The 57671-nt window shown below is 59.0% G+C and carries 47 protein-coding genes (1 of these 47 running past the window's edge); 23 read left to right on the forward strand and 24 right to left on the reverse strand.

Translation table 11 applies throughout. From position 1 onward, the window contains the following. Positions 1–489: 489 nt before the first annotated feature. Positions 490–960 carry a hypothetical protein gene (locus tag H1B37_RS23720; RefSeq protein ID WP_182869509.1) on the forward strand — a complete coding sequence of 157 codons (471 nt, stop codon included), beginning with the start codon at positions 490–492 and terminating at the stop codon, positions 958–960. Between the two features lie 1572 nt (positions 961–2532). Here the strand turns inward: H1B37_RS23720 and H1B37_RS23725 are convergent. The 10 genes from H1B37_RS23725 to H1B37_RS23770 all read right to left on the reverse strand — a co-directional run bounded on the left by H1B37_RS23725 (position 2533) and on the right by H1B37_RS23770 (position 11439). After that, entirely contained in the window at positions 2533–2877 is a 345-nt protein-coding gene (locus H1B37_RS23725) for a hypothetical protein (RefSeq protein WP_182869511.1), read from the reverse strand. A 9-nt stretch (positions 2878–2886) separates the two neighbouring features. Continuing rightward, entirely contained in the window at positions 2887–4350 is a 1464-nt protein-coding gene (locus tag H1B37_RS23730) for a sigma-54-dependent transcriptional regulator (RefSeq protein ID WP_182869513.1), read from the reverse strand. A 167-nt stretch (positions 4351–4517) separates the two neighbouring features. After that, positions 4518–7013, reverse strand: a complete 2496-nt coding sequence (locus H1B37_RS23735) for a PAS domain-containing hybrid sensor histidine kinase/response regulator (RefSeq protein ID WP_182869516.1) — start codon at positions 7011–7013, stop codon at positions 4518–4520. 197 nt (positions 7014–7210) lie between these two features. Then, complete coding sequence (locus H1B37_RS23740) at positions 7211–7399, reverse strand: hypothetical protein (protein ID WP_182869518.1); 189 nt, start codon at positions 7397–7399, stop codon at positions 7211–7213. Between the two features lie 495 nt (positions 7400–7894). Then, positions 7895–9454, reverse strand: coding sequence for a glycoside hydrolase family protein (locus tag H1B37_RS23745; RefSeq protein ID WP_182869521.1), 1560 nt, complete (start codon positions 9452–9454; stop codon positions 7895–7897). 106 nt (positions 9455–9560) lie between these two features. After that, positions 9561–9851, reverse strand: coding sequence for a hypothetical protein (locus H1B37_RS23750; protein WP_182869523.1), 291 nt, complete (start codon positions 9849–9851; stop codon positions 9561–9563). 4 nt (positions 9852–9855) lie between these two features. Then, positions 9856–10344 carry a phage holin family protein gene (locus H1B37_RS23755; RefSeq protein WP_182869527.1) on the reverse strand — a complete coding sequence of 163 codons (489 nt, stop codon included), beginning with the start codon at positions 10342–10344 and terminating at the stop codon, positions 9856–9858. A gap of 5 nt (positions 10345–10349) precedes the next feature. Continuing rightward, on the reverse strand, positions 10350–10565 hold the full coding sequence (locus tag H1B37_RS23760) for a hypothetical protein (RefSeq protein ID WP_182869529.1): 216 nt from the start codon (positions 10563–10565) through the stop codon (positions 10350–10352). Further along, a complete protein-coding gene (locus tag H1B37_RS23765; RefSeq protein ID WP_182869531.1) occupies positions 10562–10975 on the reverse strand; it encodes a hypothetical protein in 414 nt (137 codons plus the stop codon). The genes H1B37_RS23760 and H1B37_RS23765 overlap by 4 nt, the downstream gene beginning before the upstream one ends. A gap of 2 nt (positions 10976–10977) precedes the next feature. Next, positions 10978–11439: a CsbD family protein gene (locus tag H1B37_RS23770; protein WP_286178098.1), complete on the reverse strand. Its 462-nt coding sequence runs from the start codon at positions 11437–11439 to the stop codon at positions 10978–10980. A gap of 410 nt (positions 11440–11849) precedes the next feature. Between H1B37_RS23770 and H1B37_RS23775 the strand changes: the two genes are divergently transcribed. From H1B37_RS23775 to H1B37_RS23810, 8 genes are all read left to right on the forward strand, one after another. Further along, complete coding sequence (locus H1B37_RS23775; protein WP_182869536.1) at positions 11850–13100, forward strand: DUF2254 domain-containing protein; 1251 nt, start codon at positions 11850–11852, stop codon at positions 13098–13100. A gap of 14 nt (positions 13101–13114) precedes the next feature. Further along, on the forward strand, positions 13115–14395 hold the full coding sequence (locus tag H1B37_RS23780) for a mechanosensitive ion channel family protein (protein ID WP_182869538.1): 1281 nt from the start codon (positions 13115–13117) through the stop codon (positions 14393–14395). After that, entirely contained in the window at positions 14395–15423 is a 1029-nt protein-coding gene (locus H1B37_RS23785; protein ID WP_182869540.1) for an AI-2E family transporter, read from the forward strand. Before H1B37_RS23780 ends, H1B37_RS23785 begins: the two co-directional genes overlap by 1 nt. Positions 15424–15683: 260 nt before the next feature. Further along, positions 15684–16082: a response regulator gene (locus H1B37_RS23790; RefSeq protein WP_286178099.1), complete on the forward strand. Its 399-nt coding sequence runs from the start codon at positions 15684–15686 to the stop codon at positions 16080–16082. A gap of 181 nt (positions 16083–16263) precedes the next feature. Further along, positions 16264–17928, forward strand: coding sequence for an ABC1 kinase family protein (locus H1B37_RS23795; protein WP_182869544.1), 1665 nt, complete (start codon positions 16264–16266; stop codon positions 17926–17928). Then, a complete protein-coding gene (locus H1B37_RS23800) occupies positions 17928–19127 on the forward strand; it encodes an AI-2E family transporter (RefSeq protein WP_182869546.1) in 1200 nt (399 codons plus the stop codon). The genes H1B37_RS23795 and H1B37_RS23800 overlap by 1 nt, the downstream gene beginning before the upstream one ends. Positions 19128–19578: 451 nt before the next feature. Continuing rightward, complete coding sequence (locus H1B37_RS23805) at positions 19579–20049, forward strand: PA2169 family four-helix-bundle protein (protein ID WP_182869549.1); 471 nt, start codon at positions 19579–19581, stop codon at positions 20047–20049. 99 nt (positions 20050–20148) lie between these two features. Further along, a complete protein-coding gene (locus tag H1B37_RS23810; RefSeq protein ID WP_182869552.1) occupies positions 20149–20484 on the forward strand; it encodes a cupin domain-containing protein in 336 nt (111 codons plus the stop codon). Positions 20485–20500: 16 nt separating this feature from the next. On the opposite strand, the gene H1B37_RS23815 is transcribed toward H1B37_RS23810, so the two are convergent. The 3 genes from H1B37_RS23815 to H1B37_RS23825 form a co-directional block, all read right to left on the reverse strand. Further along, positions 20501–20959, reverse strand: a complete 459-nt coding sequence (locus tag H1B37_RS23815) for a hemerythrin domain-containing protein (protein WP_182869554.1) — start codon at positions 20957–20959, stop codon at positions 20501–20503. Positions 20960–21527: 568 nt separating this feature from the next. Next, the gene (locus tag H1B37_RS23820) at positions 21528–22460 is read right to left on the reverse strand and encodes a histone deacetylase family protein (protein ID WP_182869556.1); all 933 of its coding nucleotides are present in this window, start codon (positions 22458–22460) and stop codon (positions 21528–21530) included. Between the two features lie 6 nt (positions 22461–22466). Next, positions 22467–22940: a DUF1579 domain-containing protein gene (locus tag H1B37_RS23825; protein ID WP_182869559.1), complete on the reverse strand. Its 474-nt coding sequence runs from the start codon at positions 22938–22940 to the stop codon at positions 22467–22469. 654 nt (positions 22941–23594) lie between these two features. Here H1B37_RS23825 and H1B37_RS23830 point away from each other — a divergent pair. Then, complete coding sequence (locus tag H1B37_RS23830; protein WP_182869562.1) at positions 23595–24209, forward strand: 50S ribosomal L9 C-terminal domain-containing protein; 615 nt, start codon at positions 23595–23597, stop codon at positions 24207–24209. Positions 24210–24247: 38 nt separating this feature from the next. Here H1B37_RS23830 and H1B37_RS23835 read toward each other — a convergent pair whose 3' ends face one another. Then, positions 24248–25366, reverse strand: coding sequence for a hypothetical protein (locus tag H1B37_RS23835; RefSeq protein ID WP_182869564.1), 1119 nt, complete (start codon positions 25364–25366; stop codon positions 24248–24250). 451 nt (positions 25367–25817) lie between these two features. Between H1B37_RS23835 and H1B37_RS23840 the strand changes: the two genes are divergently transcribed. After that, positions 25818–26972, forward strand: coding sequence for a sialidase family protein (locus tag H1B37_RS23840; RefSeq protein ID WP_182869566.1), 1155 nt, complete (start codon positions 25818–25820; stop codon positions 26970–26972). A 350-nt stretch (positions 26973–27322) separates the two neighbouring features. Here H1B37_RS23840 and H1B37_RS34040 read toward each other — a convergent pair whose 3' ends face one another. From H1B37_RS34040 to H1B37_RS23880, 9 genes are all read right to left on the reverse strand, one after another. Continuing rightward, positions 27323–28021 carry a UdgX family uracil-DNA binding protein gene (locus tag H1B37_RS34040; RefSeq protein ID WP_286178100.1) on the reverse strand — a complete coding sequence of 233 codons (699 nt, stop codon included), beginning with the start codon at positions 28019–28021 and terminating at the stop codon, positions 27323–27325. Then, positions 28018–28734, reverse strand: coding sequence for a TIGR03915 family putative DNA repair protein (locus H1B37_RS34045; RefSeq protein WP_286178101.1), 717 nt, complete (start codon positions 28732–28734; stop codon positions 28018–28020). Before H1B37_RS34045 ends, H1B37_RS34040 begins: the two co-directional genes overlap by 4 nt. Before the next feature lie 187 nt (positions 28735–28921). After that, positions 28922–30175 carry a putative DNA modification/repair radical SAM protein gene (locus tag H1B37_RS23850; protein WP_182869568.1) on the reverse strand — a complete coding sequence of 418 codons (1254 nt, stop codon included), beginning with the start codon at positions 30173–30175 and terminating at the stop codon, positions 28922–28924. 339 nt (positions 30176–30514) lie between these two features. Continuing rightward, positions 30515–31669: a Wadjet anti-phage system protein JetD domain-containing protein gene (locus tag H1B37_RS23855; protein ID WP_182869570.1), complete on the reverse strand. Its 1155-nt coding sequence runs from the start codon at positions 31667–31669 to the stop codon at positions 30515–30517. Next, positions 31666–35073 carry an ATP-binding protein gene (locus H1B37_RS23860; RefSeq protein WP_182869572.1) on the reverse strand — a complete coding sequence of 1136 codons (3408 nt, stop codon included), beginning with the start codon at positions 35071–35073 and terminating at the stop codon, positions 31666–31668. The genes H1B37_RS23855 and H1B37_RS23860 overlap by 4 nt, the downstream gene beginning before the upstream one ends. Further along, positions 35066–35740, reverse strand: coding sequence for a DUF4194 domain-containing protein (locus H1B37_RS23865; protein WP_182869574.1), 675 nt, complete (start codon positions 35738–35740; stop codon positions 35066–35068). The genes H1B37_RS23860 and H1B37_RS23865 overlap by 8 nt, the downstream gene beginning before the upstream one ends. After that, complete coding sequence (locus tag H1B37_RS23870) at positions 35737–37266, reverse strand: DUF3375 domain-containing protein (protein WP_182869575.1); 1530 nt, start codon at positions 37264–37266, stop codon at positions 35737–35739. The genes H1B37_RS23865 and H1B37_RS23870 overlap by 4 nt, the downstream gene beginning before the upstream one ends. A 153-nt stretch (positions 37267–37419) precedes the next feature. Then, a complete protein-coding gene (locus H1B37_RS23875; RefSeq protein ID WP_182869577.1) occupies positions 37420–38877 on the reverse strand; it encodes a sigma-54-dependent transcriptional regulator in 1458 nt (485 codons plus the stop codon). Between the two features lie 155 nt (positions 38878–39032). Further along, positions 39033–40556, reverse strand: a complete 1524-nt coding sequence (locus H1B37_RS23880) for a sensor histidine kinase (RefSeq protein WP_182869579.1) — start codon at positions 40554–40556, stop codon at positions 39033–39035. Between the two features lie 587 nt (positions 40557–41143). Here H1B37_RS23880 and H1B37_RS23885 point away from each other — a divergent pair. The 11 genes from H1B37_RS23885 (at position 41144) to H1B37_RS23935 (ending at position 55146) form a co-directional block, all read left to right on the forward strand. Continuing rightward, entirely contained in the window at positions 41144–43438 is a 2295-nt protein-coding gene (locus tag H1B37_RS23885) for a bifunctional SulP family inorganic anion transporter/carbonic anhydrase (protein WP_286178102.1), read from the forward strand. A gap of 311 nt (positions 43439–43749) precedes the next feature. Beyond that, a complete protein-coding gene (locus H1B37_RS23890) occupies positions 43750–45939 on the forward strand; it encodes a cation:proton antiporter domain-containing protein (RefSeq protein WP_182869581.1) in 2190 nt (729 codons plus the stop codon). A 563-nt stretch (positions 45940–46502) separates the two neighbouring features. Next, positions 46503–48047 carry an arylsulfatase gene (locus H1B37_RS23895; protein ID WP_182869583.1) on the forward strand — a complete coding sequence of 515 codons (1545 nt, stop codon included), beginning with the start codon at positions 46503–46505 and terminating at the stop codon, positions 48045–48047. 94 nt (positions 48048–48141) lie between these two features. Beyond that, positions 48142–49101: an AAA family ATPase gene (locus H1B37_RS23900; RefSeq protein ID WP_182869585.1), complete on the forward strand. Its 960-nt coding sequence runs from the start codon at positions 48142–48144 to the stop codon at positions 49099–49101. 8 nt (positions 49102–49109) lie between these two features. Then, complete coding sequence (locus H1B37_RS23905; RefSeq protein ID WP_182869587.1) at positions 49110–50009, forward strand: DUF58 domain-containing protein; 900 nt, start codon at positions 49110–49112, stop codon at positions 50007–50009. After that, the gene (locus H1B37_RS23910) at positions 50006–50476 is read left to right on the forward strand and encodes a DUF4381 domain-containing protein (protein WP_182869589.1); all 471 of its coding nucleotides are present in this window, start codon (positions 50006–50008) and stop codon (positions 50474–50476) included. The genes H1B37_RS23905 and H1B37_RS23910 overlap by 4 nt, the downstream gene beginning before the upstream one ends. Further along, entirely contained in the window at positions 50476–51513 is a 1038-nt protein-coding gene (locus tag H1B37_RS23915; protein ID WP_182869591.1) for a VWA domain-containing protein, read from the forward strand. Before H1B37_RS23910 ends, H1B37_RS23915 begins: the two co-directional genes overlap by 1 nt. Continuing rightward, the gene (locus H1B37_RS23920; protein WP_182869593.1) at positions 51510–52445 is read left to right on the forward strand and encodes a VWA domain-containing protein; all 936 of its coding nucleotides are present in this window, start codon (positions 51510–51512) and stop codon (positions 52443–52445) included. The genes H1B37_RS23915 and H1B37_RS23920 overlap by 4 nt, the downstream gene beginning before the upstream one ends. Next, positions 52445–53026: a tetratricopeptide repeat protein gene (locus H1B37_RS23925; RefSeq protein ID WP_182869595.1), complete on the forward strand. Its 582-nt coding sequence runs from the start codon at positions 52445–52447 to the stop codon at positions 53024–53026. Before H1B37_RS23920 ends, H1B37_RS23925 begins: the two co-directional genes overlap by 1 nt. Before the next feature lie 11 nt (positions 53027–53037). Further along, a complete protein-coding gene (locus H1B37_RS23930) occupies positions 53038–54378 on the forward strand; it encodes a BatD family protein (protein ID WP_182869597.1) in 1341 nt (446 codons plus the stop codon). 144 nt (positions 54379–54522) lie between these two features. Next, the gene (locus tag H1B37_RS23935) at positions 54523–55146 is read left to right on the forward strand and encodes an HAD family hydrolase (protein ID WP_182869600.1); all 624 of its coding nucleotides are present in this window, start codon (positions 54523–54525) and stop codon (positions 55144–55146) included. Here the strand turns inward: H1B37_RS23935 and H1B37_RS23940 are convergent. Continuing rightward, positions 55128–56351: an OmpP1/FadL family transporter gene (locus H1B37_RS23940; protein ID WP_182869602.1), complete on the reverse strand. Its 1224-nt coding sequence runs from the start codon at positions 56349–56351 to the stop codon at positions 55128–55130. The two genes, H1B37_RS23935 and H1B37_RS23940, sit on opposite strands and share 19 nt — an antisense overlap. A 209-nt stretch (positions 56352–56560) precedes the next feature. On the opposite strand from H1B37_RS23940, the gene H1B37_RS23945 reads away from it, so the two are divergent. Next, positions 56561–57671, forward strand: partial view of a porin gene (locus H1B37_RS23945; protein WP_220498348.1) — the 5' portion only. Its footprint extends 287 nt past the window's final position; only the first 1111 of its 1398 coding nucleotides appear in the window; the start codon lies at positions 56561–56563; the stop codon falls past the right edge of the window.

A 57671-nucleotide genomic window follows, 5' to 3' on the forward strand; every position in this document is an offset into this window, starting at 1 on the left:
GCAGCTTTGACGAGATCGTGTCCGGGTGGCGGTAAACAAACCCGGCGTTTACGCACACGATCGCAGGCTTCCTCCCCACGGTCGGTCGCCCTTCCGCAGTTGCCCTCGTCTAGTACTTCTCTTTCGATGTCGATCATTTGGTATACTGTCACTCGAAAGTTTCCAGTCTCGTACAGGGGACTTTCACCCCATCACAATCACGCCCGTGCCGGGCGTACCCATCGGATGCATGACGAACGGCGAAGTCGAGATGGCTGGAGTGGAAGATCGCTTGTCGCCGCCGCGTGATCCTTCTCAGGGTCGGAGTCAATGGGCCCACGGATGGCAGCGCGACCCCACGGATGAAAAGCAGCCGGGGAGTCCGTCAGGATCCGTTATAATCCAGGTCAGTGACCGGCCCATCTGAAGGCCGACCAAGTTCTGGCGCACGATCGATCCCCGTTGCTTCGCATGCGCGGATCGATCGCAATTCGTTCCCCGATTCGACCCATGCGATTCGCGCTCGTCCTTGCTTTCCCGCTTCTCTTGGTGGGTTGCTTCAACCTTGAGCCGCAACCACTCACCGATCAACGGATCGCGATCATCTCCAATACTCGAATCCAATCCGCTTCTGTCACGTACTCAGGCGGAAGTGGACACACGCTTCCGCCGGATGACTACGAGCAGTTTCGGAACCTACTACGATCTTTAGCTCCAATCGAAACGGTCAACGACAATTCAGGGTTACCGGCACTTCCCGACTATCGATTAATGCTTTCTGCGGCTGGAGACGTCGCAAACATCGACGTCCTCGTCGATACGAATGACCAACTGATCTATACCCTTGATGGTTTCCGGTATAGCGGAGGTCAGGCTGGACGTTTCGTTGCTGCTGCCGATGCAATCCGGTCTCACTACGCTAAGGATGAATCAGACGGCGAACCAGCGGATGCGCGTAAGCCGCCGGGTTGGGTTGATTGAAAACACCGCCTGGGGTCTGTCCCCGCGCGCAGGATCGTGTCCCCGCGCGCAGGATCGGGCGGTCCTTGAACGTGCTGGCTGCTAGCAATGTCCCAACGTGCTGCTGGGGTCTGTCCCCACGCATTTCCATTTACCTACGCTCAGAAATTCTTTTGGGCATCCGCCGGGGCTTCCGGTTCGGCTTCGCGGTCAGCAGCCCGCTGGAACGCCTTGGGTCGCTCTGCGACGGGCCTGGAGTCGTCGGCCTCATATCAGGTTTCTGTTCGTAACCTGGCAGGTCTTGGCGTGAATGCGGTCGACGGCGATGCACAGGTCGACACTTACGCTCACATTCGCAGGCTTCCTTCCCACGGTCGGTCGTCCTTCCGCAGTTGCCCTCGCCTCGTACTCTCTTTCGTTAGAATTTCATTTGGTATACTGACCTCTCGAAAGAACCGGAACTAAGTACAGGGGACTTTCACCCCACAAGATCACGCCCATGTTGGGCGTACTGCACGCGAAGGTCGGGAGTTGTGTCAATTGAAGTGGTCAGTCCACCGCCCGACCTTGGTGACAGCCGCCGTTCACGCTGCGAACCGACGCCTGAAACGGTGACCGTACCGTGTTTGCCGAATCCAACGGGAGCGATGGATCGCGTTTGGCTGGTCGGGCGACGTGCCTTAGGCCTGGAGGGCCGGCAGAGTGTCTGCCGCGGGTGTCAGCCACCGGGGATGGATCCCTAACAAGCCCCAAGGCCCAGCGGGGCCGACACAATCGGTTTGCTCTGAGTCGCTCGTGCGGTCCCGCTGAACCCTACCGCTGAACTTGATCGAATTGCTATCCGCTGCGATGTTCAACGTGCGGTCACGGTGGGGTGGGTCAGACTCCAAGCCAAAAGGCTGGCGCCAGCTTCTGGAGTCTCCTGGCCGCAGGTCGTCAGCGGCGTGTTGCGATCGACGTTTTGATTTCTTGTGGCCCATCGAATGATCGACGGGCGCATGACTCCCCCGCCTATGCGCATCGGGTGGTCTGAGGGGGTTCGTCTTTCACTAAAAGACAAACCCGACTGAACACACAACGCGCCGCCCCTTGGGAGTCGAGCGCCGTCGGAATATTGAAGTGCACACTAGAAATCAAAACGCGGTTGCCAGCTGGGCATCGATGAATTGCGGCCAGTTGATTCGGGAAGCGGGCGGAGTGGAGGCACCGTGTGCCGCATCCGTGCGAGACCTCCGCTCGTATCCTTGCAGTCGCCCAAACACTACCCGCCGGCTTCGGCCCCCGTGTCGTTGCAGGTCACTCGCGTCGCCGGGTCTTTTCTGCCGGCCGAGACCTCTGGCGTTTCCAGGCTCTGCTCACGGCGGGTCTTTCAAAAGGAGTTGATCGCTGATGCGAGAATCTATCTCGGGCACAGTCCCCGGGCACAGTAGCAAAACAGTTCATACCAAGTCCCCGACCGTGAAGAACGGGGGCAAAAGATGAATTGGTCAAAAACTCAGCAATGAACCGGCACCATCTTTTGACCCGCCCATTTTTTGACCACCTCTCCTTCCAGGTCACGCCCCAGGGGACAGCCCCCCAGCACGGGAACACTCAACCGACCAGGGCATCGATTTCGCTGACCAGTTGGTTGAGGTCGGGCTGGATCGCGGAGTGGACCGACGTGACGGTGGACTGGTCGCCGGCGCGGGCGGCGTCGATCAGCGGTTGTAGTTCACAGGTGGGTTCGCCGGTTTCGAAGGTACTCAACAGGCCTTTGAGCGCATGGCCGACGCGGGCGGCTTCGGCGAGTTCGGATTGTTTGACGTAGTCGTCCAATTGGGACATCAGTCCGGGAGCGTCTTCGGCGGCGATCTTCGCCAACATCTCCAGGATCTCCTCGTCGCCGGCGACTCGCACGAGGGCATCGGAGAAACGCTGTCGTTGAGATTCATTCATCGTCTTCGGTTATTCCTCGACCAGAACGTCGCTTTTGAGCACGATGTTGTACGAGTTGATTCGATCACGCAGTTTTCCTCGTGTGATTCCCAACATCTCTGCCGCTTGGCTCTGGTTTCCGTCGGTCGCTTGCAACACCTTCAGGATGACGAACCGCTCCATGTACTCCATCGCTTCGGCATAGATATTGGTCGAACGTTCATCTAGCAAACGCCGCACCAATTGCGGTAATTGACTGCCGGCGACGGACTCTTGCTTCGGCGTCGCATCGTCGACGGGCGTCTTTTCGGCCACCGAAACGGTGCCGGTGATCTCATCGGGCAGGGTGTCGGGGGTGATGACCGGCATGACGGTGTCCAGCACACACCGGCGGATGACCGCGCGCAACTGACGGACGTTGCCGGGCCAGACATAGGCGGTCAGCAGATCGACCGCTTCGGGGGAAAGCCCCTCCAGATCGGGTTTATTGAACTCCTTTTTGGCCTGTGCGAGAAAGAACCGGATCAGGGACGGAACATCGCTCAAACGATCCCGCAACGGCGGCAATTCGATCGTCACCCCGTTGAGGCGGTACAGCAAGTCTTCGCGGTAATCACCGTCTTGGACCATCTGTTCCAGCGGCCGGTTGGTCGCCGCGATGATGCGGACATCGGTGGTCAGTTCTTTGTTGCCGCCGACCCGTTCGAAGCGTTGTTCTTGCAACACCCGCAGCACTTTGGCCTGGACCGAGGGGGCCATGTCGCCGATCTCGTCCAGGAACAGTGTGCCGCCGTTGCATTGTTCGAACTTTCCGATCCGGCGGCTCTCGGCGCCGGTGAAGGCACCCTTTTCGTGGCCGAACAGCTCGCTTTCGAGCAAATTGTCGGGCAGCGCGGCACAGTTGACCGCCAGGAACGTTTCGTCGCTGCGGTGGCTGTATTGAAACAATGCGCGCGCGACCAACTCTTTTCCGGTCCCGCTTTCCCCGCGAATCAAAATCGGCACGTCCTGCTTGGCGACCTTTCCGATTGCCTTGAAAACGTCCAGCATGGCAGGTGATCGACCGATAAACAGCTCCGCCGACTGATCTCCTCCTTCATCGTCGGCGGAAATGGCGACCGGCACGCTGCTGATCTGGCGTTGCTCGATCGCTTTTTCGACCAGATCACGCAGCGGTTCGACGTGCAGCGGTTTGGCGATGTAATCGAACGCGCCCAGCTGCATCGCTTCGATCGCGGTGTTGCTGGCCGCTTCGACGGTCATAAAGATCACCGGGATCCGGCGATCGTGCTCGCGGATTTCGCAGTAAACGGCCAAGCCGTTCTGGTCCGGCAACTGGATGTCCAACAGCACCGCGTCGTACGCCCCTCGCCGCAGTTCGGCCAGTCCTTCGGCGGCACTGGCCGCGGTGGTGATGTCCGCGATCGGGGAGAGCGCCTTTTCCGCGAGCGCGAGAATCGTTCGGTCATCGTCAATGACTAAAAGGTTAGGCATCGCTTTGGACCACTTGGAAAGGGGGGTGGACGTCGGTTGGGGTAAAGTGGCGCCTGTTGGCATCGGAGATCACCTGGAACAAAAAAATATCGTGGTGCTAGCGGTTTGTCGATCGGATTGGTCGCTGATCAAGCAAAACGCGGGCCAAACGCGATCCGGGCGTGGGTTTAGACTTCATCGCCTTCCAGACTGGCCCGCAATCGTTCCGCTCGGGCTTTGCGTTTTTCCTGCAGTTGCTCCACCGGAACCTGATGGGCATAGCGGCCGACCATGGCGACTAATTTGGCCTGATCGATCGGCTTGGCCAGATAATCGTCACAGCCGCCGTTGAGACAGCGGTCGCGGTCTCCCTTCATCGCGTCGGCGGTCAGGGCGATCACGGGCCACTGAATCCCCAACGAACGCAACATTGCGGTTGCTTGCAGGCCATCGACGTTGGGCATTTGCATGTCCATCACGATCACGTCGAAGGGTTCGCCCGAATCGCGAGCGGCGATCGCCGCGTCGATGCCTTGTCGGCCGTCTTCGGCGGTCGCCACGGTCGCCCCGGCTTTTTCCAGAAAGTGCTGGCTGATGTGTCGCACGTCGCGGCGGTCATCGACCACCAGCACTCGACAGGAAAGTTGTCCCGGAGCCGCGAGCAGGGCTTCCGGTTCGCTGTTTCGCGTGACCAAATCGGGTTTGATCAATTGGATTTCCGCGAACGACGTGATCGGCAACCGGACATAAAACGTCGACCCCTGGCCGACGGTGCTGTCCAGATCCATTTCACCGTCCATCATTTCGACCAGACGCTGGCTGATCGCGAGCCCCAAACCGCTGCCGCCGTAGCGCCGCGTGACGGACGAGTCGCCTTGGGAGAAGGGCTTGAACAGCCGCCGGATTTGGTCTTCACTCATCCCGATCCCGGTGTCCATCACCGCGAATTCCACCACCGGCGGGTTCGCGTCCTCGATGAACCGGACTTTCAATCGGACTTCACCTTCGTCGGTAAACTTGATGGCGTTGCCGATCAAGTTGATCAAGACTTGACGCAGCCGAATCGGGTCGGTCGTGATCGTCCGAGGCACCTTGCCTTCAAATTCCACGTCAAATTGCACGTGCTTTTCCTCGGCCCGAACCAGCATCAACGATTGGATGTCGGCGACCATTTGAGGCAGCGGGCAATCATCAGGCTCCATCGTCAACTTGCCGGCTTCGATCCGTGACAAGTCCAAAATGTCGTTGATCAGTTCCAACAAGAACTGGCCATTCTTTTTCATGATCAGAACACAGTTGCGGTTGTCGGGGTCCTGCAAGTGCCCCAACAGGACATCGGCATAGCCCAGAATCGCGGCCATGGGCGTGCGAATCTCGTGGCTCATGTTGGCCAGAAACTCGCTTTTGGATTGGCTGGCGGCCAAGGCGATTTGCTCGCTCTCTCTCAGCCGTTGTTCTTGTTCCTTGCGTTCGGTGATGTCTTGCACGATGGCGCTGACGGCCGTCACCGCGTCCTGCTCCGCGTCGCCGTTTTCACTGGGCAATTCGAGCGGGTAGTAACTCGCCAGCCACGTGCGCTGTTGGTCCGATGCCGGCGTCTTGCCGACGATTTCCACGTCCAGCACCGGCCTGCCGGTTGCGAACACGCGCCGGTAGATCGGCAACAGCTGGTCGTTTAACTCTTTCAGCAACTCGTCGGCACGCCGTCCGATATGTTGATCGCGGGTATACCCGTTGATCTTGGCTAACGTTTCGTTGACCCGCAGATACTTCAGGTCGCGGTCGATCAAACTCATGCCGACCGGCGCAGCTTTGTAGATCAATTCCAGTTCGCGGTTCTTGCGGGCGAGTTCCGATTGGATCACGCCCAGGTTGGTCTGCGCCTGGTGTTGTTCTTCGATGTCTCCGACGGTGCCCACCCATTCGCGGATCGTACCGTCGTCATTTTTGACCGCCACCGCCTCGACCGCGAAGGTTCGGTAGGCCTGGCTGTCCTGGTGCCAGATCCGACCGCTCGCCTGGTATTTCCCGGCTTCCAATGCTGCTTGCCAACGACGCTTTAACGAAGGTCGATCATCGGGATGGATGGCATCGAGCCAACCAAATCGTTGGTGTTCGGTCCACGTCTGTCCGGTGTAGCGTTCCCAAGAGATCTGCGGTGTGGTAAAGCCGCCTTCGGGGTCAGACGTCCAAACGATACTGCGCGTGCCCCACAACAACGCCTCATACCGCGCTTTGACCAACCGCAGTTGCTGCTGCGTTTGTTCCCGCTGGCCGACTTCCAATTGCAACCGTTCATTGGTTGCCACGATCGACGGCAAACGCAACAGATGCGGCATCTGTTGAACCAGAACGATCACCGTCCCCCACGACACGACGGCCGTGATGAACTTCATCAATCCCGACACCCGATAGACCGGATGCCAAAAAATGATCGCTTCGATCAGATGCACTAAACCGCAAGCCGCAATGAAAGCGGCGAACAACCAGAACAACCGGGTGAACGGGATGTCATCTCGCTTGCGAGCGAAGTGAACCAGAACACCCGGGATGGCGAAATAGGCACCGAAGGTCGCCGCGTCGCTGGCGATGTGCAGCCAACCGAGAAACTCCGACCAATTGCCACACTTCCATCGGGCCGGAAAGTCGGAGGTGTCAAAGAAATTCGAAACAAAATCGCCCATCTATACGTTTCCCCAGAAGAATCTCGGGCGATGAAGCAGGGAAACCCAGACCGACCTTACCTCAAACTCACGCCCACTGTGCTGCCCCGCCTCCGCAAATTGAATGCGCTCGCGGCGGCATCGTCAATCAGGCACCTGGGTGATCGCGATCAAGAACTCGGAAGTCCGGGTGGGCGATTGAGAAACGCAAAGCAGAATCAGTCTTCCGCCACGGCTACCGATTCGACCTCTGTTTCGACGACGTCGTCATGGTGACGTTGCTTTGTCGGCTCTCTGGGATCGACCTCTTCCAAAAGTTCGACTTGGTCGACGCGTTTTGGGCCGACGAGGGGAAAACAAATCCCGTGGTTGGTTTGAATCAGGGGCGGATGGTTGCTGGTGTCCATCGAAGAAATGCTCCGAGCGATTTTGCAGTCAAGGGTGAAGAGAAATCAACAATCCATTCACTACGATGCAAACGGCGCGCCCATCGCACAACGACGATTGCCGGCGTCGCGACGGTTCGAAAACGGTCGGGTTGTGGTCGATTACAACAAGCATTGGCCGCCGATCGACCAGGCTGGTCGGAAACAAACCGCATGGACGTCGAGTGAAGAGATGGAACTCTCCACCGAGAAAGTCTCCCTCCCTCTGCAAGGGTTGCGGAGGAGTAAGCGTTCGGAGCGGGGAGGGTTGGTCCACGATTTGACGGGACCGGCGGACGAACGCTTGTCGGGCGATTCACCGTTCGACCTCCCCTCGCTGCGCTCGACCCTCCTGCCAGGAGGGTTAATTTGAAAAACCGTACGACACTCTGCCGAGGAAGGTTTGTCATTGAATTGATGCGCAGGGCTAGTGAGAAGCGGACCGGCGTGGGTGTCGTCGGAGGATTGGCCGCGTCCTTATCCGTTGGCCAGATGCTCGTCCGTTTGCGCCGGTGGCAGGTAATGATCGACGCGCAAATGGGTGACCTGCACTCGTGCGCTTTCGACGCAAAACCCGACCACGCCATGCGTGAAGGTCTGATCGGCCAAGGAAAGCCTAACGCGACCGCCGATCGAGACCTCAAGGTAGCTGCCGTAGGCCAACACTTGGATTTCCGCTTCGCCTCGCTGTTTTTGTTCCCAGAATGCGGATTGGATCGAACGAAACTGCATCATCTCCTCACCGCTGCCATCGGGGCCGCTTCCCCAAGCCCGCAGTTGCGCGACGCCTTTAAACAGGTCCAGCGAGAGGTAGTATCCGTCGTGCGTCTGCCGATCGAGACGAAAGACCAGCCCGCACTTGCCCTCGCTGAGCATTTTCAACGACGCCCGCAACCGGAAACAACGGAATGATTCACGCAGCGCAAAAATCTGGAATCCGCACCCGCAATGCAGTTCCAACGCATCGCTGGCGGGTCGTTCCAACGCGCCGTCGCGCTGGTCCTTCAACGGACCATCCATGTCCAACGAGGCCGGGCGATCGATCACGGACTGAAACCCTTCGAAGGTGTGCACGTGCAGTTGACCGGAGTCGCAGCGTGAGAGTCGTTTGGGCGGAGGCATCAGGTTGTTGGACAACCGGTCGGCACCGCCGGGGGTAAAGAAGTTCCAAAGCAACAATCCGCGATCGTCTTGGCAAACGCGGCCGGCATAATTTCCTTCGGCAAGCAGCACGTTGTCCGCGTAACTTCGCCACGGCGCATCGATCCGCGCGGTGTGCCAATAACGGATCTTTGCGTCTTCGCGCATGCTGCCGACCAAATAGTATTCCCCGTCGATCTTGAACAGGTTGGGGACTTCAACGTCGTCATACAACCCGGGATGGTGAAGCGGCGGGCGTGCTTCAAATTGGTTCGGTGCTGTCTCTTCCATCACCGCCACGCAGCCACGCCGGACAACCGGTCCGTGGTTGACTCGGCCGGCGGCCAACAACCAACCCCGTTTCCCCTCGCGATAATAAAAGGGATCGCGCCACGACAGCCAGTGACGGCCTTCGTTAAATTCCGCTTCGTAATATCGGCCGTCGGGATCAAGCGGGAAGCAACTCGATGCGTCGTAGTCAAAGGGAGGCTGCGGCGGCCGCCCGGGAAGATCATACGGCAGTGCCGAGCGTCCATCGGTCCAACTGACCGGAGCTTTGCGCCAAGTGTAAAGGTCATCGCTTTCGGCCATCCCGATGCGTTGTTTCTGGCCGTGGTCGCGGCGTGAAAGCCCGGTGTAGAACATCCGCCACGAGCGCGGTCGATGAGGGTTGGGCGAAACATGAATCGTCCACAACATCGAATCGTCCCACGACCCGGGGTGTCCGAGGAACAACGCGTTTTCCACGCGCCGCCAATTCATGCAGTTATCGCTGACCGCGTGCGCGATAAAATCGTGGTTGGGCAGCACCAGATGGAACAGATGATAGATGCCATCGTGGTACAGGACGTCAACGTCACCGAGCGTCTTTCGGGAACCGGACGTTTCAGAATACATGGCGGATCACTCGTTGTGAAATAGGCTTCCGGCCTGTCGTCGCAACATCAACTCGGCCGAAAGCCTGTGACGACTGTCTCCGCCTGATTCGCTCCATTATGCGCGATTACGGCCTCAGCTTCCAACCGACGATGACTCCCAACCCGAAGGCCCAGCAAGCGGCGACATCGGGGTGGTCTTTGGCGTAATCCTTTGCCAAGCTGACCAAGTCTTTGGCGGGTTCTCGGACGTAATACTGGGCGGCGTCGTGACCGAATCCCATCGCGCCGGATGCGACCCGGTGCGCGGTTTGACGGGCTTGATCGGAGACTCCACCCTGGTGGGACTCGCTAGGGTTGCCCGAATTGGAAGACGCGGTGTCCGACGCGTTGGACTGAGAAGCTGTTTTATCAGACATCAATTTACCTCGGTGAATGTGGGTAGAAAGGTTCGGAATTGGAGTATCGGTGGCCGTGATGATCTGGGCCGACAAATGATTCGCGACGAAATTGATTTCGCGGCGAGGATTGCGGAGCGACCAGCGTCGCCTTCAGCCAACGCAGGTTCTCGGCCAACTCCGACTTCGACTGACTCATCGCGGCCGAAGCCGAATTGATCGAGCGCCAGGCAACGAAAAGCAGAAGGAGGACGATCGCCAAGGTCGCACCGCCGATCAGCAAGAGTGCCGCACCGGTCGACAACTGTGTCAATTCATCGAGCAGGAATCCTGCGCCCAAGAGAGCCACGGTCAATCCGGTTCCGGTCAACAGGAGCGCGGCAAACGCACACCCGATCGCCTTGGCAACACTCTGCTTGGCGGCCTGGGAATCGACCGATAACAACTGGATCTGCAACTCCCACAGGTCGATGAAGTCGCGGATCACTTTTTGAATACTGGATCGTTGTTGCATCACAATCACCGCCGTTGACGTTTGACGAGCCAGCCGAGCGTCAACCCGATAGCGCCGGCGGCGGCCAGCGCCCACGTGGGATGATCGGCAATGGTTTGTTGGATCAAGCCGAGTTTTCCGTCGTGTTTTCCGTCGTGCGATTCGTCGCCGACCGGCGGCAACTCGGCATCGCCGCTTCGATGATCGTCGCGGTGACGAGACGGTAGTGCGGGAGCAATCATGGTGTTTTCGGTTTGGACAAGAGATGGTTAATCTGATTGGCTGCGATCGAGGTGAGTTGTCTCATCGCAAGCGATGCGAGTGCTCCGGTGATGCCTCCGACGAATCCCCGTTTGACGGTCGGCTTCGCCGCGGCTTGGCCGTCGGCCGACGAACAATCGCAGTGACCGGTCGCGGAACTGCGCCCGCCGGTTTCGCTGCCCGATTGTTTCTTGGGAACCAGCAGGTAGCCGATTCCGGCCGCGACCGCCAACACCGGCAACGGGTGCCGTGCCATGTGGTATTTCCAGTCCGACAACTGGCGCACTCGCCGCCGTGCGTCGTCGACGTCGTAGGGCAATTCCGTTCGGATCTCCGACATCCGCTGCTTGATCGCTTCGGCTTGCTTCCTCGTGGCAAGGGTATTGGCCATGACTATTTCTTATTTCCCATGAAGAACAGTGCGCCGGCGGCGATGCCGAGCCCGAAGGCGATCGCCAGCGATTCGGCGGGGCGACTGCGAACGGTTTCGGCGACCTTTGCGGTGTAATCGCCCGATTGGGTTGCCAACCGGCGATAGTTTTCGCGTGCGTACGCCGCGGCGTCGGCGGCAACCGCCTGGGCTGCATCGGCGTAGTGCTGGACGGCATCAGCGGCTTGATCGGTGTAGCTTCCGTGGAGCACGTTCTCAAGAAAGGACTCGATTTCATTCCGCGTCGCGCCGGTCTTTTGCTGGACCACACCGACGAGCTGGTCGGCCGACCCTTCGGCGCGGCGAAGATCGTCCTCGGTGAGCTGGCCCCAATGCTCCTTCAAACGTCCTTTGACTTCGTTCCATTGTCCTTTCAGTTCTTGTCGATTGACCATCGAGTGGTTCTCCGTTGTTATGAAGTTCATGTTCTCGGTTGCAGAAGTTCACTTCGAAGCGACGCATATCGTGGGCCAAAACGGATTCGCACGGTGAAATCTTGAGATCTGAGGCGTAATCGGACGTGCGAGTGGATTGGCGGAGCGCAGATTGGGCGATAATCATCCAAACGTCGTCTGATCCGACAGGCTTTGGTCGACGTCGCCCGATCGGAACGCGGTTTGCGTTCCGCTGCGGTTCGAGCCGACGCATCGGTGATATCAAGCCCTCAGACAAACCGTTTCCCTTCACTCGATTTCCTTTCGCCCCCGTCGATCATGCGATTGTTCCACAGCCCACTGACGGTTCGCACCTGCGCGCCGGCGCCCTGTGACCGTGAGCATACCGACTGGGATTCGGGCGAACGGGTTTCGGCGTCCTCGGATGTGGGCGCGATCCGATGAGGGCTTACCTGCAGCAACTCGTTTACCGCATCAAGGGCAGTTATTGGTTCATCCCGTCGTTGATGGTGATCGCGGCGTTTGTGTTGTCGCAAGGCGCGATTTGGGTGGACCGTGCGATCGGCAATGAATGGACCAAGGAATTTTGGTTCACGTCGATGAACCAGCCCGACGGTGCGCGAGCCTTTCTGGCGACGGTCGCCGGGTCGATGATCACGGTCGCCGGCGTCACGTTCTCGTTGACCATCTTGGCCGTGTCCCACGCCACGAGCCACTTCGGTCCTCGGTTGCTGGACAACTTCATGCGCGACCGCGGCAATCAGGTCACGCTGGGGACCTTCGTCGCGACGTTTCTGTATTGCTTGTTGGTCCTTCGCGTGATCCGCGGGAATTGGGAATCCACGGCGATGGGTGTTTCCATGGACGCTTTTGTGCCTCAGTTCGCATTGATCATCGCGATGGTCTTGACCATCGCCAGCGTGGGCGAATTGATCTATTTCATTCATCATGTTCCCGACAGCATTCACATCTCGACGGTGCTGCAACGGTTGGCCAGAGACATGACGGCGAAGTTCGACGAGTTGTATCCCGAAACACTCGGCGATCCCTTGGAAGCTGAATCGAAGCAGCCCGAACCGGAGTTTGATTTTCGGCACCAGGTCCCGGCCACCCGCAGCGGATACCTGCAAGGCGTCGACGACACCGAGCTGCTGGCGTTTGCCCGATCCAACGCGACCACGGTGCGATTGCTGCGACGGCCGGGCGACTTTATTCGCGAAAACGAAGTGATTGCCGAAGTCGCGGCGATGGATGATTGGTGTGACGACCACGCCGATCAGGTCCGGCACGGGGTCGCCATCGGTTCGATTCGGACGCCGACGCAGGACGTGTTCTTTGTCTTGAATCGATTCGTCGAAGTCGCAACACGGGCTCTTTCGCCGGGCGTGAACGATCCGTTTACCGCCATGCAGTGCATCGATTGGCTGTCCGTCGGACTGGTCAAACTTGCCGAGCGAAAGATTCCGTCGAGTCATCGCACCGATTGCGACGGAAACGTCAGGATCATCACGACCGACGTGACGCATGCCGATTTTGTCGAATCGATGCTGGCGCAGCTGGTGCCGTATGTGAAGCAAGATCGGAATGTCACTCGCTACTGCGTTTCTTCATTGCAAAAAGTGACCACGATCTCGCAGAACAAACCTCTGAATCAACTGATCAACGATCAGATTGAGCATCTCCAACAGTAAACGTGAACTCTCTCATGCCACGAATTCTCTTTTGCCTGCTAGTGTTCACGCTCGTTCCGTGGGCGGCTGAACTCCATTCGTTCGCTCACGCTCAGGATCCGTTCGCCGCCGCGCAAGAGGCGGAGGCCTCACAGGAAGGCGACGATGCCAATGAGCCCGCCGAGACCGTTTCGGTAGAGAACGTGGCCGACGATCAGGCGATCCGAGATCGATTGTTGAAAATCTATCAGGCGGCAGAAAAGTCGGGTTGGCTGACCGAGGCGGAGGTGTTGCTCGACAGCGGCATCGTGACACTCAAGGGGCAGTCGGATACCGAAGAACACCGCCAGTGGGCGGCCAACGTCGCCCGAAAAACCGAAGATGTGGTCGCGGTGATCAATGAATTGACTGTCGATCATCAAGTCGACTTGGAATCGACCAGCGACGTCGTCGCCGACTCGCTCAACACACTCTGGACCGATTTCCTGGCTCGATCGCCGCTGCTGTTGGCCGCGCTCGTCATCCTGGTGCTCACTAGTCTGACCGCCAAGGGTGTCGGCTGGGGCGTGCACCGCTTGCTAGATCAGCGCGGCATGCGAGCCAGTTTGAAAGATTTGATTTACCAGATCACCGCTATCCTGATTTGGATCGTCGGGTTCTTGGTTGCCACCGTGGTCGCATTTCCGGGGATGACGCCTTCCAAAGCCTTGACGGTGTTGGGGCTGGGTTCGGTCGCCATCGGTTTCGCCTTTAAAGACATCTTCGAAAATTTCTTTGCCGGGATTTTGATTCTGTGGCGTTACCCGTTCGACCGCGGGGATTACATCACGTGCGGCGACCTGACCGGCGAAGTGAAAGAGATCACGATCCGTAACACGATGATTCGGAAACTCGATGGCGAACTGGCCGTCGTCCCCAACGCGTCGCTTTTTAAGAACAACGTCGACGTGCTGACCAGTCAACCGCAACGTCGCGTCCGGATCATCTGTGGCGTGGCCTATGACGAAGATGTCGACCAATCGCGGGACGTGATCGCTCAGGCGGTTCAGTCGTGCCAAAGTGTGCAAGGCAAACGGACCGTCGAGGTGTTTGCTCAAGAGTTTGCCAGTTCCAGCATCAATTTCGAAGTCGCTTGGTGGACGGGATCCAAGCCGGTTGAAATCCGCCGCAGCCGAGACGAAGTGGTTGCGGCGATCAAGCGAGCATTGGATGACGCCGGCATCGAAATTCCGTTCCCGTATCGCACCTTGACGTTCAAGAATCCCGCGATCGGAGAAGTTGTCGCAAAGGCGACGCAACACGGGGAGGAGACTTGATGAACGATCAACGTCTGATCCGTAACACGTTGACCGTCTGCGCGTTGGTGATCGCCGTGGCCGCCGTCGCGTCGTTGTTGTTTGTCGCGCGTAACTTGTTGCCGTTGCTCTTTGGTGCCATTTTGATTGCGGTGGTGCTCAATCGAATCGCGGGCAAATTGGGCGGGCGTCTGCGTGAGCGACTCTCGCGTCGCACGCGGGTGGCTCTGGTGATCGGCACGCTGCTGTTGCCGACGATTGTTCTGGCTTACGCGTTCGCCAATTCGGCCAGCGAACAGATCGTGCGATTGACCGACCGAGTCGACGCATCGATCGGCGAGGTCGTCCAGGCGGCCAAGGAGCAGCCGTTGGTCCAGCGTTATGTCGGCAACGGGTCCGGGTTGACGTCTCTGTTGCCGTCGTCAACCGAGTCGCTGGGGTTGGCCAAAAACTTCTTCGCAACCGCGTTCGGAGGACTGGCCGATTGTTTGATCTTGTTGATCTTGGCGGCCTACTTTGGGTTCAACCCGGACAAGTACCGCAGCGGCGCGATTCGGGTGGTATCGATCCGCTGGCGAGATCGTCTATCGACGCTGTTGGATGATTCTGGTGAGACGCTCTGGCGTTGGATGATCGGACGTGTGTTGGCGATGCTGATTGTCGGCTGTCTGTTCGGGGCCGGGCTGGCGGTGATCGGGGTGCCGATGCCGGTGGAATTGGGGGTCTTCGCCGCCCTGGTGACCTTCATCCCCAATCTCGGCGGGATCGCGGCGGTGATCCCTGCCCTGCTGTTGGCATCCCAGCAAGGTTCGACCGCAGTGATCAGCGTTTTGGCGCTTTATCTGACGATTCAGTTTGTCGAAAGCTACCTGATCACGCCGATGGTTCAAGAACATCAAGTCTCGCTACCCCCGGCCGCGGTGATCCTGGCGCAGATCATTGGTGGATTGGTGTTCGGATTTTGGGGCGTGGTGTTTGCCACGCCATTGGTCGCGGTTGTGATGTTGTGGACGAAGCGGTTGTATGTCGAAGGTTGGTTGGAGGCATAACGTGTTTCGGCATGTCGTTTGCTCGGATGGTTTAGCCGGGCTTTTCAAGCATGCTGTGTCGACGTCGGGCGATCTCCGCGACCGACTTCGGACCTCCCTCCATTACCCCGTAGGACGACTGAACCGCAATGTGCGACCGAACGGCCTGATCTTGGGGTGGCGTTGCTCGGGATGATGACTCCAACACCGAAATCCAGGTAAGCCGAATGATAAAGCCGATCCCCTTTCCCGGACCCATTCGGTCGTTGAGGTCGCTGGGAATGCAAACCGTACTGATCGTCGATGATGTCCCGACGATGCGAGCCATCGTCGATCGAGCGGTTCGGCAGTTCGATGTCGCGACCGTTCAATCCGGAAATGGCAAGGAGGCCTTCAAACAGCTTCAGCAGCAGCGCGTCGATTTGGTGATCACCGACGTCGAGATGCCCGTATGGAGCGGGTTTGATCTATTGCAGGCGATCCGTCGGTCGCATGATCGCCGCTTGCGAACGCTGCCCGTCATCGTCGTCAGCAGCTTAGATGATCGCGCCATCGCGGCCAGAGCAAGACAGTTTGCCGGGACGTATTTTTTGCCCAAGCCGATTTCGATTTCTCATTTGCGCGTCACACTGAAACGGATCGCCGGCCGCCGCTGGGCCCGTCAACGCGGTGCTCGCTAATCGACCACACTGGTCTGTGTCGCATCAGATGGCACTCGCACGACCGCGATACGCGTCGTCCGGCACCAGATCCACATCATCGGCATAGCGTTTGCTTTCTCGGCAGGGGTTTCCATCCGTCTGGCAAACCAACCCCGCTTTGGGAGCGGGATTCCCTTGCTTCATCCGCCGAGCAACCAACATGCTGACCACGCTGCCTGCTGATAGCCTCCATTACGCCAAGCTCTCTATGTTGCTGTGGAAGTACGGACGGCGCGACATTGCCGAGAAACTCGGCTGGACAGATGCGTTTGACGACGATGGCACGTCCGCGCAGCGTTCCAGCGGGACCGCTCGGGAAGCAGCCGAGGAATGTGCCCGCGATATCGAACAACTCGGGACGGCGTACATCAAACTGGCCCAGATCGCCAGCACCCGACACGACATGCTACCGCCCGAATACGTCGATGCGTTCGGGAGATTGCAGGATGATGTTGAACCGGTTCCCGTGGAGGAGCTTGAATCGATCTTGGAAGAATCGCTCGGCGCTAAGGCCTCGGTTCTGTTCCAAAGCTTCGATCGAACACCGCTGGCCACCGCATCGATCGGACAAGTCCATCGCGCGGTCTTGCGCGACGGGCGAGAGGTGGTTGTCAAATTTCGGCGGCCGGGGATCGAGCAACAGGCCACCGAGCAGCTTGCCAGTCTGAAACGCTTGGCGGCGACGATCGACAGCAAGACGGAGATCGGACGACAGGTTCGCTTTCGATCGCTCGTCGGCGCGGTCGAGTATGCACTCAGCCGCGAACTGGACTATCGCCAAGAAGCCAACCACCTTCAGCACTTGGCCGAGAATCTTAAGTCGTTCCGCCGCATCCGAATCCCCCAACCGATCGCACAAATGGTCTGCAGCGATGTGCTGGTGATGGAGTATCTCGGTGGGCCGGCGATCAATACCGTCAGCGGCGTGGTGCTCAATGAGTTGGACACGGGGGCACTGGCAGATGAACTGGTGCGTGCCTACTTGCAACAAATCTTGATCGACGGTCTGTTCCATGCCGATCCGCACCCGGGTAACTTAATTCTTCACGCTGGGAATCAGATCGGATTGCTCGATGGCGGGATGGTCGTGAACCTGCCGCCGTTGTTGCGCCGCGAAGTCGCCGCGCTGCTGCTGGCGTTCAGTGCGGGCGAAGGCGAGCGGGCGGCAACGATCGCAAGCCGCATCGGCCAGACCGAAGTCGGGTTCGATGCCAAGGCGTTTCGGACGGCAGCGTCACGGGTGGTCGCCGCCGCCGGGGACGGCGCGTTTGATTCGATGTCGCTCGGTCGTACGCTGGTCGAGTTCTTGAAGATCGCCGGCGAACATGGTTTGGTTCTGCCGTTCGAAATGATCTTGCTGAGCAAGGCGTTTCTGCAACTCGAGACCACACTGGCGCGACTGAACCCCGGCCAAGACGCCAAGGCGATCATTCGCGGTTATACGTTTGAACTTTTGGCCGACCGTGCCAAAGAACAATTGAGCGTCGGTCAAATCGCAGCGGCGGCTTTGGACTCGGCGGCCCTGGCGTCCAACTTGCCTGCACGGCTGAACGAAATCACTCGATTGGCCGCCGAGAACCAACTGCGACTGGACATCGATGCGATCGATGAAGCGGCGCTGCTGGCAGGACTTGGGAAGATCGCAAACCGCATCACTTCTGGTTTGATCGTCGCGGCGATGATCATCGGTGCTTCGCTGATCATGCGAATGCAAACGGGGGCACAGTTGTTTGGTTACCCGGTGTTGGCGACCATCTTCTTCTTGATCGCGGCCGTCATCGGTCTGGTGCTGCTGTACCAAGCCATGTTTGGGGACGAACGCTAATGTGTGATTTCACGGGAACGGCAACTCTCCCCTCCGAGGCGGAGGAGACTGCAGAGAGCACGCATTCAGACACCACCGCGGCGACCGAACTGCTCGCCCGTCGCGTCGGTTGGGCGGCGTCCGGAATTTGGTTGTGTGCAGGGCTGTTGTCCATCTATACGCTTTACATCGGCCGAAATCTGTTCGTGCCGATCGCTGTTGCGCTGTTCGCTTACCTGACCGTCCGTCCGATGATCCGGACCTGTTCGCGGTTGGGGATCCCGACGGCGGTTTCTGCCGCAGCGATCATGATTGGATTGTGTTGCGCCTCGGGCGCAGCGATGTATATGTTGTCCGGTCCTGCTCGTGAGATGTTGCAAGAAGTCCCGCGGTCGATGAAGGAGGTCAAGCACAAATTGGCGTTTGTGTTTGATCACCTGGAAACGGTCAACGATGCGACCGAAGACATTTCTCAAGCCGCCGACGAGGAAAACCTCTCACCGGATGAGAAGCCGGTGCCGGTGCAGATTAAACCGACCGCCTGGACGACGACCTCGCCGTTGATTGCGGGGACGGGCAACGCGATGTCGTTTTTTTCGATCGCGGGCGTGTTGCTGTATTTTTTGATGGCCGCCGGTGACGCCTTGATCCGCAACCTGATGTCCGCATTGCCGACGTTTTCGTCCAAGCGACGGTTTATCGAAGCGGTGGAAAGTGTCCAGGATGCGTTGAGCAGCTATTTGGCGTGGGTGACACTGATCAACGCCTGTCTGGGGATTGCGATCGGAACCGCGATGTGGGCGCTCGAGATGCCCTCGCCCGTGCTCTGGGGGGTTGCGGCGATGCTGCTGAACTTCGTCCCGATCGTCGGCGCGATGGTCGGCATCGCGTGCGTCTTCTTCGTCGCACTCGTCAATCACGAACACGCCTCGTACGCCTTCATCGTGGCGGGAACCTACGCCACGCTGACGACTTTGGAAGGCCAGTTCATCACACCGTCGATCCTGGGGCGGTCGATGAAACTCTCCTCGGTGTTGGTTTTTCTGTCGATCGTGATTTGGGGTTGGATGTGGGGCATGATGGGAGTCTTCCTGGCTGTCCCGATCCTGATCGCTTTGACGATGATCAGCCAAAAACTGGACGCGATGTCGCCGATCAATGCGGTGCTCGGCGGCAGCGAGGCCGGTGAACGCGAAAAGCCGGCTGTCGACAATCACTAACACTCCGGCACTACTCGGTCTTCGGGTCGTGGACGAGCCGCCGAGCCCATTCGGATTGCCCACTGCGAGGACTCCTCGCCTCGGTCACGACGGCTTACCCGAATCCCTCTTTCCTTAGAGTCCGTTCCGTAGGTCTGGCCCTCAGTTGTCAAATCGCCCGTTGATCCCAGTTTCAGGATCGGCGGAGCATCAGGCCTCGCGACCACCAAGCATCACAACGGCAGTCGATTCTGAAAACGTTGGCAGACGGCGTCGCACGACGCCGCGTCCTGGTCGGCATTCGCTCAGAATGTCGCCTCAGCCATCATGTCGCTTTCGCAGGCGTGGATGTTTTTGACCAATCGACGCGTTTGGGTCACCGCTCGATGGATCGGCACGGTCATTGCAAACAGGGTGCGGCTACGCGCGGTGATTGCTCGCGTAAATCTTTCCACTCAATCAGGAGGCATCGATGAGTCTTGAAACGAAGATGAACTTGAACGATACCACCATCACGAAACTGCAAACGTTGATTCAAACCAACCTCGATTCTTATCAGGGGTTTCACGAAGCGGCCGAACAGATCGATCACGCCGAGCTGTCCACCCTTTTTCGCAACCTCGGCAACGAACGATCGGCGCTGGCCAGCGAGTTGCAGCAATATGTTGAATTCAATGGCCAGCAAGCCCGCGAGGAGGGCAGTGTCTCGGCAAAGATGCATCGTCTCTGGATCGGTCTTCGCGGCAAGTTGAACGGTGGCGATCCCCAGGTGATTCTGAACGAGGCCGAGCGGGGGGAAGACTACATCAAACAGGCGTACGAGGACGTCTTGAAGGAAACCGCCGGAGGGGCGATGAACGATGTGTTGACCAACCAGTATGCCAAGGTCAAAGCAGGGCACGATCAGATTCGTGACCTCCGCGATGCTTGCAAGGCGAAGTAGTCGCTTGGCGTCCCGTCAGACGTTCGGGTGAGGCAGTGTTGACTTGGTGTGCACCCGATGACTTCTACGTTCAATCTCCAATCACTTGGGAACACTCATATGGACATTCCCCAAATCAAGCCTCAACGAGACGCTCAGACCGGTGCCATGGGGCAAGAATACTTGGTCTCGGGAAAGCAGGTGGCACTACGCCGCTGGAGCGAGCAGCCAGGCGACTTCAGTCAGCTGCGACGTCGGGACTACGAAATTGTCGGTTTTGTGCTCGAAGGGACGCTGCAGGTGGTCCTGGACGGTGAAACCGCGACACTGCACTCCGGCGATTCGTGGTTGGTCCCCGAAGGTGCCGACCACCGTTATCGAGTGATCGAACCGGTCGTCGCCATCGAAGCGACCTGCCCGCCGGCTCGTTTCAATGACCGCGACGATCCCGCCTGATCGCCACTGCTGCCACTCAAGCGGACTCTTTCAACAGGATTCCGATGGATCGGGTTTCCGTCGATTCGTGCTGTTCCAGGCGGTGGACGAACTTTTCGACTTCCTGCATCGCCGCCTGCCAGGAACGAAACGGCGGATCGGTTTGGCTAAGTCGGGCCAGCAAATCGTCTAAGTGCGCGAGCATCAACCCATGTTCATTGGTCGATTCGAAACGCAGGTGGTCGAATTCCGCCGACGGTTCGACCAACGACGACGCGAGTTGGGTGATCATCTCGTCTTCACGCTCGAAATGCTTGACCAGTCGATCTCGCAGGGGCTCCAGACGGGTCGCGGTCTCGCCGAAGTGGGGAATGCCGAGCTGCTCCACCTCCTTCATCCACGCTCGAATTTCGCGGAGCGTTGCCTCCATCGCCCGGTCTTCACTCAGCCAATTCTGATAGATCTGTGACAGTGGTTCACTGATGTTCAAACTCATTTTGCTAACCATTGAAGAGAGACTGTCGGACCTGTGTGGGGTTCCGCACTGACCGGGAACAGCATCGCAGTGTGGCAAACTGCACACACTAGATCGCACGGCAACACGTATGCCAAAAAAGCTGGCCGAGACGGGGTGGCGGAGGCCGTTTCCCATCGGTGACGTATTGCACATCCCACGGCGATCGACCTACGTTCGGAGCACCAAAATTGGCATGCCGAGTGCACGCGGCGGACACAACGCAGTGATCGACGGGGGCGGAACACGTCCGTCGAACTTCAGCGTCTCGAATCTCGAAGACGTTTGTCGAACGTTTGCGGCGAGCTCATTGCCGCTAACTCGTCGTCCGCTGCAACCGAATGCTCTGGGATTGGGGGCGAGAGAACTGACAAAAAACTCAAGAAGTTGCGGTTGCCGGTTTCGTATTCCATGATTTAGATCGACACTGTGACAAATCAGCACACTTGAAAGGTCGCACAATGAGGCGGAAACGTGGGCCTTCGTGTTGAACCATGAACTCAACCAGGTCTTCGTCCCCGGGCAAGTTGAGGAAGTTATTTAACGTGCGTCAATCGTCCAGCAGGGTTTCAAGGTGAACCGTGACGCAATCGGTCAGGGCGTGTGGGTTGTATCCACCTTCCAAAACGCTAACCAGCTTGCCGCCGGCATACTGGTCAGCGACTTCCATCAGGCAGCGCGTCAGAACCCTATAGTCTTCGCTTTCCAACCCTAGAGATCCGATCGGGTCATTCTTGTGAGCGTCAAACCCGGCGCTGACGAGAACCAGATGAGGCTTGAGCGTCGCGGCAAAGTCGTTGATTTCGTGCTCGAAGGTCTGCAGTAGCTCCTCGCGTGGTGTCCCGAATTTGATCGGCAGGTTGAGTATCGTTCCGGCTCCGGCTCCGGCTCCGATTTCATCCGCCGCACCCGTTCCCGGATAGAAGGGGTATCGATGCATCGAAAAGAAGCCGACGTCAGCCGCTTCCCAAAATATCGCTTGTGTGCCGTTGCCGTGGTGTACGTCGAAGTCCACGATCAGCACCCGATCGAGTCCGAGCTCTTGTGTTGCGACGCGTGCGCCGACCGCGATGTTGTTGAACAAGCAGAATCCCATGGCGTGGTCCGGCATCGCGTGGTGCCCCGGCGGTCGAATCAAGCATAGTGCGGTTTGGTCGTCGCCGCCGACCACGCGGACCACCGCATCGCAGACCGCCCCGGCTCCCATCCGCGCGACTTCGTAGCTCCGTAGGCTGACGGCCGTGTCCGGTTCGATGTATCCGCCGCCGCTGGCTGCGAACTGCTGAACCGACTCGACGTATGGGGGTGTGTGCACATAATGCAGTCGCTCTAACGTTGCCGGCGCCCAGGCGGGGCGATTGCAACTGGTGTCCAACGCGACGAAGTTCAAGTGCCGGACCACCGGAAGAAGTCGGCCGCCGTTCTCCGGATGGTCTCCCGTGACGTGTTCCTGAAAGACCGGGTCGTAGTAAAGCAGTGTCATTGGGGATCAAACGCGCGTGTGTGTGCCGCACATGAATTGTACCCAGTTTCCCGCGTCGTCTTGCAATTCGCTCGACATCAGCCAACGATCGGAGTCCGCAATTTCGATCGTGTCGCGATAGTTGCAGGTCCCCTCGCCGTCGAAGCGTGGACCGAGGGTATCGAGCACCAAGCGGTCTCCGTTGGCTTCGCGATTGCCATTGTACTGCCAGAGGTTGGCCATCATCGAACCGAAAAAGGTGCCGACATATTGGTTTTGTGCTGGGTCAAAACCGAGTGTCATGATCGACGACCAAGGGCCACTTTCGGGTGCATCGCCGCTGCTTTCGCAGACCAGCCAGAGCCCGCCGAGGGAGCGGCAGGTCATTTTGCCCTCGGTTTTCGACGTGTTCCCATCGGGCATTTGGCAGTCGTGTTCAAACTTCCAGTCGCCGATCAATTGATCAAGCCAAGCGTGCTCAGATTGCGGTTTGGCAAACATTCTCGATATCCAGAGGACTTGTTGGAGTGGGGGTGGAACGAACTGCCACATGCAGAACCGCCGATCCCGACCGATTGTTTCCCGAAAGTCGATGCCGCGCGCCCGAATTCGACACAAAAACCGGGATTTGATCGGAATTCATCCTCACATCATCCGACCCAAAACCCGAATTCAGTGCCAAACGCCCCCAAGACAAACACGCTGATGACCGGGGTCTGTCCCCGTATCAAAGGTGGAGCAGCCCACCGATGGCAAGGCGTACCCACAGATCCCTGACTGCATGACATCCGTGGGGACGCGCTGCCATCCGTGGGTTTAGTTCCGGGGCCACTAGGGACAGACCCCCGACGCGGGGCCAATGGGGACAGACCCCGGTCAAACGCTGACCCCGGTCAAACGCTCCTGGCATGGTTTGAACAAACGAGAGCAATCAAGACTCGCTATAATTTGGCGAGTCGTCTGATTGCAGTCGTTGTCGATTCCGACCGCCAAATGGAGGTCACCATGATCGGTTGGCTTAAGTCATTGTTCGCCAGCGAGAAACGGTGCGATCCGGAACCAGACGACTTGTGGAACGCCATGGAATCGATGGAGCCGCGGAATTCCCTCGCTCGACTTCATCAACTGAAATTGGACTCAAAGCAATTCCCTGTCGTGAAAGGATTGCTCGACGGTACGCTTTCTCCGGCGGATTGCCCAGGCGTCACCGAATGGTGTCAATCCGAAGCGGTGAGCCCAACTGGCATGGACGGGCTTGTCTATGCCCTGCAGCTTGCACTGCGGAGCTCCGGCACAACCTATGTCATTCCGAAAGGTCAGAGTGCTCCAGCCGCAATGCTGCCAAAATACGTCAGTCGCGGCCAGCTGACGATTGTCGTCAGCTACGTGGGCGGCACGCCGGTGATCATCACATCGCTCGATGAGTTTCTTTCGAGCAACAACATTGTTGACTTCTCCTTGGAAACGCTGACGCCGTCAAGGTTGCGTCGGCGACTACCGAGCCAGTCGACGACCGTACGGGATCGCGAGGTCACTTCAAGCGTCACTATTGAGAAGCGTTCCAACGACCAAAATCGTCTGTTTGAACCGTTGGAGGTGAAGGAATTGGTCGACGCGATCAACCAAGAACTCGGCTACGATTTGACAGCGGACCAGCTACCGCAGGATTTACGCCCCATCGATCAGTTGGGGCTCTATAGTCTTGATGTCCAAACCGATCCCTCGACCAAAAAGAAAATCAGCGTCTGGGTGGTCCCCTCCGCGGATTAGATCGAAATGCGACAGGTGTGATGGTTGACACACCGTACTTAAGCCGCCTGTCCAAACAAGACGCGGGTTTGTTTCGGGACATAAAAACGTCGCCCCGTCTGTTTGGTCCGTTCGGTATCGATATGCTCCGGGCGGCCCGCGATGGTGGAAAAGAGTTCCCCGAATTTTGCGACGAGCGCCAACCAAACGGTCGGCGATAGACCAAGGCGTTCAAGGATCGGAGGGAGATCGCTCGGCGTCTGGCCTGGTTTGCCTTGGGCCAAGTTACGTGCACTCCAGTCCAATAGCTCCAAGTAGTGCTCCTCGCTCATCGGCAGGAAACCTTTATCGCTACAGCGGTCGCCCGCCTGGTTCGGTTGCGGTCCCGCTGCGTCAGTCGTTTCATCGAGATTGACGGGTGCAAGAAAGCTATCCGCTCGTTTATTTTGCTTGGCGGGCTCCGGCGCCGCGCCGTTTGGCGTTTGGTCATCAGTCGCCTCCGTCGGCGCATCTTGTTGGGGTTGCTCGGGCGGTCGCACCGATTCGGCGCGACGTTGTGCCGACGTATGGTCACTCATTTCAATTGTTTCTGCGATGCACGCGCGGATCAAATTCAAATCGACATAGACAGAACACGCCAAAACCGATTCCTCATCAATCAGTGGAACGGCTGTAAATCGTTCTTCGAAGAAATGCCCCTTCACGCCATCTTCCTTGTTGGCACGCTGAGCGATTCGCTGATTTAAAAGACGCATCCACCACGAAAGATCGCTCAGTCGCCGCCGGATCTCGGCAACTTTTTGGGGAGACTTTCGGATACGATCAAGCTCTGGCTGCGATGGTGGCATGGGATCGCCCTGGTCATCCTTACGAACCGGGCAGATCATCAGCCAACGCCGGGCCACTTCGTTGTCATCCCACGTACTGACAACTTCAGGGCGAGATCGCAGCATCAAGTGGAAATGATTCGATAGGATCGAAAAGGAGAGTAAGTCGATCCCAAAGGAGCCCGCGAATCGCACAAGCAGTTCTTCGATCCAGGCTTTGCGATAACCGAGGTCCTCGCCAGAGATTGGGTCTTTGCCGAAGAACCACCACGCCCGGTTGGTTCGGCTGACCGCGTGGAAGATTTGAACGTCGCTCGGATCCACGGTTTCGGAACGGTTTGATCTTGCCATTGCAGAGTCTCCCCAACTCGTTTCTGAAAACTGCCGCGGGCATGAGGATCTTTCTCATCCATTCGCGGCGAAACAACGAGTAATCGTACTACTCTGCCTGACTGATCCCATTCCACCCGATGGGAGACGTCGAGTCAAGCAAAAAGCCAAATTTCTCTCCAATCGGGGTCTGTCCCCAGGCCTGGGAATCCCCGCAAACGAGAGAATCAGGGTCTGTCCCCAGGCAGACCTGGGCGCCCCTCTTGAATCCCGGGTCTGTCCCCGGTGGTGGGAATGGGGATGGTGAGGTCGGGGTCTGTCCCCGTATGGGATAGAACCCGATCTGCGCAAGAGTTGGGGTCTGTCCCCGGGTGGGGAGTGGATTTGGTAGGGTGGCGGGGCTGGGGTTTTGGATCGCGGTTTTATTACGTGTTGCTGGTGGTGCAGCGGGAGTCCAATGTTGGTGTTTTTGATGAAGCGGTTTGTTTTTGTTGTGTCGGTCATCATGGCGTCGGTGACCAGTGGATTGGTTGCCGAGGAAGCGAATCGGCAGGCGGTGGTGCTTCGGTTGCCTGCGACCCCGTCGAACCCGCGCAATAGCGAGGGCGATTTCGTGCGGCTGAAAGATGGCCGGTTGCTGTTCGTCTATACACATTTCACCGGCGGCGGTGGCGATCATTCTTCGGCGCATCTGGCCGGACGCTTTTCCTCCGACGACGGCAGGACCTGGGATGACGCCGACACGCTGATCCAGGACAACAACGCCACTTGGAACATCATGTCGGTGTCGCTGCTGCGGCTGGCCGATGACCGTATCGCGATGTTTTATCTGAGAAAACAATCGCTGCAGGATTGCCGTCCGGTGGTCCGATTCAGCGATGACGAAGCGACGACGTGGAGTAAGCCGACGGAGATCATCCCCGAGTCGGAAATCGGCTACTACGTCTTGAACAACGACCGCGTGATCCAGCTACGCAACGTCCAACAACACAACGGACGTCTGATCGTTCCGGTCGCCCTGCACCACACGCCGGATCAAGAAAAACCGGATTGGACCGGCAGCGTGATGTGCTACCTGAGTGATGATGCCGGAAAGTCCTGGCATCGAAGCAAAATCACCATGAAGGCCCGCGATCCAAACACCGGCCGACGTCTGGTCGCCCAGGAACCGGGCGTCGTCCAGCTTCACGATGATCGCGTGATGATGTTCGTCCGATCCAACGCCGGAAGCCAGCTGATCAGCCATTCACGCGACGGCGGTGACACCTGGTCACCACTGACCCCATCAACGCTTCAATCACCGACCTCTCCGGCAACCATCGAACGCATCCCGGAGAGCGACACTCTGGTCTGTGCCTGGAATGATCACGCGAACATCACGCCCGAACTGCGCGGGAAACGGACACCACTGTCGCTGGCCACCAGCCGTGACGGGGGCGAAACGTGGAATCCTTCGATCACCCTGTTTGACAACCCCGACGGCTGGTATTGCTACACCGCCCTCGAATTCACGCCGGACGCCATCCTGCTGGGACACTGTGCCGGTGACCGCACCAAAAACAACGGCTTGGCAGAATCTCAGATCACTCGCGTCCCATGGAGCAGTTTCGGCAACCTGCGCCCGTGACGGCGCGGCGTCCTGTCGCGTCGGTGGGGGTCAGGGGAGGGATGGCAGAATGATGGGGGCAGAACAACGGGGGCGCTTCGGCCGGCACCAAGCGGCTGATCGTGCGGAAGCGGGAATCGAAAGGAAGTCGGGATGGAAAGGTTCTGTGGATTTCAAGCTGGGCCACGGTGCTTTGACATCAGCGCCGCTCGTTTAAGTCTGACTTACGTCGGAGATCCATTTTCTGGTGAAGGCAGCTACGTTCGACCGGCGGACGGTCCGTTCGCGATCGGTCAGGCACAGCTTGATTAACAAGGAAACGCGAACCTCCAATTACGGCGGCCTGTCAGACGATCGCCGCACGCATCGCTTTAGTGTGGGGCATCGTTGGCGCGGACCAAATCGTCGACGAGTTGTTGTTCCATTTCAGCCTTCTTCGCTCGATCGGGCATCCGCAGAATCGCGGCGGGGTGCCAAGTCGCGATCGTGCGCTCGCACCAATCGGTCGCGACGAACTGGCCACGTCGTTTGGAGATCTGAAAGTCACGCCCGAAAAGCGATTGCGCCGCCGTCGCTCCCAGGCAGACAATCAATTGCGGCTGGATCAGTGCCAGTTCGGCTTCCAACCAAGGCCGACACGCATACACCTCGCGTGCGTTCGGTTTCTGGTGCAGGCGACGTTTTCCTCGAACACCGGTCTTCTCGACAAATTTAAAATGCTTGACAACGTTGGTCACATACACGGCGTCGCGTCGGATCCCGGCCCGCTGCAAGGCCTGGTCGAGCAGCTTGCCGGCGGGGCCGACGAAGGGGCGGCCTTGCCGGTCTTCCTGGTCGCCGGGTTGCTCTCCGACCAGCACGATGCGGGCGTCGACTGGGCCTTCACCGAAAACCGGTTGCGTCGCATGCCGATGCAGATCGCATGCTTGACAACATTGAATCGCTTCGCGCAGCGTTTCCAACTCCACATGCTCGGGCATGTAGTGCATCGCCGTCTCCGCAAAGCCCTCGTGCTGGTCGATCATCGACTCGACTCGCTCGGGCGCCTGCTTCAGCAGATCGTCGATCATCGCCGTTTCGGGCAGCGTCGGCCAATGACGCACCGCATCTCACGTTTCATCGTCGCGACTTTCACGCGTGCCGGATTAAAGATCGAAGCATAGTACGTTTTCCACAATTCCTCGAGTGCATCGGCATCGGGCGCTTCACTGACCGAAACGCCGGGACCGTATTGCAAGGACGACTGGTCCCAGGTCACTGATTCGTCTGGCGTAAGAATCGACCACGTCATCCCACGGAATCGGCGGCTAAAGAACGGGGCAACCAATCGGACGATGCGATGATCGGGCCGGTGCCACGCGACGTAGTTTTCACGGCCGCTGGAATCGGCCACCTGACGAAATCGCACAAATGCCTTCATCTTGTGCGCATCGCGCGTGACCGCTTTGCGCATCTTCATCAGCGCGTCAACATCGTCGTCGGTGGTGATTTTCATCAGGTGGGGTTCGCCATGAGTCAGTCGCCACAACGCTCGATAGAGCAAACTCCATCGTGACGCGTCGCGGTGACAGGCGACGATCTTGGCGAGTTCCAAAAACGATTTCGGAACTGTGAAGGTGTTCGGTGTGGGGACCGGCGTCGCCTCGTCTACGGTCGTTTCGAAGAGTGCGAGTTGCTGGTCGTCGGCGCTCCAACTGACTTGGTCGGGCGGCACGCCGGCCTCCAGAAGCCGTCGCGCCGCGGATCGCCATTGGTCGTAGGTTTGGACTTTCAAGAATTGCATGCTGCGATCCGAGTGCTTCGTTAACACTCGATTTTGGAGATGGGCGGCGCTTGTGGGCTCAGGACCGAATGGTAGGGGCATGAGTCGCAGCGCCGCGGAATTGCCGAAAGGCTAGACACCGACGTCCGGACACACTTGCTTGCGCTGCGTGCTTGTATTCAATCTCGAACAAGGTGGCGTTTTCCGGCTAAACCTCACCGGTCCGTGCGGATTGACCGGTGTCAAACAACATCAACTGCTGGTGTTTGGGTTTCGCACGGTCGCGAAGATCGACCTTGTCCAGATCGGCAAGCTTGGGGTTGTGATCGGCGGTCAACACAAAGTATTTGGCTCGGCTCCAAGCCACACGCAGTTTTTTTAGATCGTCGGTACGGAGGCTCTTGTAGCGGCGAATGCTTAGAATGCGTTTGACGTTTTTGGCGCCGATCCCTGGCACTCGCAACAACTCTTCGCGGCTGGCCCGATTCACGTCCACCGGAAAGAAATGTCGGTTGGCCAACGCCCAGGCAAGTTTCGGGTCGATGTCCAAGGCCAGGTTCTGGTCGGCTTCGGTGACGATTTCACTCGCGTCAAACCCATAGAACCGCAACAACCAATCCGCTTGATAAAGCCGATGTTCGCGGACCAGCGGCGGCGACTGGCCGGGCAAGCGGGCATCGGCGTGTGGGATAGGGCTATACGCCGAATAGTAAACGCGACGCAGGTTGTGGCCGTCGTACAACTGCGACGCGGTGTCCAAAATTGCGACATCGGGCGTCTCGGTCGCACCGACGATCATTTGGGTGCTTTGCCCGGCCGGCGCGAAGCGTGGCGGGTGCATGCCGGATTTCTGGTCGGCTTTGGTTTCGTCAATCTTTTGTCGGATACCTTGCATCGCGCCGACGATTTGCGTTTTCTTTTTTTCGGGGGCGAGCGTGTAAAGGTCGCTTTCGGTGGGAAGTTCGATATTGACGCTCAATCGATCCGCCCAAACGCCTGCTTCGTCGATCAGACTCTGCGACGCGTTGGGGATCGTCTTGAGATGGATGTAACCGCCATAGTGTTGCTGGGTCCGCAGCTTCTTGGCGACCGAAACCAATTGCTCCATCGTGTAGTCCGATGTTTGGATGATGCCCGAACTGAGGAACAATCCCTCGATGTAGTTCCGCTTGTAAAACTCCATCGTCAACGAGACCACTTCATCGACCGTGAACCGGGCCCGCGGCGTGTCACTGGAGATGCGGTTGACGCAGTACTGGCAATCGTAAATGCAGTAGTTGGTCAGCAGGATCTTCAGCAGTGAGACACAGCGACCGTCCGGCGTGTAGCTGTGACAGATGCCCATCCCTTCGGTGCTGCCGATCGAACTGCCGGCGCGCGTCGACTTGGAGCCACTGCTGGCGCAGGACGCATCGTATTTGGCGGCGTCGGCAAGGACGGCTAGTTTTTCACGAACATCCATGGGTGGGGCGGCGGGCCTAAGATGAGACTCGAAGTGGAGCTTGGCGCTAGTATTCCGTGTCGCCCCAAGATTCGGGTAAACCGGAGTGGAAACGACGTGAGGAGTCCTCGAAGCTGGCAACCCGAATGGACTCGTCGCATCGTCCACGACCTGAAAATCAGGCTGCGGCGGAGCATTGGCATGATAGAGATCCGCCAAGTGCGATGGAAACGTCGCAGTCCTCACCGGAAGGTGGGGGCTGGAGGGTCACGCTCTGGCGAGCGTCGCTACGTTGGGACTCACTTGCTGGCGCTGCGTGCTTGTCTTTTGTTCGATTGGGGACGAAGTGCCGCTGTCCGGTTAGGCCAGGATCGAAACCAATAAGTCTATCGGCAGGTGTTCTTGCTCGATCCGCAAATTGCCCTTGCAAACCGCCGCGTAGCACGCTTTTTCCTCGGCATTCAGGTGGGTGAGTTCTTTCGGCTGCGCCCCGTTGCCGACGGTGGCTAAGTCTTGAAACCGCTCCAAAATGCTCCGATCCATCAACACACTCGTCACGCGGGGAAGCGATTGCCTCAGTCGGTCCAGGATGACGAACCCTTCCGCATCCAAGTCACCCCAATAGTACAGCGGATTGTTATGCAGCCACTCGACGTCGGCCAATTGCGTGACACCGGCGCCCAATCCTCCCAGCGCGATGCTGCGGTCCATGTTCGGCAACGAGAGCAAGTTGATCTTGTTTTCGACGATCAAGGTTCGCGCGTCCGCAACCGGCAAACTCGCGAGCGACTCGGCCGGCAACGACAGTTCATCAAAGGCCAGACCGAGTTCGGACTGCAACTGATCGTCCAACGTCCTGATCAAAAAATGCGGGCGGGCGTAGCGTAGCCCGTACCGCGGTTCAAATGCATCGTATCCGTAGCGATGGTCGATGGTGTGCGGCGGCAGAACGATGTCCAACCAGGTGGCCAGTCGCCGCCGATGGGTTTCCAGGAGTTTGGTGGAGACGGCCAGTGGCAGCTCGCGGGCGAAACAATCGGGGCGCGGGTGCGTTTGGAAATAGTCCACGATGTCCAACAACCCGTCCAGAACAGCGGCGATTTCCGGCAGCGTTTTCCAGTGGTTTCGCTGAACCAGCCAGGGCCACAATTCTGGTTTGCGGCGGCGCAGCGTCGCGACAGATTCCTGCAGCGTGTCCCATTGCGATTGGCATCCGGCCAGATGAACCAGATCGTCCATTGAATCAATCAAGATGGCGCTGGGGAACTGGTTCAACCCATACGTGCGGCTGCGACGCGATTCGTAGCACACCGTGTAACCGCGACCGGTGACGTCTTTGGACGCTTTACGCAGTTGGTCGACTTGTTCGATTGCGGCCGCGTGGTCTTTGGAAAGCGACAAGTTGGCGGGCACGCGGTGTGGAAAGAACGTGTCGATTTCCTCCGACAACCAAGCGCCGACCGCTTTGGGGTAAATCCGTTTCGCTTTCTCGGCAATCGCCTCGGGCGTGATCATCCGTTTGCGTTTTCCTCGTCTCCGACCGCGCGGTACTGCTGGGCGGTCAAACTGATCAGTTCGCTGCGATTGGTTTCGGGGTCTTTGATGATGTGCCCATACATCCCGACGTAGCTTTCGGTGATTTTGGCTTTGGCGTCCAAAGGCGCGACGATCGCCAGTTGCAATCCGAATCGGGCGAACAAGTTGAGCGCGTACTTGGCCCTGGTGTCGTCGCTGCGGGAAAACATTTCGTCGACCATGACGAAATGAAAACGATCGCTTTCGGTTTCATCGGGTTGCAGATCATATTGGTACGCGATTGCGGCGACCAAGACCAAGAAGGCCAGTTTGCCTTTTTCGCCGCCGGATTGTCCGGTTCCGCCGTCGTAATAGCTGCCGGGGTTTCCCGTCGCGGCGTCGTATTCGCGGGCGGCAAAGCGGAACCAGTTACGGACATCGATCACTTTTTCTCGCCAGCGTAGATTGGCATCATCACGCAGGCGGCCGACGAGTTTTTCGATCCGCCCGAACGTCGCTTCGTTGGCATCATCGGTCCCGTCCAGTGTGCCTTCCAGACAACCGGCCAGATCACGGCGGAAGTCACGAATTTCCGCATCGGTGGTGTCGCTCGGTTCGAGCCGCATGTAGGTTCCCGGTCGCCAATCGAGTCGCCGCAGGGCTTCGTTGAGCACTTCGATTTTGCTGCGAATCTCCTCGCGTTCGTCTTCCAACGATCCGTGCAGCAGGCCAATTTCCTGCAACACTTTCTCTTTCAGTCGTTGTCGAAAACGGCGTTCATGACGCGGCAAGTCGTCTTGGATGATACGTTGTTGCAAGGTTTCGAAATCCGGCAACGACTGCGGCGTCGGGCTCAATTCGGATTCAAAGACCGGGAACTTCGTCAGCAATCGTCCCATCGCCCGGGTCAGGTCATCGCGGATGGGGCTGACGCGTTGTTCTCGCTGGTTGACCCCGGCTGACAGCTCATGAGTGACCTCGGTCGGCAACCGCCCCATGTTTTCGATCGTCAGTTTTCGATCACCCAGATGAGTTGTGATTCCTGCGAAGTGGACTTGTGCTCGTTCAAGGTCGCCTGCCTGGCGAGCGTCGGCCAGCGATTTGTCGACCGACCGCAGGGTGCGATTGCCACTGTCGAGTTGGTGTTGGGTTTTGGATCGTTCGTCGAACGAGCGATCGCGATCGGATTCCAGGCCGTCAATTTCCGCCCGCACATCGGCCAACTTGATTTTCAGTTCCTTCACCCGGTCGTTGGACGCTTCCAGTTTCTCCTTTTCCAAACGCAACTGTGACGCATCAAATTCGTGGCGATGATCGTCCATGGCGTCGAAGTCGGTCATCACGGACAGTTCGTCCAGCACTGTCAATTGTGCGGTGGACTGGTCGCTGGATCGACGGAGCGACGCGATCTTGGATTCCATGTCCGCGATCTGGGCCTGTTGATCACGAATCGACCTTTCCAGAGCCTCGCGTTTCGGGCGGTTATCCCAGCCGAGGACGAAGTGTCGACGGTCGTCTTGGCGACTGCGGTCATCCTTGGCATGTTGGCGATGGTTTTGTTTGACGTGTCGATGAATCGTCATCGCCCGGCGATTTGCCATCTGAAAATCGGCGATGGATTCGCAAGCCAGGTGGTCAAAGCGGTGCAGGATTTCACCGCGCACATAAGACGCCAGCGGATGATCATCGCGATAGTGCAGCATTTCCGGCAGCGACAGGTCGTCGGAAACCGGGCCGGCCGGCGGTGCCGTCGGGGCGACTCGGTCGTAGGTCAGTCGCAATCCGCGTCCGCGTGAATCGGTCAGACGTGTCCCATCGACGTATCCGGAAACCTTGGCGTATAGATCGTCGGGCACCAGCAAGGTCCGCGCGAACGAATGCAACACCTGCTCGATCGATGATTCCCAGCGGCTGTGGTCGGGATCAACGGCGACCAGTTCGGCGACAAAGGGTAACTCCGTCGGCGGCAGCTTGAACGCGGCACAGATCGCCGCGCGGACTTCAATGAACGCGTCGGGCAGGTTGCCTTTGCGGCGCCGTAATGATTCCAGTTCCCGCGCATCGTCATCGAACTGTTTTCGCAACACGCCCAACTCGTAATCGTAGCGACTGAGCTGGTCGGTGATTTCTTGCCGCTGTCGCACCAAACTCTCATGTGTGTTCGCGATCGCTTGATGAGCTTTCTCCAGCTGCTGGGCGCTGCTAATTTCGAGTTCGATTCCCGTTTGCTGCAGTTTGGTTTGGAAGGCGAGTCGTTTTTCGCGTTTCGATTTCGCCTGCTGTTCTTCGGCGGCGATCAAGTCTGGCAGCCGCTGCAATCGGGCGCCGCCGCTGTGTGCGATCTCATGTTCCAGCCGGGCCGAATCATCGCGTTTGGTCTTCAGTGACGCGTCCAGCAACTCGATCTCCTGGTCCAGGTGTTCGATTCGCAATTGCCATTGTTGGCACAGCGGACGCAGCAAATCGGCGATCGCGTTGTCAAAGAACAACGGCGCGGACTCGTGCTGATCACGGGCTTGTTGCAGTTGTTCGTTGGCGTTTCGATAGCGTTTTCCGGTCTTGATGATCGGCGCCAATAGCTCGGATTGTTGACGCACTTGAACGAGAGCACGGTGGGCTTCGCTGAGTTCGGCGAAGTGCTGCAGCAGACTGGAAACCTTGTCGTTCCACGGTTTCTTTTCCAGCATGTGGTCACGGATGAACTGATCCAGCCGCTGAACGTCCTTGACTGCGACGGTCTGGTTGAAGATGTCCATCGCTTTGGGACGAAACTTGACCTGCCGCTGGAACCAGCCGTGGTACTGCTTGTAGCTTTCGGTCACTTGGAAACCGCGATCGGACATCTCGGATTTGATGTCGCTGCCGGACTTCAGCCCGCCCAGGTCGGCGGCGATGCTGCGCGGCCGCGTGTCAAACCCGTAATAGATTTTGCGGTCTCCCGAGGCGGTCAAGTACATGACTTGGCAAAGCGTGAACTTTTTGCCCGACGATCCACTGGTGAACGTCGCCAGCAGCGCGGTGTAGAACCCGCTGCCGTCGCGAAGGTATTGGATTTTCGGTTTTTCGTCTCTGCCGGCCGTTCGATCGTAGGCGCCACGGATGTAGGTCCTCTCGTCACGTTCCTTCTTGGTGGCTCCGGCGGCGACGTTGTAATTGCGAACACCGGGACGCACCAACAGCGTCAACATCGCATCGACAAGTGTTGATTTACCCGCACCGTTTTCTCCGACCAGCAGTGCCGTTTCGCCGTTGGGGTGAAAGGAGTGGACTTGGCCGTCGAAGGTTCCCCAGTTGAAGACCTCGAAGGTCGAGAGGCGAAATCCTGGCCGGATCGGATCGGTCGTGGAATCTTGGGCGTCGTCGAATAAGGACATGGGGCGGGGCCGCGACGTGGATTCAGTCATCGGAGGTCTCCACGGCGGCATCCAACTCGGGGTCCGCGTCGTTTTCCGCGCGTCGCTTCAGTTCCGCGGTCAGATCGGTGCGCAGTCGTTCCAGTTCCTCCAGTGGCAAGCGGGCTTTGAGAATGCGGCGGACTTCCCAGCTGGGCGGCTGCTTTTCGAACCTGCGGACAAACTTGAGTTCTTCCAGTTTTCGCAGCTGTCCGCCCAAGTTTCGATTCGCGCGGACGGCGTCGTCGTTGCCGGGAACAAGCGACTGCCAAATCTCCAGCAACGATGCCTGGGTGACCACGCAGCGATCATCGCGATGGATTTCTTCTTCGAAGCGTCTCAGTTCGTCGCGCAGCAGCACGCACAACAGCGAGGCTTCGAAGCTCAGCCGGATGCTGCGGAACAATTTCGGGATCGACGGATAATCCGGCGGCAGCACTTCCGGCTCGATTTGCCGCAGGTAGGCCATGCCATCTTCTTCGTTGACGATCAACATCAATCCGATGCGGGCAAAGTAGTCACTTAGCGGCGTCGCTCCGGCGAGGATGCGTTCCCAGGTGTCACCGGCGTCGTCGTGATAGACGATGCCTTGCAGCAGGCGAACCGCGGCGGGCGCCCAGGGGACCGGCGGCGGCAACGCATCGGATGCAAGGACTTCGTGATTGGAATCATTTGTCATCGCGGTCTCTTGGTTCGAATCGGCTTGGTTGCTTTTTCGTTCGTTCGGTGAAAGGTGACCAACGGAACCCGGACACGCAACGGGCGTTTCTGTCCCGTGATCGCGTCTTCAGTGGTCACGCGGATCTCTTCGGTCGCATCGCGATCGATACGGTGTCCGTCTTCGTGGGCGATTTGAATCCACCCCACCAGTTCAATGATGCCGACGTTCAGGGGACGGGATTGGAGCAGCTGTGAGAGCCGGACCGAAGGCGAGTTTCCGGTGGCGTGGGCGATCGCTTCACGCATCCGATCCCATTCCAATCGCTTCATACCGGCAAGTTTTCTGGCCTCGCGGCGGGCCGTTTCCAAATCGACGACGCGGGTTTCCGGCGTGGTTTCAAAGACCTGCGGCGGCGTCCAGAAGGGGCGGGCGAACGGGGACGCCAGCCCGATCGAGGTCTCGACGGTCAAACCGATCTCGCTGGGCGGCGGCTGATCCGACTCGGCGACATGGTGTTTCAAACGCGAGGCCAGGGTGCGGATTTCGCGAAGAACTTCCGCGGTCCGTTTTCGATGACCGGCGGATTGATCGTCCAGCAACCGCCGCAGGGTTTGCGACAATCGGCCGGTTTGCCGCAGCACGTTGTCGGCTTCGGCCAACAGCGACGGGACCATCGCGCGGATGTGTTGGACGGCAGCCCGCTCGCCGGTCAGGGCGTCCAGATGCGTGACTTCGGCGATCGTTTCGCGAAGTTTGGCTTGGGCCTGGGGGGCAAACAGAAACGCGACGAAGGCGTCAAAACTGACCCCTTCGTCTTGTTGTTTAATCAAGTCTTCGGCGTCGAGGGCGGTGGCCAAAATCTCTCCGCGGCGGCGATCGTCTTTGATCGCTTCTCGTTGCACCTGTCGGCCGATCGCTTCGAAACGATCTTCCACGGCGCGGAAATCACTTTGCAGCGTCTTCAGCAGGTCGACGGCGGTGTAAAAGCGTTCGCGGATTTGTGCCGGGTGATACGTTTCCACTTCGCCACCACCGCGAATCGCCGCGATCTGTTCATCAATCCGCTTCCGCTGGTCCAGCAAGTCTTTCATGCGACGATCCGGGTCGGGGGACGCACCGCGGACCAGATCGACCAGCGTGTCGATGACCAGTCTCAATCGGCTTTCGGTACCGACCAGCCGTGTGTCGCGATTGAGTGCGGCATCGACGATTCGAATGGCATCTTCGCTGTAACGGGTGAGTTGGTAGTGGGGGCCGGTGGAATCGGCGGGCAAGAACCGTCGCAGCCATCCGGCGTCGGACCACTCGCGTAAGTAGCGATCGGCCGAACCGAGCATCTCGGCGCGTTCCTCATCGCGAAGTTCGTCCTGAAAGACTTGCAAGCGGCTGGCCAGTTCGTCGTGCGAAAACGAGATCGCCGAGTCTTCGCTGTCGGATTTGAACGCGCGGCGCAGAAAGAAAATGACGAACGGCCCCAGGTCCGCCTTGAGCAGGCGGATGGTGGGGGAGGATTCCAGGAACGTCAGGATTGCGTCGAGATTCATGGCCAGATCTTAATCACAATCTGGACACGGTTGGTCAGCTGCGAGTGGGAGGCGTTGACGGTCTCGGAGCATCCACATCAAGTGAAAACTTCACCCTCCCTGGCAGGGAGGGTGAATCCGATTCAGCGATGAATCGACTGCTTCACTTGGTGCCTATGGGGTGGCGCCGGTCTCGGAATCTTGTTTGAGCCGCTTTTCGAACGTCAGCCCCAAATCGGTGATTTTGGTTCGTAGCGTGCTACGGGCGATGCCCAACAGTTCGCTGGCTTGGGCCTGGTTCCCTTCGGCATGGTTGAGCACCTCGGGCAGCAAGATGCGGTCGATCTCGCTGTGCACTTCCTGGTACAGGTTCGCGGGGGCTTCGGACAACAAGTCTTGAACGAATCGACGGATGTTGTCCGCATCCAGTTTCGGCGGCGCTTCGCCGCCGCCGGCCGGCGCGACACGGCGGCAGGTTTCCGGCAACGAGGAGACGGTCAGGACTTCGCCGACGTTGCGCACCAGGGCGTGCTTCATCGCACTTTGCAGCTCTCGGACGTTGCCGGGCCAGAGGTACTGTTGCAGCCGCGCCATCGCATCGGGGGCGATGGAGCGAATCTGTTTGTGCATGTCCCGGTTGAGCAGGTTGATGAAGTGTTCGGCGAGCACGGGGATGTCTTCAGGGCGATCGCGTAGCGGCGGCAATTGGATCATGAAGACGCTCATGCGATAGTACAGGTCTTCGCGAAATTCGCCGTCCTGGACCATCTGCAGCAGGTTGCGATTGGTCGCGGCGATGATCCGCACATCGACGCGAATGGTTTCGTTGTTGCCGACGCGTTCGAAGCTGCCGTCTTGCAGCAAGCGGAGCACTTTGGCTTGGGTCGCCGGCGTCATGTCGCCGATTTCGTCCAGGAAGATCGTGCCGCGATTGACTTGTTCGAACTTTCCGATCCGCCGTCGATCGGCGCCGGTGAAGGAACCGCGTTCGTGGCCGAACAATTCACTTTCCAGCAAGTTCTCCGGCAGTGCGGCGCAATTGATCGCCATGAACGGTCGATCGGCGCGGCGGCTGTGTTGATAGATCGCGCGGGCGACCATTTCTTTGCCGGTTCCGCTTTCACCCAGGATCAACGCGTTGACGTCTTGCGGGGCGACTTGGCCGATCAGTTTGTAGACCTCCTGCATCGCCCGCGAGCGACCGACGATTTGATCGGCCGACGTGTCTCCGTCGCCGGCGATTCCGAACTGGGCGGGAATCCGACTCATCAAACTGACGTCGATGGCGCTTTGAACGGTCGCCAGCAGCTTGTCAAACTCGACGGGTTTGAGCAGGTACTCGAACGCGCCATGCTTCATCGCGTTGATCGCCGTTTCGGTCGTCGAATACGCGGTGATGATGATGACCGGAACCCTGGCATCGAGTTCATGGATGATGTTGAACGCGTCCAGCCCCGACATGTCCGGCAGCCGCACGTCCAGAATGACGGCGTCGGGTTGGTGCTCGCGGACTGCGGCGATGCCGCTTTCGGCGGTCGCCGCGGTGATGACCTCCAAAGAATCCGTCTCCAAACTCTTTTTGAGCGAGTAGCGGAGGTTGGGTTCGTCATCGATGATGATTAGTTTCGGCACCGTGGAGTCGTCCGATTACGGGATGGGGTGAGTGCTCTGTCAGCGTTTAATTGACGGGTTGCGTTTGTCGATCGGAAAAGGGGTCAGGTACCAAAAATGCGAAGCACCCTGCGGGCCATTTGGTTTTTGGTACCTGACCCCTTTTCCGCGGCAGGTTAGGCGCGGAGGGTGACGGGGGAGGGCAACGGCAAGATCACCTTCATCACCGTTCCGCCTTCGGGGCGATCTTCGGCGACGAGTCGACCGCCGTGTGCGTCGATGATCCGTTGGGAGATTGCCAGACCGAGTCCTAGTCCGGGATCTTTGGTGCTGAAGAACGGTTCGAACATTCGATTTCTCTCGCTTTGGTCGGTGGGCATGCCGCAGCCGTCGTCGGCGACACTTAAGCATACCCACTGGGCAGCCGGATCGAATGCCGGTTGCATGGTGTCGCTGCGCCCGGTTCGCTCGATGGCGATAGTGATGCGTCCGTCGTTGGACACGGCGTCCAGGGCGTTGAGCAGCAGGTTCAACAGCACCTGACGCAACTGCATCGCGTCACCGCGGACCTCGGCCGATTCACAGGGCAGTTGGCATTCGATTCGGATGTGCCGCGTTTCGGCGCGGCCGGCGACCAGATCGACGGTTTGGCGAACGATCGGCGCCAGTTCGACCAAGCAGAACTGTGGCTCCGACGGCCGTGCGAAATCCAAGAACGTTTGCAGCAAACTGTCGACCCGCGTGATCTCTTCGTCCAACACCGCGATATCGGTGGCGTTCAGGCTTGCCGAATCCGGATTCCGCGCGGCCGCTTGCACCAGGGTCTTCATGCACATCAACGGGTTACGCAGCTCGTGCGCCAATCCGGCCGCCAGCTTGCCGACGGCGGCCAGTTGGTCGGCGCGGACGATCTCCTGGTGCCGTTGATGCAACTGTTCGACGACAGAGCCCACCCGTGAGGAAACCGTTTCGAGAACCAGTTGCAGGTCTTGCAGACTGGGGTCCGCCGAAACCTCCACCGGGCCGACGACGGTTTCCAGTTTGCCCGCCACGTCACGGATCGGGACCGACAGCATGAACATGGTTCGATTGATCGCCCGAGCGACACCGTAGCCGGCCTCCAGGCCGGCGATCGCGCCGCAGACGCCCAAGAAGACCATCACCATCGCCAGCTTTTGTGCCAACCGTTGGTTCTCCTGGTTGCTTTGCTGAAGCTCCGACTCGTTGAACCGCAGGTAGTCGTGGGCGGCGACCAGGACCTGCTCGGACAACGTTTTCTCTTCCAGGGTGTCGACCGCTTCGGTGGAAATCTCGACATCGGGGTCGTCGATCAGGCGATGCAGCTGTTCAAAGTAGCTTTCCAGTCGCTGTTCGAGGTCCGCGACGAAGGCGCGCTCCTGGTCCGATGCGGACAGCTGTCTTGCCTTGGACAGCCACTCGTTGGTTTGTGCTTCCTTTTCCGCGGCCCGGACCAGATAGCTGCGGTCCATCGTCAGCAGGAATCGATCCAGTTCGTGACGCATCTCGCGGGTGATCAATTCCAGCTCTTCGGCGCCGCGGATGCTTGCCACGTTAACGTCCAGCAGGTGCGAATTCTGTTTCTGAAGCTCGATGACGTACCAGGCCCCTGCCACGCCCAGGCACAACAGGACGCATCCCGTGATGGGTAGGAAGCAGCCGATCTTGTCTCGCAACTTCATGAATTTCGGTCTCGGGGGTGCATTCGGGTAGACGTGTTGGTGTCTAGCTTTTAGGCGATTCCCGGTCGCTGCGTCGCAGCGATGGTGGAGCCTCAAGGGAACGTCCAGCTTCGGGCGATGCGTTTCTGATGTACGATGGCCCCTTCCGGGCCGTCGCCCGTGGGGCTCAGCGCGACGACCTAGAGAGGACGTCGCACCCCCATCCACCGACCACCTCTCACCCAATCGGCCAGATCATTTGGATTCGCCGCATTTCGCCTCGGTCCTAAGTGGGACGGTCCCTAACGCCTGGACACCAACGGTAATCGCCGCGGGGCAAACGCTGTGCCTACCCGGTTTGGATCGCACGCTGGCTGTTTAATCGTCGCAATTTCGCCTCGGGTGGCGGAAATCTACCAGTGCGACTGAATTTCGACATCCCTGCGGGTGTCCGTGACTGCGGCGATCTTGCACGTGCCCCCTGTGGGGCGAGGATTTCCGGCAATGCCGTAGGAATTCATGGGGAGCGTGGGCTGGCCCGAGAGTGTTGGCGCAAGCTTTGCTAAACCGGCAGGCTAACTGGGCAAGCTGCCCGCGACCGACTCACGATGGAGACCAACTGGACGATGGACGATTCCTCCAACTCGATGCTTTCACCGGCAAATCTATTTCGCGATTTTACCGCGTCGATTGTGGTGTTTCTGGTGGCATTGCCGCTGTGCCTGGGGATCGCGTTGGCATCCGGGGCGCCGTTGTTTTCCGGGTTGATCGCCGGGATTGTGGGCGGAATTGTGGTCGGATCGCTAAGCGGATCGCACACCAGCGTCAGCGGGCCGGCGGCGGGTTTGACCGCGGTGGTGTCGGCCCAGATCGCCAACCTGGAGACGTTTGATGCGTTTTTGTTGGCGGTGGTCGTCGGCGGCTTGATCCAAATCGGGTTGGGGATTGCCAAGGCCGGGGCGCTTTCGGCGTTCTTTCCCAGCAGCGTGATCAAGGGGTTGTTGGCGGCGATCGGGGTGATTTTGATCCTGAAACAGATTCCCCACCTGTTCGGACATGATACCGACCCGGAAGGGGAGATGTCGTTTTCACAGCCCGACGAGGAGACGACGTTTTCGGAGCTTGGGACGTTGATCGCCGGGGAGCTGCACCTGGGTGCCGCGGTGATCGGACTGATCTCGCTGGCCTTGTTGGTGTTTTGGGACCGGACGAGGCCGCTGAAGAATTCCGGCGTCCCGGGCCCGCTGGTGGTGGTGCTGGTCGGCGTCGCGTTGCAGGCTCTGTTTGCGACCTTCGGCGGCAGCTGGATGGTCGGCGCGTCGCACTTGGTGCAGATTCCGGTGGCGGAGAGTTTCTCGGACTTCGGCAGCTTCTTGCGGCTTCCCGATTTTACCCAGTGGGCCAACCCCGCGGTCTACATCGGCGGCATCACGATCGCCATCGTGGCTTCGCTGGAAACGCTGTTGAACCTGGAAGCAACCGACAAGCTCGACACCTACCGTCGCAGCTCTCCGCCCAGTCGTGAGCTGTTGGCGCAAGGGGTCGGCAACGTGACGGCCGGAATGATCGGTGGCATCCCCGTCACGTCGGTGATCATTCGCAGCAGCGTGAACGTCAATTCCGGTGCCCGATCGAAGTTGTCGACGATCTCCCACGGCGTGTTGTTGCTGGTCTGTGTCGGTCTGTTCCCGGTTTACTTGAACATGATCCCGCTGTCCTCCTTGGCCGCGATTCTGTTGGTCACGGGATTCAAACTCGCCAGCCCCAAATTGTTCAAACAAATGTGGAGCGAAGGCCGTTATCAATTCATTCCGTTCATCACAACGGTCGCGGCGATCGTGTTGACGGACCTACTGATCGGCATCTTGATCGGGCTGATGATCAGCGTGTTATTTATCCTGAACAGCAACCTGCGACGTCCGATCCGCCGGGTCGTCGAGACCCACCTGGACGGGGACATTGTCCACATCGAGCTGGCCGACCAGGTTAGTTTTTTGAATCGTGCCGCCTTGGACAAGGTCTTCACCGATGCAAAGCGTGGGACGAAGGTGTTGATCGATGCGTCCGGATCGGATTACATCGATCCCGACATTTTGAGTCTGATCCGTGACTTCAAGAACAACATCGGTCCGGCCCACGGGGTCAGCGTCAGTCTGCGAGGTTTCCGCGAGAAGTACGAGCTTCACGACGAGATCCAATTTGCAGACTATTCGACACGTGAGCTGCAAAGCCGCATCACGCCGGACCAGGTGTTGACGATTCTGCGCGACGGGAATGAACGATTCCGCACCGGGCACCGCATCACGCGTGATTTCGGGCGTCAGGTCGGTGCGACGGCGACGGGACAAAGTCCGTTGGCGGTGATCCTCAGCTGCATCGATTCGCGTGTCCCGGCCGAGCTGGTATTTGATCTGGGCATCGGAGACATTTTCAGCGTCCGCGTCGCGGGCAATATCATCGGCACGAAGTCTTTGGGAAGCATGGAATATGGCGTGGCGGTGGCCGGTGCGAAACTGATTGTCGTGCTCGGCCATACCCGATGCGGCGCGGTCACGTCGTCGGTGGAACTGTTCGATCAGCGGGCCGATGTGGAACAGGCCAGCGGTTGCGGTCACCTGCACGCCATCGTGTCGGAGATCCAGCAGTGTATCGAGCCGGATCAATGCAGGGGCATCGCCGAGATGACGCCCGACGCCAAGGACGCCTGTGTCGACAGCGTTGCTCGGAAGAACGTGCAACGAACGGTGCACGAAATCATTGCCCGCAGCAGCGCGATTCGCCAAGCCGTCGACGCCGGCGAGGCGATCGTCGTCGGCGCGATGTACGATGTGAAAACCGGTGAAATTGACTTTATGATGGATCAGGCGGTCAGCGCGGAAACCGCTGGCAACGTCAACGTCTAGTGCTGCGCTCTGATTCTCTCGCTCCGATTCATGGGTGGTTTGCGATTAGAGGCTGGTGCTTAGCCCAATGCCACTTACTTTTTGAGCCGACAGCCCGCTAGCCGCGGGCCTTGGATTGCCCTTCGAGGCTTGTAAGGCTCGAGGCTTGAGGCTCAGTTTGTGATCGAAAGTAAGTGACATTGGGCTTTAGCCGCCTCGGTCACTGTGAAGCAGCGACAGGGAATCGCCTAAAGGCTAGACACCAACACTTCTGCCCGTAACATTCGTATCTGACTTTTTACCCTCGTTCGTCGTCAACAGGAGGGACGCGGATGCATCCCAATGAGAGTTTGACGACGTTCACGTTGGCCGCCGCGCTCGGCGTGTGCCTGTTCACGGTGGCGACCTATTTGCGGACGTCACCGATCGTTGTCTTGTTGCTCGGCGGCGTGATCGTCGGTCCCGAGGGACTGGGGCTGGTCCATCCCGATTCGCTCGGCGAGGGGCTGGGCACGATCATTTCGCTGGCCGTGGCGATCATCCTGTTCGAAGGCGGATTGACGCTTGACCTGAACGGTTATCGTTCGGTCAGCCAGGAGATCTGGCGGGTGCTGACGATCGGCGTGTTTGTCACTTGGATCGGAACGACGGCGCTGTTGCGATTGATCTTCGGATTCGACATCGTCTTTTGTGTGCTCGCGGCCAGTTTGGTGATCGTAACCGGTCCCACGGTGATCGGTCCGCTGCTGCATCGGATCCGCGTGCAAGCCAAGCTGCATCACATCTTGCACTGGGAAGGCGTGCTGATCGATCCGATCGGTGTCTTCCTGGCGTTGCTGAGTTTTGAGTTCTTTGTCAGCACCGACGGCACGTCACAGTTGGTCATCAAAGACTTGTTGCTGCGGTTTGCCGTCGGCGTGGTGTTGGGAATCGCGTTCGGTTTTGTGCTGGACTGGGTGCTCCGTCGCGACTGGATCGGCAAGCCGCACCTGAACACGTTTGTGTTGGCGATGGCCATGTTGAATTTTGCGTTGGCCGACATGGCGATCAGCGAAAGCGGCTTGCTAAGTGTGACCGTTGCGGGGCTGGTGCTGGGCAGTCGAAACGCACCGCCGCTGCGTGACATCGTTCGTTACAAGATGGCGCTCAAAGATTTTTCGATCGGGCTGTTGTTCGTCTTGTTGGCGGCCAATCTGGATCTTGCCGCATTCGTCCGTTACGGCTGGCATTTGGTCTTGGCTGTCGCCGGGATCATGTTGATCGTCCGCCCGCTGAACATCTTTGTGTCGATGCGGCGGAGTCTGTTGACTTGGAAGGAGAAACTGTTTCTCGGCTGGATCGCACCGCGGGGAATTGTCGCCGCGTCGATGGCTTCGGTCTTCGCACTCGAACTGGGGCGGCGCGGGGTCGAAAACGCGGTGTTCCTCGAATCGTTCACCTATTCGGTGATCGCCGGGACCGTCGTCGTGCAGGGGATCACCGCAGGGTCGGTCGGGAGGTGGTTGGGCGTCGTCCGCCCGGTGCCCACCGGATGGATCATCGTCGGGGCGCACGCGCTGGGCCGATGCATCGCCACGTTCTTCACCCGACACGGCATCGATGTCGTGCTGATCGATACCAACGCGCGCGAAGTGCGGGATGCCGAACGGGAGGGGCTGATCGCGATCAACGAAGACGCGATGCAGCTCAATCCCCAAAAGCACGCCGAATTGTATCGCTGTGGAAATCTCTTGGCGCTGACGGCCAATGCCGACCTGAATCGGATGCTGTGTCGACGCTGGGCGGAGTTGCTGGAGGATGCGACGCTGTTTCGGTGGGAAAAGTCCGGGTACCAAACGGCCGAAAACGAACACCTGTTGGTCGGAAAACGCGTTTGGACCGAGTTGCCGCTCAGTCGTTGGATGCACCCCAACAGTGAATCCCCGCCGCTTCAGGTTGAACGCCGCGAGACGAATGCGGGGCCGGAAACTGGCAACGTTCTGATGACGGCCCGCGGCAATCAAGTGATCCCCGGGAATCCGCATGAACTTCACAAGGAGGACGTCGAGTGGTTGGTGTATGACGGCAGCGGCGAACAAGACTCCTGTGTCCTCCCGCTCACGGCGGAGAACGTCATCTTCTCCGAGCAAACCGACCTGCACGAGCTTTACCGCGAGATGCTCCATCACCTGCATCAGCAGCTTCCGGGCATCGACCCAGAACAGATGTTGGTCGAAATCTGGCGACGCGAAGAGGACTACACCAGCTTGCTCGGTCACGGGATCGCGTTGCCGCACACCTGGTCCCCCGCCGTGGACCGGGCGACGTTGATGGTCGCACGACCGCGACATCAATTGCTCTGTCCGCTGACGGATCTGCCGATCGAAATCGTGTTCATGTTGCTCAGCCCCGTCGGCGAGCCCGACGAACATTTGGCCTGTCTGTCGCACATCGCGCGCCTGATCGGGACGGAGTCCCAGCGTCAGCGGATCCTCGATGCCGGCGACGCTGAACAATTGCACCGGTTGATCGCGTGCAGTTGATCGGATCGGCGACGCAACGAATGTTCCGACATACCCGTGTGGTCCCGTGATCGATAGGACCAATAGGACAGATAAGACCTAGAAGTCCGATGCGTCCTAGCAGTCTACCGCAGCTTCGTATTCTATTTGGCTGGACAGTCGCCGTCCTCTCCGAGGTCGGCGCGGGGCAAAGCTTCGCTTTTTCGCGAGCGCCGAGTTCGGAGAACACGGCGACCCTCTCAGTGCATCGTCGAACAACAAATTGAGTTGCGGTCGACAACTCTTGGCCCCCTCAACCTGCGCTGTGCCGTGCATCTGATGGGTGGCAACAAATTGATGCGGTACAGGATGTAACAATACGACACACTTGTGCGAATACGCGCGGAGTACACGTTGCGTTATCAGGCAATGGTAACAACGACCACGTCCGTCGCGATCGACCGCGCGTGAATTCCTGATGAAGGACATCTGGAAGTCATCGCACTCTCCGATGCGGGGTTGACCGGCGGCTATACTGGCCAAATCTCCTCTCGCGCGATCATACGCGCCGCGCTCCGTTTACCTCTCACTGCTAAGAATCTGCGATGCAACAGGTATTCAAGTTGATCATGGCGGCGACCATGATTGTGACACTGTCTATTTCCGGCTTTGCGACTGCCGCCGACAAACCGAACATTCTGGTCATCTGGGGTGACGACATCGGATGGAGCAATCCCAGTTGCTACAACAGCGGCATGATGGGCTACCAAACGCCCAACATCGATCGGATCGCGCGAGAGGGCGTGCGGATGACCGACTGGTATGGGCAAAACAGTTGCACCGCCGGTCGATCAACGTTCATTACCGGCCAGAGTGGTTTTCGCACGGGTTTGTTGAAAGTGGGGCTGCCGGGGGCGAAAGAAGGCATGTCGACGTTGGATCCGACCATCGCCGGTTTGCTGAAAAACCACGGCTACATGACCGCGCAGTACGGCAAGAATCACTTGGGCGATCGCGATGAACACCTGCCGACCAACCATGGGTTCGACGAGTTTTACGGAAACCTGTATCACTTGAACGCCGAGCAGGAACCCGAGCACCCGGATTACCCGAAGGACCCTGAGTTTAAAAAGAAGTTCGGTCCCCGCGGCGTGATCAAGTCCAGTGCCGACGGCAAGATCGAAGACACCGGACCGCTGACCATCAAGCGGATGGAAACGGTCGACGAAGAGGTCACCGCGGGCGCACTGGATTTCATGGAGCGGGCCAAGAAGGCGGACAAGCCGTTCTTTCTGTGGTGGAATTCGACCCGCATGCACGTCTGGACGCACTTGAAGGACGAGTCCAAGGACAAGACGGGCTTGGGAGTTTATGCCGACGGAATGGTTGAACATGATGGCCATGTCGGCCAAGTGCTGGACAAACTGGACGAACTGGGGCTGACCGACAACACGTTGGTGATGTATTCGACCGACAACGGCGCGGAGTGTTTCACTTGGCCGGACGGAGGCACGACGCCGTTTCGAAACGAAAAGAATTCCAACTGGGAAGGCGCTTACCGTGTCCCCTGTATGATCCGCTGGCCGGGCAAGATCAAACCGGGCACGATCAACAACAACATCTGCTCGCATGAAGACATGCTGCCGACCATTCTGGCGGCCGCGGGTGAACCGGACGTCAAGGAAAAACTGTTAAAGGGGCATCAGGCGATCGGCCGCACCTACAAGGTCCATCTGGACGGTTACAACCTGTTGCCCGGGCTGACGGGCGAGGTGGAAGAGTGGCCGCGGAAGGAGTTTTTCTACTGGACCGATGGCGGCAGCCTGTGTGCGCTGCGGTACGGTCGCTGGAAAATGGTTTTCCAGGAACAGCGGGCGCATGGTTTTGACGTCTGGCAGGAACCCTTCGTCACGCTGCGGTTGCCGAAACTGTTTTGTTTGCGCACTGATCCGTATGAGCGGGCTGACCATGAGGCCTATCAGTACGACGGATGGCGATTCGATCGTGCCTTCGCCTTCGTCCCGGCGCAAACCTTCGTGGCCAAGCACTTGGAAACGTACAAGGAGTTTCCGCCGCGTCAAAAGCCCGGCAGCTTTGCGCTGGACGATGTGCTGAGTGCGTTGCAGGAAGGCTCCGGGCCGAACAACTGAGTGAAGGTTCTTGTGCGATCTTGATTGCGTGTCGTGGCCGTCGGATCCCGACCGGCGGCGACGGCGCGCAGTTTGTGACGTGAGGCTCGATGAGATGACGACACGAGAAGCGTTCCTGCAGGTCTCCGCGGCGATGAATGCCGCCATCATCGGCCAACAGACGGTCGTTGAACGGTTGATCATCGCCCTCTTGGCCAACGGAAACGTGCTGATGGAAGGGCTTCCGGGCACCGCCAAGACGCGTGCGATCAAAACATTGTCCAAGCTGATCCGAAGCGACTTTCGACGCGTCCAGTTCACGCCCGATTTGCTGCCGTCGGACGTGACGGGCTCGGAAATCTACCGCGAACAAAACGGGACATTCGAATTTCAACCGGGGCCGCTGTTTGGCAATTTGGTGCTGGCCGATGAAATCAATCGCGCGCCCGCCAAGGTTCAGGCGGCGTTACTTGAGGCGATGGAAGAACGTCAGGTCACCGTGGCGGGAACGACCCATCCGTTGCCGCCGTTGTTCCTCGTGCTTGCGACGCAAAACCCGATCGAACAGGAAGGCACCTACCCGCTACCGGAAGCCCAAATGGATCGCTTCTTGGTGTATGTGAAAGTGCCCTATCCAGCCGCCGACAACGAATTGGCGATCTTGAATCTGGTTCGCTCGGAAACGAAAGGAGATCCGCCGCCGACGCCCGAGCCGATTTCTCAGGACACGGTGTTTGCAGCCCGCCGCGAGGTCAATGCGGTCCACGTGGCCGAAACGGCGGCCAGGTACATGGTCGATCTTGTCATCGCAACCCGCCAAGCGGAACGCTACGGCGATCAGCTTGCCAACTGGATCCACGTGGGCGCCAGTCCACGCGGGACGATCGCACTGGATGCCGCGGCGCGTGCGCGGGCGTGGCTGCGTGGTCACGATTTTGTCTCACCCGAAGACGTCCAGGCGGTCGCACCGGCGTGCCTGGCCCATCGCGTCCATTTGTCCTATGAAGCCGAAGCGGAGGGCAAATCACGCGAAGACGTCATCGATGAAATCTTGCAGCGCGTCGCAGTGGGTTAGCCGAACCTATGATTCATCCCACACTGGAGCAACTGGTAAGGCTGCAATTCGAGGCCCGCGAGTTTTCGTTGCTGCCCCGGCAACCGGTGCACAGTCTGCTGAGTGGACGTCATGCATCTCGGTTGCGTGGTCGGGGGTTGATGTTCGAGGAATTGCGTGATTACCGTCCTGGCGACGACATCCGCACGATGGACTGGAAAGCCACCGCGCGGCTGCGAAAGCCCCACGTGCGCGTGTACACCGAGGAACGCGAACGGCCCGTGTTGCTGGTCGTGGATCAACGCGTCAACATGTTTTTCGGAAGCGCGCGAACGACCAAGGCGACGACCGCCGCGGAGCTCGCCGCATTGTCAGCCTGGCGGACACTCGATGTCGGTGATCGAGTCGGCGCGATCCTCTTTGACGACGAACAGATCCTCAAGATTCGGCCGCATCGAAGTCGTCAGAATGTGTTGCGAATCTGTCACGAACTGGTTCGGATGAACGGTCGACTGTCCGCCGAGCGTCGGTCCGATCCGTCGATGCTGAATGAAGCCCTGCGCCGAGCGTGCAACGTCGCGGTGCATGACCATCTTGTTGTGTTGATCACCGACTATGACGGTGACGATTCAACCACGCACCGATTGGCGACGCGTCTGGCAGCTCACAACGATGTGCTCGCCGCACTCGTTTATGACCCACTGGGTGCGGATTTGAAGTCTGACGCGTCGTTGCAGGTGACCGACGGAAGTCGGCAGTTAGTGTTAGAACCCGACGAGGAGTTTTCGTGCCGATTCCGCACCCAGTTTCAACGGCGATGTGATCAGCTGCGTGAGCGGTTGAGTGCGATTCGCATTCCGATCCTACCGATTTGCACCCACGACGGTGTGATCGATCAGGTGTTGGCGGCGCTGGGGAGGCGACGATGACTGCGGATCCGTCAAGCCTGGATCGTTTGCGTGACATCGTCCAGCCGGTTCCCATCTCGTGGTGGCCGCCGGCGGCAGGGTGGTGGGTCTTGCTGGGAATGGTGACGACCGGGGCGGCGGTCTACACGATTCAGGCGATCCGCCAATGGCGATCCAATGAGTATCGTCGCACCGCGGTCCGGGAGGTCGAAGGGGCGATCGGCTGCGCAGCGATTTCAGAGATTCTGAAGCGAACGGCACTGGCAGCGTTCCCGCGCGATGAGGTTGCCGCGATGTCGGGGGCACGCTGGTGTCGATGGCTGGGCGATACGTCGGGCATCACTGTTCCGCCAGAGGTGCTCGATGTCCTGACGACGGGCGTTTATTCACCCCAGACGTCCGACGGCGAAACAGACCTGCGCCGCTTTGCGCTGGCCTGGATCCGTCAGCATCGGCAGCCGGGTAACCCACGCGGGAGGACGGCGTAATGTGGGTGTTCGCCCATCCCGTGCTTTTGGCGTTGCTGCCCTTGCCGCTGATCATTCGATGGTTCATTCCTCCGTCGCGACAGCCCCGTCCCGCGGTACGCGTCCCCTTTTTGCCACGGCTGGTTGCCAGTCAAGTGCAGCCGATCGCGCGTTCAACATCAACCGGGCGTTCAACCCAGGCGGTGACGTGGACCGTCTGGACGCTTTTGGTGATCGCATTGGCGAGGCCCCAGGTGTTGCAGCCGCCGATCGAGCGGACCGTGCCAACAAGGGATTTGCTTTTGCTGGTCGATTTGTCGGGGTCGATGCAGCACGAGGACTTTACCGATGCCAGCGGGCAGACGGTGGACCGGCTGGCGGCGGTGAAGGAAGTCTTGGGCGAATTCCTGCTGCATCGCCAAGGTGATCGCGTCGGGTTGGTCGTGTTTGGGAATTCGCCGTTTTTGCAAGTTCCCTTCAGCACCGACCTGGAATTGTCCCGGCGGTTGTTGGAAGAAACGGCGGTGGGGATGGCGGGGCCGCGGACCGCGCTCGGTGATGCCATCGGGTTGGGCATCGAGCTTTTCAAACGCAGTGACGCTCCCGCCAAGACGATGATCGCATTGACCGACGGCAACGACAACGCCAGCGCGGTCCCGCCACGGGAAGCCGCTCGCGTGGCCCGCGATCGCCAGATCACCATCCACACCATCGCGATGGGCGATCCGACGACCGTTGGCGAAGAGAAGATCGATGAAGAGGAACTCAAATCGGTAGCCAAGGCGACCGGCGGTGAGATGTTCTTGGCTCTCGATCGCGGCGAACTGGCCAAGGTGTATCAGCAGCTGGATGAGATCGAAACCCGTGAGGAGAAAACCATTCGCCATCAACCCCGACGTGATGTCTACCACGTGCCCGTCGCCGCGGCGTTGCTGTTGTCTTTCGCGGCGTGTGCGTGGTCGCTGTTGGTCGGTCGCGTCAAACGAGTGGCAGCGGATTCGCAGACCCGGTTGAGGGTCAATCCACGCACGTTCGAATTGGAGGTGACCGAGACATGATCGACCTCGGCAGTTTTCACTTCCTTCGGCCGTTTTGGTTGCTGTTGATTCCCGTCGCGGTGTGGCTGTGGTGGTGTCGGCGGGTCGAGGGAGATCCGCTGCGTGGTTGGCGTGTCGTCCTGCAACCGGAGTTGCTCGATGCCCTGACCGTGGGACAAGGACATCGGACGCGACGGTTGACACGCGACGTGCCCCTGTTGCTCGGCTGGCTGTTGGCGGTCATCGCGGTTGCGGGACCGACGTGGCGGCCGGAGCCATCGCCGTCGGTCAACGATCCGCCGCCGGTGATGATCGTCTTGAAGGCCGGTGAATCGATGAACCAGACGGATTTGATGCCGACGCGGATGGAACGCGCACGATTGAAGGTCGCCGACTTTGCCGAAGCAGCGCCGGCGCGTCCACTCGGTCTGATCGCCTATGCCGGTACGCCGCACTTGGTGTTGCCCCCGACACGCGACGCCGCGGTTGTATCGGAGATGGCCGCCGAGCTTGATCCGGAGATCATGCCCAAGGCTGGCGATGATCTGGCAGCCGCGCTCACGCGGGCAGACGAGGTTCTTGGCACGGGTGGAGGATCGATCTTGGTGATCGCCGATTCGGTGACCGGCAATGCTTCGTCACTCGCTGAATATCGCACGAAGAGCAAGCGGCCGGTCGGCATCTTGGCCGTTGCTCGCCCCGACACGCCGGAGCTGGACACGCTGAACGACGCCGCTAGATCGATTGACGCTACGATCAGTCGGATCACCCCCGATTCCAGTGATATCGACCGGCTGATTCGGCGATCCACCGAAGCGTCCGTTGCTGCTGCAGCAGAGGGTGACGAGATTCGCTGGTCAGAAGCAGGCCGGTGGCTGGTGCCGGTGTTGGCGGCGATCGTTTTGGGCAGCTTTCGACGTCAGAACCAAGACTACCCGCGGGAGGGGGCGTGATGAAGTTCGCAGTTCTTTTCAGCCTTGTTGCCGCGTTGACATGGACCGGGCTATGGTTTTCCCCGGATCAGCAGGGACAGCGGTTGATGCGTCGTAGTCAGTTTGAAGCGGCGGCGCAGACGTTCCGCGATCCCGAGTGGGTGGGGATTGCATGGTATCGTGCCGGAGAGTTTGAAAAGGCGGAACAGGCCTTTGCCCGAGTCGCCTCGGCGGAGTCAGAATTCAATCGTGGCAATTGTCTGGTCATGCAAGGCAAGTACGACGCCGCGACGCAGCGCTATGACCGTGCATTGGAACTCCGTCCGGGTTGGTCCGACGCAAAGATCAACCGCGACATCGCGTTGGCGCGGGCGGAAAAGACGCGTCGCGCTGGCGGTGAAATGGGAGAGCAGAAGCTGGGGGCGGACGAAATCGTCTTTGACAAAAACAAATCGTCCGAAGGTGAAGACACGGAGGTCAAGGCAACGCAGCCGCTAAGCGATGCGGCGATGCAAGAACTTTGGCTACGCCGCGTGCAAACCAAGCCGCGAGATTTCTTGAAGGCAAAATTTGCGTTCCAGCTTGCCGAGGAATCGCAATGAAACGGTGTGGAGTGAACCGGAGTTGGGAGGGCGTGAGGCGGCGAGCCGGTTGGCGATCCGCAATCCTTGTCGGCCTGCTGTGGTGGTGGTCGGCGTCGGGAAACCTGCCCGCTGCCGACCCCGTCACAGCTGAATTGGCACAGGAGTCCGCTTGGACGGGCGAAGGCGTCTCCCTGGTGATCACGCTCTATTCACCCGGTCCATTTTCGGGCACGGCGACATTCGAGTTTCCGGAATTGTCGCAAACGGTGCTGATTCGAGGGGACAGCCCGGTGGTGGGCAGCGAATCGATGGACGGCGTCACCTACTTCACCCAACGTCATGAAGTGACCGTCTACACGCAGCGCAACGGTCGGATCGTGATCCCGTCGTTTCAAGTTCGCTTTGCGGGAAAGAAGACGTTCACCTCAGCTCCCGAACCCATCGAAGGCGTCACACCCGAGCTGACGTTCCAGTCCAAGCGACCTCCCGGCACCGACTCTCTCGGATTCGTGTTGACCGCCAGCGACATGCAAGTGGCTCAATCCTGGTCGCCCGAGGTGGTCGAGACGCTGCGCGCCGGTGATGTGATCGAGCGGACGATCACACGCAAGGCGACCGGTACGACGGCGATGATGATGTCCCCGATCGAAGCGGTCGCTCCGCCGGGCGGACGCGTCTACGTCGGCGAGCCGATGGTTCAAGATCGCAGCGATCGAGGCGACGTATCGGCCCAGCGTCGTGACACCTTGAAATACCAATTTGGGCACGCCGGCACGTTTACACTAGCGGACATCCCATTGGTTTGGTGGGATGCGAACGCGTCCGAATTGAAGTCCGAAATCTTGCGCGGCAAGACGATCCGTGTCGCGGGAGAACCCGACGCGATGCAACTACCCATCGAATCCGAATCGAATTCGGGTGCACCGAGTTTGGGTGTTCTGTACGCGGTGTCTGCGGTCTCGATTTGCATCGGCGTCGCTTGCGTTTGGATGCTGATTCCCCGCTTGATTGGATCGCACAGGAATCCCGAATCGGATGCCGCGGAGCGTCTACTGGCAGCCTGTCGTGACGACGATGCCAGCGGCGCGTATGCGGCGCTGCTCCACTGGAAACGAACGGTCGGCTTGCAAGACACCGAGCAACGTCTGGAGTCGTTCAATGCCCTGCCGTTGTCCGGCGAACTGGAGCGTTTGACACGACGTCTGTTTCGTGGACACGCAAGAGAAACCGTTTGGACGGGCGTTGCCTTGGCGTCGGCCTTCCGGCAATCCCGCCGGGCGGTTTTGGAGCGACGCTCCCCGGGCCGTGCAAGACACCGTTCACTGCCGGACCTTAACCCCATCGACTTGAAACAACGATCACCACAATGACCTACTTCCAATCAAGAGACGGCGTCGCTGAACAGCGCCACGTAGATGTCGCCACGCTCGCCAGAGAGTGGAAAACGCCGGGGATCCACCTTCTGGCGAAGGTAGCTACGTTGGCGCGGCGAACACGCGCTGTTGGAAATCGTGATGGCCACCCACGCCGGCATGACGACCGACGAGTTCGAGCAAACGGTCACCCAGTGGATCAACACCGCGCGTCACCCACAGACCGGGTTGCGATACACCGACATGGTGTTTCAGCCGATGTTGGAACTGATGCAGTACTTGCGAGCACACCAGTTCGAAACTTGGATCGTTTCCGGAGGCGGAATCGAATTCATGCGTCCCTGTTCCCAACGCGTCTATGGTGTTCCGCCGCAACAGGTGATCGGGTCGAGCATCGAAATCAGATACGTCCTTCGCGACGGGGTTCCCGTGCTGGAGCGTTTGCCCGAAATCAATTTCATCGATGACAAAGCGGGCAAGCCGGTCGGGATTCATCGCTTCATCGGGCGCCGTCCGATCGCCGCCTTCGGCACCGCCGACGGTGACCTACAGATGTTGCAATGGACGACCGCCGGCGATGGCGCGCGGTTGGGGTTGATCGTTCATCACACCGACTCCGAGCGGGAGTATGCGTACGACCGTGATTCTTCGGTCGGCCGTTTGGACAAGGGGCTCGATGCGGCCGCTGAGAACGATTGGACGATCGTGGACATGAAGACGGATTGGTCGCAGATTTACCCGCCGGATCAGCCACGGGGGCAGTGAAACGTGAATCCGAACGCAACAAAGTAGCCGTCCAGCATTGCCGTGGTGTCACCGAACGTTTTTTCATTTTCGAAGACTCCACCCAGGGTGACGTCGAAGTTCATGTTGGGGACAAGATTCGCGATTCCGACACCGCCGGTGATCCGATGTTGCGCGATCGCCGCGAATTGACCTTGGATGTACTCGACGGTCGGAATGCCGCCGACGGGGACCACGCCGCCGATCGTGCCGGGAACGCTGTCGCGGGTCGGGTCTTCGTTGAACGCATAACCGAATCGCAATTTCAGCCGTCGTGACGCGCGGTACTGACCGCCGAACTGGAATGCCCATTGATCGTGATACAGGGAACCAAAGAAATCGGTGTCGTCCCAGTTCTTGTAAATCACATCGGCGGCCACCAGCAGTCGGCCGCCCATCAAGCAACGGTTCGCGATTCCGAACCCGAGATTCATCGGATGATCCAGATTCAGGTCCTGGTAGGTGTTTGCCAGCGGGCCGTTCGCGAAGCGAACGACGTTGTCGAACTCCAGTTGCTTTTCCGATTGCCAGAATCCTCCGATGCTGGTGCCGCCGCCCAGTTCATAATTGGCTCCCAGGGTGAATCGAGTTGCGTAGTCGGTTTGTGAGGAGCTGGACTGGACGAAGGGTCCGTCCAGGACGGAAGTGCCCAGCGTGAACGAACCACCGACCGCCAGCCGCGGCGTGAGCTTCACGGCGGCTCCGCTGACCAGATCGAGTGCCAGGTAAGACGCCTGCGTTCCGTTGGATTCGGGAATGTGTCGAAAGTCCACCGCCAGACCGGCGTTGGTCATGAAGCCCAGCCCGAAGGTCACCGGTAATCCCAGAAGGTCTGCCTGGTGAATCGCTCCGATGTTGGGTGCCAACGAGAGCGGGGCATCGGATTTTCCAGAATACGGATCAACACCAACCAGAGGTAACGAGTCCGTCTGGGTGACGTTGTAGGTCGGTTCGATCATGGCGCCGCCGAAGCCGAAGGTCGGGCCGCTGAATTGGGCCATGGTCGCCGGATTCCCATTGATCGCCGACTGTAAATCTTGGGGACGCGATAAACTTGCGCCTCCCATCGCGCCCGACGCCGGCATCATGTTGTTGTGCAGTTCGATGCCATAGCTTTGGGCAATCGCGGCCCGGCCGGCGATCAGCGAGCCGACCAGGGGCAACAGGCAGAGAATAAATCGACGCATGATCAAACCGTCTGTCAGCGTAACAATCGGGAAACGACCTTTAACCCACACCATCGGTCCAGGCCGACCATCGGGGCCGGAGAATCGGTCGAAACGGCCGGGGGGCGGGGAAGATGGCAGCGAGAATCCGTACGGCCGACAAAGGGGCGGCAACCCGCAAACCTTGCCGGTCCGGGGCAGACAGAACTTGACAGGTGGTGTTAGGGATTTTGACGATTGTTGTCGATTTTCGAATCAGTCGCTTTGTTCTGTTTTCCAGCAAGAGTCTGCTGATGCGATGGTTTGCCGCAATCACGTTTTGCATATTGCTGTCGATGTTCTTGCATCGATGCAGTGCTCAATCGTGCAACAGCAATGCGGCTGCTTCGGTGGCGTCTTCCGGCACTGAGGACGATTTCAGTTGGCTCGATCGAGTGAAGGTGGGCTATGACGGCGGATTTGTGATCGCCAGTCAGGGCAATGTTGACCTGAATGCCTCGCGTGATCCCTACCGCCTAAAAATCAACGGCTGGGGCCAGCTGCGGCACACCGTGACGGATCTATCGCCGCCCAGTCGCGACTTGAATCAATTGCAGCTCAAACGCGGACGTCTTGTCTTTTCCGGAAACGCCTTCAATCCGAACTTTCACTATTTCATCCAGCTCGATGCCCGCAGCACCAATGGTGACGACGTGCGTTTGCTGGACTACTACCTCGACTACGACGTCGGCAACGACCAATTGGGACTCGCGCCCGGAACGCTGACGTTTCGCACCGGCAAGTACAAAGTGCCGTTCAGCATGTCGCGTTGGTTGTCCGGCCGCGACTTTGAATTTGCCGACCGCAGCGTGGCCAGCATTTTCTTCGATGTCAACCGAAGTTTTGCTTGGGGGCTGCATGGCAAAAACGAACGATTGGGAGTGCCTATTTTCTGGGACGCGGCATTGTTCAACGGGTTGGTCACCGGCGGTGCGGAGACGGGCAGCAGCGGGACGCTGGATGACAACTTTGCCTACTCGGGACGTGTCCGCGCCTATCCGATCGGGGATTGGGGGGATGAAAACCTGGCCGATTTCGAATGTCACGATCGACTGGCGATGCGGGTCGGAGCGGGGTTCGCCGCATCAACGATTGATCGGTTCGGCACAACGGAATTCAACCGACTTCGTGTCGTCGACTCGGGGGCGACGTTGTCCACGCTGTTGCCGGCGACCGTCTCGGGCTATGACGTTTCGCTTTATGCGGTCGATACGTCCATCAAGTATCGCGGCTGGTCCTCAAGCTTCGAGTACTACTTTCGAACCGTCAGCGCCGTTCGCGGGGCCGCAATCGACGAGCTGT

The sequence above is a fragment of the Stieleria mannarensis genome (assembly GCF_014154935.1).
In the GTDB taxonomy this organism is placed as follows: Bacteria; Planctomycetota; Planctomycetia; order Pirellulales; family Pirellulaceae; genus Stieleria; species Stieleria mannarensis.

Coding starts and splice junctions, on each gene's coding strand:
- H1B37_RS23865 (WP_182869574.1), bottom strand. CDS start 35,740: ATGACAAATGATTCCAATCACGAAGTCCTTGCATCCGATGCGTTGCCG.
- H1B37_RS23935 (WP_182869600.1), top strand. CDS start 54,523: ATGGCCACCCACGCCGGCATGACGACCGACGAGTTCGAGCAAACGGTC.
- H1B37_RS23870 (WP_182869575.1), bottom strand. CDS start 37,266: ATGAATCTCGACGCAATCCTGACGTTCCTGGAATCCTCCCCCACCATC.
- H1B37_RS23835 (WP_182869564.1), bottom strand. CDS start 25,366: ATGGCAAGATCAAACCGTTCCGAAACCGTGGATCCGAGCGACGTTCAA.
- H1B37_RS23885 (WP_286178102.1), top strand. CDS start 41,144: ATGGAGACCAACTGGACGATGGACGATTCCTCCAACTCGATGCTTTCA.
- H1B37_RS23815 (WP_182869554.1), bottom strand. CDS start 20,959: ATGAGTTTGAACATCAGTGAACCACTGTCACAGATCTATCAGAATTGG.
- H1B37_RS23770 (WP_286178098.1), bottom strand. CDS start 11,439: ATGAACTTCATAACAACGGAGAACCACTCGATGGTCAATCGACAAGAA.
- H1B37_RS23880 (WP_182869579.1), bottom strand. CDS start 40,556: ATGAAGTTGCGAGACAAGATCGGCTGCTTCCTACCCATCACGGGATGC.
- H1B37_RS23890 (WP_182869581.1), top strand. CDS start 43,750: ATGCATCCCAATGAGAGTTTGACGACGTTCACGTTGGCCGCCGCGCTC.
- H1B37_RS23910 (WP_182869589.1), top strand. CDS start 50,006: ATGACTGCGGATCCGTCAAGCCTGGATCGTTTGCGTGACATCGTCCAG.
- H1B37_RS23820 (WP_182869556.1), bottom strand. CDS start 22,460: ATGACACTGCTTTACTACGACCCGGTCTTTCAGGAACACGTCACGGGA.
- H1B37_RS34045 (WP_286178101.1), bottom strand. CDS start 28,734: ATGCAATTCTTGAAAGTCCAAACCTACGACCAATGGCGATCCGCGGCG.
- H1B37_RS23860 (WP_182869572.1), bottom strand. CDS start 35,073: ATGACTGAATCCACGTCGCGGCCCCGCCCCATGTCCTTATTCGACGAC.
- H1B37_RS23750 (WP_182869523.1), bottom strand. CDS start 9,851: ATGTCTGATAAAACAGCTTCTCAGTCCAACGCGTCGGACACCGCGTCT.
- H1B37_RS23905 (WP_182869587.1), top strand. CDS start 49,110: ATGATTCATCCCACACTGGAGCAACTGGTAAGGCTGCAATTCGAGGCC.
- H1B37_RS23925 (WP_182869595.1), top strand. CDS start 52,445: ATGAAGTTCGCAGTTCTTTTCAGCCTTGTTGCCGCGTTGACATGGACC.
- H1B37_RS23800 (WP_182869546.1), top strand. CDS start 17,928: ATGTGTGATTTCACGGGAACGGCAACTCTCCCCTCCGAGGCGGAGGAG.
- H1B37_RS23760 (WP_182869529.1), bottom strand. CDS start 10,565: ATGATTGCTCCCGCACTACCGTCTCGTCACCGCGACGATCATCGAAGC.
- H1B37_RS23780 (WP_182869538.1), top strand. CDS start 13,115: ATGCCACGAATTCTCTTTTGCCTGCTAGTGTTCACGCTCGTTCCGTGG.
- H1B37_RS23735 (WP_182869516.1), bottom strand. CDS start 7,013: ATGGGCGATTTTGTTTCGAATTTCTTTGACACCTCCGACTTTCCGGCC.
- H1B37_RS34040 (WP_286178100.1), bottom strand. CDS start 28,021: ATGATCGACGATCTGCTGAAGCAGGCGCCCGAGCGAGTCGAGTCGATG.
- H1B37_RS23795 (WP_182869544.1), top strand. CDS start 16,264: ATGCTGACCACGCTGCCTGCTGATAGCCTCCATTACGCCAAGCTCTCT.
- H1B37_RS23855 (WP_182869570.1), bottom strand. CDS start 31,669: ATGATCACGCCCGAGGCGATTGCCGAGAAAGCGAAACGGATTTACCCC.
- H1B37_RS23825 (WP_182869559.1), bottom strand. CDS start 22,940: ATGTTTGCCAAACCGCAATCTGAGCACGCTTGGCTTGATCAATTGATC.
- H1B37_RS23765 (WP_182869531.1), bottom strand. CDS start 10,975: ATGGCCAATACCCTTGCCACGAGGAAGCAAGCCGAAGCGATCAAGCAG.
- H1B37_RS23840 (WP_182869566.1), top strand. CDS start 25,818: ATGAAGCGGTTTGTTTTTGTTGTGTCGGTCATCATGGCGTCGGTGACC.
- H1B37_RS23785 (WP_182869540.1), top strand. CDS start 14,395: ATGAACGATCAACGTCTGATCCGTAACACGTTGACCGTCTGCGCGTTG.
- H1B37_RS23850 (WP_182869568.1), bottom strand. CDS start 30,175: ATGGATGTTCGTGAAAAACTAGCCGTCCTTGCCGACGCCGCCAAATAC.
- H1B37_RS23745 (WP_182869521.1), bottom strand. CDS start 9,454: ATGTATTCTGAAACGTCCGGTTCCCGAAAGACGCTCGGTGACGTTGAC.
- H1B37_RS23940 (WP_182869602.1), bottom strand. CDS start 56,351: ATGCGTCGATTTATTCTCTGCCTGTTGCCCCTGGTCGGCTCGCTGATC.
- H1B37_RS23810 (WP_182869552.1), top strand. CDS start 20,149: ATGGACATTCCCCAAATCAAGCCTCAACGAGACGCTCAGACCGGTGCC.
- H1B37_RS23755 (WP_182869527.1), bottom strand. CDS start 10,344: ATGCAACAACGATCCAGTATTCAAAAAGTGATCCGCGACTTCATCGAC.
- H1B37_RS23730 (WP_182869513.1), bottom strand. CDS start 4,350: ATGCCTAACCTTTTAGTCATTGACGATGACCGAACGATTCTCGCGCTC.
- H1B37_RS23915 (WP_182869591.1), top strand. CDS start 50,476: ATGTGGGTGTTCGCCCATCCCGTGCTTTTGGCGTTGCTGCCCTTGCCG.
- H1B37_RS23740 (WP_182869518.1), bottom strand. CDS start 7,399: ATGGACACCAGCAACCATCCGCCCCTGATTCAAACCAACCACGGGATT.
- H1B37_RS23790 (WP_286178099.1), top strand. CDS start 15,684: ATGCAAACCGTACTGATCGTCGATGATGTCCCGACGATGCGAGCCATC.
- H1B37_RS23775 (WP_182869536.1), top strand. CDS start 11,850: ATGAGGGCTTACCTGCAGCAACTCGTTTACCGCATCAAGGGCAGTTAT.
- H1B37_RS23920 (WP_182869593.1), top strand. CDS start 51,510: ATGATCGACCTCGGCAGTTTTCACTTCCTTCGGCCGTTTTGGTTGCTG.
- H1B37_RS23895 (WP_182869583.1), top strand. CDS start 46,503: ATGCAACAGGTATTCAAGTTGATCATGGCGGCGACCATGATTGTGACA.
- H1B37_RS23720 (WP_182869509.1), top strand. CDS start 490: ATGCGATTCGCGCTCGTCCTTGCTTTCCCGCTTCTCTTGGTGGGTTGC.
- H1B37_RS23725 (WP_182869511.1), bottom strand. CDS start 2,877: ATGAATGAATCTCAACGACAGCGTTTCTCCGATGCCCTCGTGCGAGTC.
- H1B37_RS23805 (WP_182869549.1), top strand. CDS start 19,579: ATGAGTCTTGAAACGAAGATGAACTTGAACGATACCACCATCACGAAA.
- H1B37_RS23900 (WP_182869585.1), top strand. CDS start 48,142: ATGACGACACGAGAAGCGTTCCTGCAGGTCTCCGCGGCGATGAATGCC.